The organism is Streptosporangium sp. NPDC001559 (assembly GCF_042893955.1).
Lineage (GTDB): Bacteria > Actinomycetota > Actinomycetes > Streptosporangiales > Streptosporangiaceae > Streptosporangium.
In genome coordinates this window covers 203,251-249,998 of the sequence record NZ_JBIAVG010000014.1, presented here as the reverse complement: position 1 = coordinate 249,998, position 46,748 = coordinate 203,251, and the positions used below count along the sequence as shown (strand labels likewise).

Below are 46,748 nucleotides of genomic sequence, written 5' to 3'. Positions count from 1 at the left end.
GATCCGTTCTCGGTGCCGCGTCGCGCGATCAGCGGGCGGATGCCCAAGGCGCGGACCTGCTTGCGGTACTTGTCGTGGTCGTAGCCGCGATCGGCCAGGACCACGTCGGGACGCCTGCGGGGCCGGCCGCGCTTGCCGCGCACCGGCGGGATCGCCTCCAGCAACGGCATCAGCTGGGTGACGTCGTTGCGGTTGCCGCCGGTCAGGATGACGGCCAGCGGGATGCCGCCTGCGTCGACGATCAGGTAGTGTTTGCTGCCGGATCGTCCGCGGTCGACCGGGCTCGGGCCGGTCTGCGCCCCCCTTTTAGGGCTCTGATGTGGGAGGAGTCCACCGAGGCTCGGGAGAAGTCGATCGCGCCCGCGGCTCTGAGCCTGGCCAGGAGCACCTCGTGCAGGCGCTGCCAGACCCCGGCCTTGTGCCACTCGTTCAGCCGCCGCCGGCACGTCATGCCCGAGCCGTACCCAAGTTCTTGGGGCAGGTGCTCCCAGGAGATTCCGGTGTGCAGCACGAACAGGATGCCCTGCAGCGCCAGGCGGTCATCCAGACGCTTTCGCCCTGGCCAGCGGGCCCGCCGCTGATGTTTGGGCAACAACGGCTCGATGACCGCCCACAGCTCGTCGCCGACCTCCCACGGCTTCAGCCGCGCCAACCGGCCCACCCCTCTCGCTGTCGTTACAGCGAGAGATCAAACCACAACAGAGATCATTCAGTTAGGAGCCATAAGGGGGAGGGTCACTCAGGACCGGCTCGCTGCCCAGCTCAGGGTTCCAGTGGGCCATGATCGATGCAGTTCCCAAGCTGAAAGCGCGGGTTCGATTCCCGTCATCCGCTCCACGCGCGAAGGCCCAGGTCAGGACGCTGACCTAGTCTCGCACCTTGGTCATTTCAGGGCCATGTCCATGTCCCGTTGCGAGCGTTCTAACAGGCGGCACATACTGGTGGGGATGAAGTCAGCCAGCGGCGCGCCCCGTCGCCACCTGTCCACAAGTCCCTTCAAGCCTCCGCCCCCCGCCCCGCCTGCCGAGCGGTTCAGCGTGAACGACCAAGTGACCCATGATCGATATGGTCTCGGCGTCGTCATCGCTGTAGAAGACGAGATCGCCGTGTTCGTCGATTTCGGATCGCGGCAGCAACGAATCACTACACCGTTCAACAGGCTGTACAAACTCTGAGACCGCTGTCATACAGGAAAGCACGCAGCGCGAGCACATCCATGCCGGCGTCTAGCTCGGCCGAGCCGGCGTCCAAAGGACCGTGTGGAGACGTTCCTTCCTCGGCCCGGCCATACGACCATGGGCATGCCGCGAGGAAGCAGAAGCCATGCCCCGTGCCCGTTGCATGCCCGTCAGTGAGGAGACCATGAGGGGCTCATAGGGAGCCGTGGCTACTCAATAGGCGTTGCGGGATATGCACGGGATGATCTCCGTCTTCGACCGACCCCGACGCCTCATTCCGCAGATCAGAGGCTATGCGAAACCCATGAAGGATCATCCACTTCTAATCCGATGGTCCTTCGTCCTCCTTGCCGCCCAGGTGTCTCGTGCTCGCCGAGTCGAGGGCGCCTGCGCCGTTGCCTCACGATCAGCTTCGCTGACTGATGAAGCCTGGAGGTGACGGCCGAGGGCGCTTGCTCCAAGGGCGAGCCTTCCAGGCTCCGACCGCCAGCGCGATCGGGACCGTGATGTCCAAGCCCATCAGTGCGGACAGGCGCAGATGCTCGAATTCATCGCCCCGTTGGATTCAGAAGAGGGGGACCAGCACGACCCCGCAGAGAAGCCCGATAGCTGAGAGGCGGAGAAACAGCATGATCGGTATGCTCCCGGACGGTGGGCGGAACAGGTCAAGAGCTGGGAGGAAAGTCCTCGCCCGCAACATGTGCGACCACCGCAGGTTCCTGGTAGGCGAGGACTGAGAAGTGGGCGGGACATACGCGGGATGAGTCGGCACGTTTCCCGGGCCGCTGCCGCCGGAAGGCTCGTTTCCGGTCGGAAGGCGGCCACGGGCTAAGTTCAGGGGAGGAGGTTCTTGGCCAGGACGACGCTGACGTAGTTGGTGACGTCCCACTTCCACGTTCCGATCGAGGCGTAGCCGTGCCGCCCGTACCAGGCGAGGAGATCGGCGGCCTGGGAGGAAGTGTCGATCACCACCCTTGACGAGCCCAGATCGACGATGCGGGTTTCGGCCAGGGCCAGGAGACGATTCCCAAGGCCTGTGCCTCGCCTGGACGGGTCCACCGCGAGCTGCCAGAACGAGCCTGCGGCGGGAGCCGGGTATCCCGGCGGGGTGTCGTATGTCCCCGTCACCGTGACACTGCCGACGATCGTCCCTTGCTCCAGAGCGATCCAGCACTCGCCCTTGCCCAGACGGCGCCGCGTGTCCTCGGGGGTCTGGTAGGAGGCGAAGAAGACGAGCCCGGCCGCCGCGTGGTCGGCGTACGCGCGATGCAGGAGCGTGGTCAGCTCTTCCACCGAATCGTCGTCGACGAAGCGCCGCATGATGATCGATTCCACAGGACCATGGTGTCTCACGGCTGTCGCATCCAGTTGGCCGGTGTGCCCGCGTTCATTCCCAGATCCTTGACGATCGATTTCCCGGCCTCTCGCACGGTGCCTGCCGCACCGGCACGAAACTCCGGATCGAAGCCGCGTCTGGTCTCTCCCATGCCCTGACCTCCCCCTTAGGTCAGGTCTTCACGATATGAGGGGAGAGCCACCCTTCTCGTATGTCCCGGCTGGAAGGCCGATACCGACGGCATCAACACGTGGTTAACGGCAAGGGCGTGTGGTCGGTGCTATTGGCGAATGACGGTCCCGCTCAACATCACCGACCGAGTCGTCAAGGGCGCCTGTCGCGTCGCTTTTCGATCAACTTCGTTGACTCTTGGCGCGGCGGCATTGGGATGATGATCGGCGCGGATAGGGCGCGGGATGTTCTTGACTCGCGTCGTCCAGAGCGTATCTTCCTTTTAGGAAAGTTTCTTAATGGAAGTGCCATTTACCTTCGGAATCGGAGGAAGCGCACATGAGAAAAAGCTGGGCCGCGGCTGTGTCCGCCACCGCCCTGCTCACCGCGTCGCTGCTGGTGGGCTCCGCGTCCCCCGCCCATGCCGCCCCGACGGGCTGCACCACCTGGCAGGTGGGGTACATGGTCTACAGCAAGTGCACGGGTGGCACAGGCACGCAAGCGGTTCACGCGAGCGGCCTGCACGTGAACCCGGTATGGGGCCCATACTCCATGGACGGCCCTCGGGTAGGGGTGGGCGAGATATCGTCGGTCAACTTCCCGGGCACCGTGCAGTACCGAGGCGTCACCTTGTACGACTGACGCGACACCGGGCGACATGACGACGCCCGCTCTTCCCTTTCAGGAGGAGCGGGCGTCGCGTTCGACCACCACTCATTGGAAAGCGGCACATCAGCACGGAGAGAGAAGAAGGGCCAGACCTGGTACCAGCGCGCCAAGTTCGTGGGGCGGAACAGTCGGAGGATTTTCCTGCGTGAGGTGCCCATCTGATGCCTATTTCCATGGCTTCAGGCTTGTTCGGGCTGGGCAGAGCGTTATAGGCGCGGGTCTGTAAAACCGTCGAGGCTTAGGAGTCCGACGGCAGGCATTCGTGGTCTTCTCTTAACATGATCGAATGAATGGCCGTCGAGGTGACCGAGAAGCAGCCGAGGGAATCTGGAGATCCTTTCGGGAGGCTGTGCGCCACCTCGCTCCGCCCACACACGGACAGCTTCAATCGTTGGTCCAGGTGGAACCGATCGGGACGGCGAGATCAGAGCTGCTAGTGCGGTTTGGGCAGACGCCCTATCGCTTGGCGGCGCAGTTACTGAGGTTGAACTCGTGATGTCGTGCGCGGCTATGCCGATGTGAGGAACAGGCCGGTTTCCGCGAGGCAGCCGTCGATGAGGTCGCTGCGGTATTGGATGGTGCGCAGTCCTTGCCTGACGGTGCGGATCAGGTGCTCTGGGCTGGTGAAGGCGATATTGGCCAGGAAGCAGCGCCGCAGCAGTGACCAGATGCCCTCGACCGGATTCAGATCAGGGGCGTAGGTGGGCAGCTGGACGACGGTCAGCCAGTCCTGATCAGCGATGAAGGCACGCATCCCGGCGGTCAGGTGAGTGTTGAGGTTGTCCCAGACGAGCACGATCGGGCCGCTGAGCTGCCGGTGGGCGGCGATCAGCAGGTCGCGGTAGTCGCTCCAGGCGAAAGACTTGCGCCCGTCCGGGCGGGCCTCCAGCCGGGGCCGGTAGATCAGCCGGGAGCGCTGCCCGGGTTTGTAGCAGGCCAAAGCGGCGATCGAGATCCGGCGCCGCGACCGGGCCGCGCACGGTGATGACCGGGGTCTGCCCGCGCGGGCTCCAGGTACGCATGACGGGCGGCGTCATCGACAGGCCGGTCTCGTCTTCGAAGACGATCCAGGCGCCGAGCGCCGCCGCGGATCTTCCACGCTTGGCCAGGTCTCCTTCACCCACCCGGTCACCGCCGCCTGATCTCGCTCCAGAGCGTGGCGGGCCGGCACCTGGCAGGAGTAGCCGTTGCGGATCAGCAGCTTGCGCACCCCTTGCAGGGTGTAGGTCAGATGAAAGCGCCGGCCGATCACGGTCTTGACCCGGGACAGGGTCCAGCGCTGATCGGGCCAGCCGTGCCAGACGGGCCCCTTGACCAGTTCCTGTTCCAGGACGGCGAGTTGCCGCTCACTGAGCCGGGGCAGGGAAGCAGGCCCGTGCGAGCGTAACGCTCCGGCACCGCCGGCTTGCCAGTCCCTCTTCCAACGCTGAACGGACCGCAGGCTGATCCGCAAGTCCCGGGCAATGGTCGTGCTGGATTCATCGCGGGCGAACCTCTCGGCAGCCTGCAGTCGCAGCTTTTCGCGGAACGCTCTTCGCTCGGCGGACAGTCCTCCGCCTTGTGCGTACCTCATGATGCCGATGTACCCGGCAATCAAGGCACGTCAGGACCTACGACACCATGAGTTCAACCTCAGTAAGGCTTAGGCATGGATGAAACCATGGGAGCGCACCGGGCACGCCAGGGTCGATGAGTAGTCGTTGCGGGATATGCGCGGAATGGTGTCGGCGCGTTTACCAGGTCACGCGCGAGAATTCCGCGTCGGGAGCAGGAGGACAGCGGTGGAGCAGGTGGACTGGAGCCGGATACCAGGGCCGCGCTGGTACCACCCCGAGAACGCGCAAGCCGCAGTGGAGGCGCTGGCCCGATCCGCATCCGCTCAACAGGCCGCCCGTGCGTTGGCCGATCTTCGGTACGCGGTCACGAACGATCACGCCGGAACCCTCTATCCGGCCGCCGTTCCCGCGACGGGCGTGCTTCTGCGGGCGATCGACGAGCGACCGGGGGCACCCCGGCAGGAAGCGCTGAACGCGTTGCTGGACTGGTGGGGATGCTTCCCTGAGCCGGGGTTCGAGACCTATGAGGATCCGCTGACCGGATCGGTCGGCCTGGTTGAAGGGATCATGAGCCGCGTTCATCACGCCACGAATGTGCTCCGTCATGTCGCCGATGATCCGTCCGGAGACGGTGGACATCGTCCCGCCGCGAAACTGCTTCTGACCAGACTCGGCGAGGGCTGGAGGCAGGCAGTCGGCTGATACGGGGGAAGCAAGGTCAGAATCAAAGCCGGTCGGTGTTACGGCTCCGCCCTTGCGATCAAAGGTCCTGAATTTCTCAACCCCAAGGGGGACATGACCATGATCACATTCCATGGCCGCAAGGCTGTGGGCTGCTGCCCCGTTAGCGCGGGGTCACTCATGTCGTAGGCCCGCCGACGGGATCCGGTGTCAAGGCGGGCACTTCCGTTCCCCGCATCCGGCTCTCGGGCGTCAAAGTGAACGGGCTGACACTGTACGTCGCGGCGATTTCGGGAGCCAGTTCGAAGGTCACCCAGGTCCACTCCTCGATCTGTTCGCTGTTTGCGGTTCGCAGATATCCGCGATTCCACATCGGCATCCAAGGGGGCGACTCGCTCGACCCGGGCAACGCCCGCGCTGCGCACTACGGATGCAACAGCGGGCGCGGCAACCGCATCCGTGCACGCCAGCCCACCACGTCGCGACGCTGGTAAGCGTCTGACCTGCGGAAACGTAAGGGTGTTCGTTTTTTGATCGTGGTTATTGGTAGACCCGCGCACGAACCTCTCTTTTTCTCTCCCCGGCTTAGGGGTGCCTCCCTGCCTGGGGGTCTCCTGAAGCGGTCAGGTCCGGTTGTCTTGCTTCTTATCTGAACCTTCGGCGGAGCGCTTTGGCTTCACCTCGATGCCCCATCGGTGACGAAGCCACTCCACCCCGACATTGAAGCTGATAATGGTCGGCAATGTGTAGAACACCGAACCCCATCCCTGCGACCGGTAAACGTTCACCGCAGCGAAGATCATCATCGAACCGAGTGGCCCCCAGGTACGCCAGTTGGAAGCGAGGACCCAGCGTGCGCTCACCATCAGCAACTCGCCGAGGTTATGCAGGCGTATCCGTATTGCGGCGACCACCAAGCCTAGGCCGTAACAGATCGGTCGTGAGCTCTCAGTAATAGCAGCTAGCCAATCCTCGGCCCTCCATCTTTGGCTTGGGCCCCCGATCCAGACAGCCAAGGTGAGCGCAATAGCAGCTCCTCTCTGCTGTAGGGGATGCCGGAACGAGGGGATGTAGCTTTTGGCGATGATGGGGCCGGTGATGATGATGACGATGGCAGCGGTTATGGCGATCGCAACAGCTGTATTGGTGTATTCTGCGGCCTCTTGGATGGCCGTTTCAGCGTCTACCTGGATGGAGTAGTCGTTCTTGCTCGCTGTGGCTGCGGCTGCGGTTGCGATTGCTGCTGAGGCTTTGTACTTAGAGGCATTAAAGAAGCCAGCGGCAACGGAGACGACGGCGATGGCGGCGGCGGAGGCCGCAACGGAGGCATAAGGAGATCGCCGATTATAGGAATCGTCCTTCAACGCTGAGCACCTCCCGGAGTCCAACCCCAGCGCGGTAGCCGTCCCCGCCCGCGTACAGCTTGTAGTGCGGCGTACTCTTGACGGCCGGTGCCAGACAGGACGTAGAACCGTCGGCGTGGCCGGTCTTCTGGTACGCCTGTCTCCCAGGAACCGGTGATCCATCCGGCCTTCTCCAGGCGTTCCAGAAGCGGGTAAACGGTGCCTGGGCCCAGCCCGGTTTCCTCAGTGATCCGGTATCCCCACAAAGGGTCTTCAGGCCCGGTGGCCAAGAGCAGGTCCAGGACGAGACGCGTAGTGGTGGTAAGGCGGATCTTCGGTGGTGGCTCAGTCATCGACTTCCCCTAACCCCTATATCGAGAACGATATGGAATGGGGTAGCTGTGCGGCCCTATCCGGATGGCCTGGTTTTTAGCACTCAGCACAAAACGATCGGTCTCACCTTCCCTGCGATGCCCGTCGGAGGTGACCAGGCCCCTCGTCGTCGGCTCGCCGCGGCACTTGAACCGCCCGCGCGAGAGTGCGCCCCGGACCTGCGCGACGCGGTCCACACGGCCGTCGAGTCGATGGACTGGCTCGCCGACTCCGATCAGGCGATGAAGGCGCTGGCGATGTGGCAGGCCGAGGAGATCGAGAAGGCGATGAAGACGGACAAGCCGATCGGAGGCAGGCTTGCTCAGCTCCGCGCCGATGCTGCTGGGGAGCACGACTCCTAGGATCTGGACGCCTCCGCTGGTCACCGGCCCACCAGGACCGTACGGCTGCGGGTGCGCCCTGACGCCGACGAGGTGAGGCCTGAAGCCGGTATGCGGTGGGCTGCTTTTCCGCTCGCAGAATCCGATCTCCGTCAGAGACAGGCCGGTGAAAACGCATGGCTCCCAGTGCGTCTTTCCGTGGACCTGTGAGCCACGATGAAAGAGGACAGCCTGCGTAGGCCCGTTAATTCTTTGATGTGGTGACCCGCGTATGAGTAGCATCCCGCTCGTGGGAATCAATTTCGAATTGGTCCGTCATGAACCGCCTGCCCGGCCCTTGGCCAAGGGAAAGCGTCAGAAGCGGCCCGTGTACACCGTCCTCGATGAAGTGATCGATCCGGACGATCTTTTGCCGCGGCTGCTCGACCGGGTGTACACCTCCGGGCACAACCCCACCCTTGATCTTATCGACCCGCATGGATACGTAGTCTTCGACGAGGCCCAGGTCCGTTCACTTCTTGCTGAAATTCCTCGGTTGGCCAAGGTGGCCGCTGAAGGGGCGGAACAGCGGATGGTGCGTGAAGTCCAGCGGCTCGGTGCGGCCTGCTTGGCGACGCCGGGTCTCCAGTTGCGTTTTATCGGTGATTGATCGGTGGTGTTGGAACCGCTGCCACCGAAAGGCGTGAAGCCGTACCGTCCGGTGGTGTGGTCCGAGCGCCAACCGATCGAGGGCACTCGGTGGTTCCACGATGCGCGTCCGGTACGGTGCGCTGCTATGGAAGAGGCCATGGCCGACACCAGCGCACCTCCGAAGCGGATCGTGTGGCTGGTCCCGTTCGTTGTCAACGCCCTGTTCGGCTACCTGGCGCCTCTTCCGCTGGGGCTCGTCTGGTACTTCCTGGCCAACTACCCGTTGGCCGCACTGGGCCTGACAGAACGGGACCCCACCGACAACGACGGAATCCTGCCTCACCTGATTCTGCTCGGCGGTGTGGGGATTTTCATCGCCCTGTGGGCGGCGCTCAATCTCGCGGTCCGGGCACTTTCGAGATTGCCCGCGAAGCCGTACTGGTCGGCCTCGGCGGCCCTGTTGCTCGGTCCGTTCGTCGTGATCGGGTTGTTTCCCGCCGCGTACGGCCTGTGGAAGGCGCCGCTGGACTGGCTGTGATCCGCCGGCACCGCCTCAGCGGGGAGCCGCGGCGGGGGTCAGCAGGAAGACCTTGGGGCTGAGGCGTTCCATGTCGCCGCGGCGCCCGTAGATGAGACCCGCGGCGAAGTCCACGAACTGCTTCGCCTCGTCATCCGTCACCGCGGTGAGGTCCATCACGACCGGAATGCCCTTGCGAAAGTAGTGCCCCACGTACAGTGCCTCGCTGTAGTCGCGTGGACGTACCTTTTTGACGACGCTCGTCATGGTGCCGGGTCCGGCCAGTACGGAGGGGACCAGTAGGAAGACCTTGGGGCTGAGGCGTTCCATGTCGCCGCGGCGTCCGCAGATGAGACCCGCGGCGAAGTCCACGAACTGTTCCGCCTCGTGGTCGGCGACCGAGGTGAGGTCCATCACGACGGGAATGCCCTCACGGAAGTATCGGCCCACGTGGCGGACGTCGTCGTAGGCGAGGGGGCGAACTGTCTCAAGGATCACGAGGACAGTCTCCCTGAGCCTCCGGGAACATCAAGGGCACACGGCCCACGGGCGGGAAACGGATTCGCTTCTTGCGCCGTCTCACGGAAGCGGGGCCACGGATTGGAACGACGTCGTGACGGCGGAGGAGTGTCTGGCCCGGGGTGCGCCGTCAGGGCAGGAGCAGGGTTTTGCCCAGGGCGGTGCGGGACTCGATCGCGGCGTGGGCGTCCGCGGCGTGCTCCAGGGGGAAGGTCTGCCCGATGATCGGTCTGACCCTGCCCGTGACCGCGGCCGACATCACCTGCTGGGCCCAGCCTCGCATCTTCGGGCCGAAGTCGAAGAGCTGCTCGACGCCGATCACCGTGATCCCGCGCTGTCGCGCCTGGACGGGGTCGATGGTCGTGACCTCGCCGCTGGCGGCGCCGTGGACGGAGAAACGGCCGCCGTCCGCCGTCAGCTCGAACGCGGTCCGGCCGATCTCTCCGCCGACGCCGTCGAACACCAGGGTGGGGCCGAGGCCACCGGTCACCTCGCGTACCCGTTCCGCCCAGCCGGGGGCGGAGTAGTCGACCACGGCGTCCGCGCCCAGGTCGCGAACCAGGTCCAGTTTCCTTGCGCCGCGTGCGGCCCCGACGACTCTGGCACCGGCCGCCAGGGCCAGCTGGGTCAGCAGGGTGCCGACACCGCCGCCCGCCGCCTCGACCAGCACCCACTCCCCGGGAAGGACCCCGGCCCCCTCGATCAGCCCGAACGCGGTGCTGCCGTCGGTGTGCAGGGCGGTGGCCTCGGGCAACCCCAACTCCTCGGGCACCGGGACCAGGTTCTCCACGCCGGTCGCCACACGTTCGGCGAAGCCCCCGGTCATCCCGAGTTCGGCGATGACACGCCGTCCGGACCAGCTCGGATCCACGCCCTCTCCGACCGAGCTCACCCGCCCGGCGACCGTACCGCCCGGCACGTACGGCAGCGCGGGCCTGGCGTGCCACTTGTCGACACCACGCCGGATCTGGGTCTCGACGAACGTCACGCCCGCGACGGACACCTCGACCACCACCTGGCCGGGTCCGGCGACCGGGTCCGGCGCCTCACCCGGAACCAGCGCCTCGGGACCCCCGAAACGCGTCACCCGCACAACCCGCATGTCGATCACTCTCCCCGCACTCGACTCGGTGTGGAGCAGTCTCCAACCTCGACCGGGGTTGAGGTCAACCCCCCCAGAGCACCCGCGGTACGGAGCCGAGGCCAGACCAACGCGAGCGGCAGCCGGGAAACCGGTGACGGTCCTCGTGGCCCGGCGACACGACCTCTCCGCCGACCTGAGGTGATTCGTCAGGGGACGATGCAGTCCACGTAGCCGCCGTCGACGCGCAGCGCACCGCCGGTGGTCGCCGAGGCGTGGTCCGAGCTGAGGTAGACCACCATGGCGGCGATCTCGTCCGGCTCGATCAGGCGCTGAATCAGCGACCCGGGCCGGTGCTGCCTCATGAACTCGACCTGGGCCTGATCCCAGGGCGACTCGTCGCCGACGAGGGCGCGGACGAAATCCTCCACCCCTTCGGTGTGCGTCGGCCCGGCGATCACCGTGTTGACCGTCACGCCCGTACCGGCCATCGCCTTGGCGAAGCCCCGCGAAACACCGAGCAGCGCCGTCTTCGTCACGCCGTAGTGGACCATCTCCTCGGGGATCACCAGGGCGGAGTCGCTCGCCATGAACAGTGCCCGCCCCCAGCCCCGGTCGCGCATTCCAGGCAGATAGTGGCGCGTCAGCCGGATGGCCGACATGACGTTCACGTCCCAGAACCTCTGCCAGGTGTCGTCGCTGACCTCCAGTACCGGTTGCGGAGCGAAGATGCCGAGGTTGTTGACGAGGATGTCCACCGACGGCAGCCGATCGACGACCGTGGCGGCGCCCTCCGCTGTGGACACGTCGGCCGCCACACCGTCGAGCCGTGCGCCCGGCGGCAGCTCCGCGCGTAGTTCCGCGACCACCGCCTCGACCCGTTCGGCGTTGCGACCGTTGATCGTGGTGTCCGCGCCCGCGGCGGCCAGCCGCGCGGCGATCACGCGACCGATTCCCTGGGTCGATCCACTGACGAAGGCCGTCCTGCCGGTGAGGTCAATCAGCATGGCTTCATCCCTACCCGGCACCGGAACGACGGCTCACAGGGACGGGGGACGAGGCCTGATCCATAGCGAAAGTTTCCCGCCCGTTTCTGGTGGCCGACGTGCCGAGATCGCACAGCCAGGGACGGTTCCGGGCATGCCGTGCCGTACGGCGGGGCGTTATGTGGGGAAGTCGTTGTTCGGTGGGGTTCTTCGGCGAAGGATGGGGAGCATCCCAGGGAAACGGAACCGCCGACGATGATGACCCCCGTGCCGCGCCGTGTCGTCACCGGCCATGACCTCGACGGTGAATCGGTCTTCCTGACCGACGGGCCGCCACCCGTCTCGCACACCCTGCCGGGAGGTACGGTCTTCCACGAGATATGGGCGACCGACGCCGTACCCGTGCCGATCACGCCTGAGGAACCGGAGCCCGGCGACCGGCCGTTGCGTGTCGCTCCCGGGCCGCGTGGCACGGTGGTCAGGGTGGTCGTGACGCCGCCCGGCGAGGTCACGCCGATGCACCGCACTCGGAGTGTCGACTACGCGGTCGTTCTCGACGGCGAGGCCGTACTCGTGCTCTCCGGGTCCGAACGCACACTGCGGCGTGGGGACGTCGTCGTCCAGCGGGGCACCGACCACCGGTGGGAGAACCGTTCGGACGTGCCGTTGCGGATGCTGTTCGTCGTGCTCGACGGGGAGTTCACCGACGAACTCCTCACCAGGTTGCCGCCCGATGGGTTGGCGACCCTACTCGATGAAGGCGAGTAACAGCGGCAGAAGGGCGTCGGGACGGTCCAGGGGAATGATGTGGCCGCAGTCGTCGATGAGGTGTCCGGTGAGGTCGTCGATGATGGGGCGTAGTTGACGTTCGAGGAGGTCACCGACGTACTCGGCCTCGTGCCCGGTCAGCACGGTTTCGGCGAGACCGGGGACCGTGTGGAAGCCGAACCACCACGGCCGGAGGTCCCCGGCGCCGGGCAGTTCGCCCAGTATCGCCTCCAGGAGGACGAGCCGCCGCACCCGGGAGGGCCGTCGCATCGCGAGGAGGAACGCCACCGGGGTGCCCATGTCGATGCCGACCCACCGTCGCCGAAGGCTCTCCGAGCGCGTCGAGGAGCGCCTCCGCGTCGGCGGCGAGGGTCCCTCGCCACCGTCCGGGCCTGGGCCGAGGAGCACATGTTCGACGTCGACCGCGCCGACGAGCTCCACGACGCCCGGCCCGACGTCACATGAAGTCCTTGCAGCGTGCCTGTTTCCCACCCGGTACGGTCACCCGCACGTCGTTCACCTTCATGTGGTTCCTGGCGGCCGTGGCGGTGGCGATCGTGCAGACGATCTGTCCCGTGGCCAGCCGCGAGAGGCGGCCGACTACCGGAAACGACTGCGGCTCCAGACCGGCCCGGTCCTCCGGCTTTTCCACCAGATCGAGGTCGAGGGTCGACAACCGGCGGTCCGGTATCGCCGGAACACCCTTGCTCTGTGGTTGGATCGACGGCTTCAGGCGCTTCGTCATCTTCGAACCGCTCGTGTCCAGCGTGAACCCGTAGTCGCTCACCCGGACGGCCAGGCCATCGGGCAGCCGGGTGCCGAGGGAGAGCTCCCGCTCCCGATCGGTCGGCCCTTCGAGCAGCAGTTCGACGGCCTCGGCGGCCCCGAACGGAGCGTTGGGACGGCTGATCAGGATGAGATCGCCGTCCCGCACGAAGTACAGGGGAGTGCCCTGGATGAAACCGCGGGCCGGCTCCCCGGCGCCGATCACCTCGCTGGGACTGATGCCGCAGGCCGTACAGGCCACGAGAAGTGCCACGCAGATCGTGAGAAATGGGACTCTCATGTGCGTTTCCTCGGCAGGGTGAGGGTGAAGACGGCGCCGGGGCCGGGGGCGACGGTCAGGTCGCCGCCGTGCAGGAGGGCGTTCTCGCGGGCGATGGCCAGGCCGAGGCCGCTGCCCTCCGAGCGGGCACGGGCGACGTCGGCCTTGTAGAAGCGTTCGAAGACGTAAGGAAGGACGTCGGAGGAAAGGCCGGGGCCATGGTCGGAGACCTCGACCGTGGCGACGTCGTCGGTCGCGCGCACCCGGACGGTGACGGGTGGTTCGCCGTGACGCAGCGCGTTGCCGACGAGGTTGGCGATGATGACGTCCACGCGGCGTGGGTCGAGGGGGACGACGACGTCCGGCGGCAGGTCCACGACGACCTCGGAGCTCCAGCCGCGCGAACGCAGGCAGGCGGCCACGGCGGCGCCGACGTCCACGTCGTTGAGGTTGAGGACGGCGGCGCCCGCGTCGAAGCGGGAGATCTCCATCAGGTCGTCGACGAGCCTGGTGAGCCGGAAGATCTCGGAGCTCACCAGCCGGGCGGCGGTTCCCGCGTTGGGGTCGAGCCGGTCGGCTCCGGCCTCGAGGACGTCGGTGACGGCGGTCGCGGCGGCCAGCGGGGTGCGCAGTTCGTGGGAGACGTCGGCGACGAACCGCCGTGACCTGGCCTCCATCTCACGCAGTTCACCGACGGAGTGCTCCAGCGCGGCGGCGGTCGCGTTGAACTGCCCGGCCAGCCGGGCCAGCTCGTCGCCGCCCCGCACCGGCAGGCGGGTCTCAAGCCGCCCCTCGCCCAGCCGCCGGGCCGCGCGGTCCAGGTCGGCGACCGGGCGCAGCACGCCACGCGCGGCCAGCAGCCCGGCCAGCACCGCCAGCAGTACGGCGGGCAATGTGGCGGTCTGGGCGGCGCGCAGTACGGCCGTCTCGTCGGTGGCGGTCTGCGAGAGTGATTCGACGAGGTAGACGGTGATGCCCGATGGTTCGCCGCCCGCGCTGAACATGACCCTGCTGCCGCCCGCGAGGTACGGCACGCCTTCGTCCACCACCCGCTGCCAGGCCAGTTCTTCCCGCCGCAGGACTCTCGCACGCAGTTCACCGGTGATGCGGTTGTCGGAGGGGATCTCGCCGTCCCTGACCACGTACACGTCGCGGTTGCCGACCTCCAGGTCCTCGGCCAGCTGGTGGAGGTCCTCGTCGTTCGCGGGCAGTACGACGTCGCGCGAGAGCAGCAGGACCCGGTACCTGAAGTCCTTCAGCAGCCGGTTCTGCGCTCCGGCCAACAGGTTGTTCTGTGCCTTGTAGTAGGTCAGCCCGGCGGCCCCGACCGCGCTCAGCCCGCCGACCAGCACGAATGTGATGACCAGCCGGGCCCGTAGTCCTCGCAGCCAGGTCATACCGGCCCGAAGCGGTAACCGAACCCGCGCACGGTCTGCACGTATCTCGGCTCCCCCGGCACGTCCTCGATCTTGGAGCGCAGTCGTTGCACACACGCGTCGACCAGCCGCGAGTCGCCCAGGTAGTCGTGGTCCCACACCGACTCAAGCAACTGTTGCCTGCTGAAGACCTGTCCGGGCACGGCCGACAGGTGCAGCAGCAGTCGCAGCTCCATCGGCGGAAGCGCGATCCGTCGCCCGTCCCTGTTGACGGTCAGGGAGGCGCGGTCGACGCACAGCGTGCCGTAGGTCTCGACCGGGGAGGGCACACTCTCCGTACGGCGCAGCACCGCCCTGATCCGGGCCTCGAGCACCTGGGGTCTCACCGGTTTGACCACGTAGTCGTCCGCCCCGGCCTCAAGACCGCCGACCACGTCGAAGTCGTCACCCCGCGCGCTGAGCATGATGATGGAGGTCGAGGTGGTCGCGCGGATGCGGCGGCAGACCTCGAACCCATCGATACCGGGCAGCATGAGGTCGAGCACCACCACGTCGGCGGCGAAGTGCGCCAGCAGCGCCAGTCCTTCCTCCCCGGAAGCCGCCGACTCGACCTCGTGGTCCCTGCCCTTGAGGGCGATTGTCAGGGCGTTTCTGACGCTCGGGTCGTCCTCGACCAGCAACACGCGTGCCATGCGTTCCAGTATCGACGGCCATGACTTGCGATTTGTCCGGTCTCGGAAGCTATTACACGTTCATGACATGGTGTGGACAGGTCGCTCATATGGACGGGCCAAGGTGATGGGCAGTCAACCGACCCATTGGAGAGAATCGTGTTGATCACCAAACGGCGTCTCGCCGTACTGGCCGTCCTTCCCGCACTGGCGCTGAGTACGGCGTGCGGGGCACAGAGCTTCGCCGGCACGGCGAACTCCGCCGCGAAGGTCGCCGCCGAGCCCGTCCAGCCCTCGGCCGTCGTCTCCGCCGAGCCTGCCACGACTCCCTCCGGCGCGGCCACGTTGAGCTGGCACGAGGCCGCGGTGAAGTTCGCCGGATGCATGCGCGAGAACAAGATCAAGATCCCGGACCCGGTCAAGGGCCAGGACCTCGACACCAGCGCCGTGACCGACAGCACCCAGGCCCAGCTCACCGCCGCCATGAAGGCGTGCAAGGAGTGGGACTGGGTGATCCTCGGCGGTGGGCCGACGACCCCGGAGGAGGACGCCAAGTTCGCCACGTGGGCCAAGTGCCTGCGGGAGAACGGCGTCTGGCAGCCCATCGAAACGGACGAGCAGAAGCCCGCCGACTTCCAGGAGGTCAAGCCCAAGTCGGGTGCCTGGGAGAAGGCCCAGGAGAAGTGCGCCTCACTGGCCCCGCCCGCGCCGTACGAGAAGTAAGGCGTGTCTCCATCGTGAGACGGAGTCCGTGACGGCGTCGCGGCCAGGGGATATCAGGGGACGCGTCCTGTCCTCGCGGGGGTGGGGACAGGACGCGTGAGTCTCTGGCGGTGTCGCGAGCCGACAGGCCGGGTGGTCATTCCACCCGGCCTGTCCGGTTGTCACGGCGGGCCCCGGTCACCGGTAGCGCGACGGGACGACGGGTAAGGCCCTCACTCCACTCGACCTGTTCGGCCGGTACGGCCAGGCGCAATCCCGGCCGTCCGGTCACCAGCGCCCTGAGGGCCTCGGTGAGTTCGACCCTGGCCAGCGCGGCGGCCAGGCAGCGGTGCGGGCCGTACCCGAAGGCCAGATGCGGGTGCGGCGGCTGCGTTTCGAAGCGGTGGATGTCGAACCGTCCCGGTTCGGGAAAGGCGCGGGGGTCGTGGTTGGCGGCGTTGAGGTCGGGCATCACGACGCTCCCCGCCTTCAGTACGCCGCAGGAGAGTTCGACGTCCTCGGTCAGCCTGCGCATGAACGCGCTGGCGGGTGGCCCGTCGTAACGCAGGATCTCCTCGGCCGCGGTCGCCGCGAGCTCCGGCCGGGCGACCAGCTCGTCCCACTGCCCACGATGGAGCATGAGACGGAAGACCCCCTTGGACACCATCGAGGCGGTGGTCTCGTGCCCCGCCGTGATCAGGGCGAACACGGTGTTGACCAGCTCGCCCTCGCTCAGCCGGTCCGCCTCGTCACGGGCCTGCACGAGCAGGTCGATGAGGTCGTCACCGGGTTCGGCGCGGTGGCGGGCCACCAGTTCCCGGGCATAGGCCATGAACTCGGTGTAGCCCCGGTACCGGGCCTGTTCGGTGGCGGTCGAGGTGGTGAGGAACATGTCCGTCCAGGCCACGAACCGGTCGTAGTCGTCATAGGGGACGCCCAGCAACCGGCAGATGACCCGGCCGGGCAGCCGCACCGCGAACGCCTCGACCAGGTCGAACTCCTCGCCGGCCCCGTCGAGCAGCTCACCGGCGATCGCCGCGACCCACGGCCGCCACGATTCGGTACGGCGGGGCGTGAACGCCCCGTACATGATCCGCCGGTAGCGGGTGTGCTCCGGCGGGTCCTGGTTGATGAGCGCGTCGGGGTCGTCGTCGATGCCCACGCCGCTCACCAGCCGGGGCAGACCGGGAAGGCGCAGGTTACGGCTTGAGGCCGCCGAGCCGAGCAGGGTCCGGACGTCCTCGTACCTGACGGCGACCGGCACCACGTCCCCGCTCGGCATGACGGCCGGATCGAGCGGCCCCTCCTCGTGGCGCCGCGCGTACTCGGGCGACGGAGTGCCCAGCGGCCCGGGGGCGATGTCGTTCGGGATGTCGTTCGGGGTGAAATCGGCGGCCATGGCGCCCCTCTCAGCTCCGGGCGCCCCATCGACGGCCCTCCCGGAACGTACGCATACCACCGTTTATGGTCAATGCTTAACCTTCTCCGAAAACCGACTTTTCCTCGTTTGTCAATCAGTAGACGAGGATGAAGTAGTTGCCGGATTCGGTGACAAAATCCCCCGGGTGGTAGTAGCAGGGGGAGAGGTACGTGAACGCGCCGTGCGTGCCGGCGTACGTCCGCCACCTCTGGCACTCCTCCGAGGTGGTGTAGGGACCCTGCTGTTCCGTGCGCGGCTTGCCCTTGGTGACGGCGGTCGCGGCCGCGGTGCCGACCAGGGAGCCGGCGGTCAGCACCGCCGCGATCGTCGCCACGACGGGCAGTTTGCGGGTTTTCACTGCGGGGGCTCCTCACGGGATCCTGGGGCGGGGAGGGCACCTCAAGATGACCATGGATCGCCGGAACAGAGGAGTTCACATTTCCCTATATTTCGGCTGAATGGTCCACATATCACAGCCGTTTTGGCTTCCCCGGCCTCGGGAGACCGCAGCCGTGCGCCCGGATTTGTCGGTGCGGTGGGCCATTATCGGCGAGCGTGTGTTTCGCCTGGTCGTGAGGGAGAGCCATGGTCGTCAGGGAAGAGCCCGGGTGGTCCGGCGTTGACTGGGACGATTGGGGAAACTTCGACCTGATCCGTTCCCGGCTCGACGCGGGCGCCGATCCGAACTCGCGAATGCCCTTCCAGGGGCTGCCCCTGCACATGGCGGCCAGGCTCGGGTCGCCCGAGGTGATCGCGGAGCTGGCCCGGCGCGTCGACGACGTCGACGCCGAGCACGGGGGGGCGCACCGCGCTCTGGGACGCCGTCTTCAACAACCGTCCCGACAACGCCCGAGCCCTGGCGGCGGCCGGGGCGGACCCGTGGCGGCCGATGATGAACGGCTGGTCCCCCGGACGGTTCAGCCTCGCCACCCCCACTCCGGATCTGTTCCCCCTTCCCCCTGGCGAGACCGGTCTGTCCGCTGCCGAGACCGCCGCCGTGGCCGAGGCCAGCCGTCTGGTCGCCACACTGGGGGGCTTCGATGACGACGACGGCGGCTTCAGCATCGCCTGTACGGCGGGCGTCACCGCGGCCGAGGCGATCCGGCGCCTTGAGGCCGTACCGGTCACGGACTCCGAGATCGAGGAGGCCGTGCGAGACTCCAGCGAAAGCCTGGCCTTCGTCGGCGTCACGGATGTGCCCGGCGGGTGTGTCGTCGTCCAGCCGTGGGGATACGTCGCGTCCAACCCCGGTGTCATGGAGCGGCTGTCGGTGGGCACCGTCTGCCACGGGCTGTACGACAACCCCAAGAGCGGCAACCAGGGGGCCATGGCCCGTGACGGGGTCATCGAGGCGTGGGACACCCATCCCGGTGGTGGCGACGCCTCCTTCGAAGACCCTCCGGAGGAGATCCTCGCCGCCTACCTCTACGACGGCGAGGCCGTGGCCTACTGCTACGCGGAGGCGAGCCTGCGGCCGGCCGACGACCGGTCGCTCACCGGAAAGTACGACGTGTGGCTGAAGCTGCCCGGGCACCTGCTGTGAAGTACATGGTGCTGATGTACGCCGATCCCACGGCGACCGAGGCGATGACCGCCGAGGAACGGGCCGAGGTGGCTCTCCGTCATGAGGCGCTCCACCGTGACCTGGAGGGCACCGGGGAGATGCTGAACGGGGCCGGGCTGGCCTACCCGAGGGACACCACGACCATCCGGTGGAGCCGGGAGGGCGACGACACGACGGACGGTCCCTTCACGGCGGGGACCGAGCAGTTGACGGCCTACTACGTGATCGACTGCGCGAGCCCGGAGCGGGCGCGTGAGATCGCCGGACGTGTCCTCGACTTCCACGTCGTGGCGGTCGAGATACGGCCGGTCCACGACTCCTTCGGCATGCGGAACCGACCGGCCGAACGAGCGGAAGGTTGACTTTCGCACATCATTCACGTTTATTAGCACATGTGGAGAGTTCGAACAGGCTGCTGGAGATCACCTCCTGGCTGCGTACGGCGGAGCGGGTCACGGTCGGCGAGCTGGCCGAGCGGACCGGCTGTTCGGAGATGACCATCCGCCGCGACCTCGACCAGCTCGCCGAGCAGGGGGTGCTGCGCCGGGTGCGCGGCGGCGCGGTGAGCCTGATGCTGCGCGGGGAGGCGCCGCCGTTCGCGGTGCGTGAGCGCGAGGCCGTGGACGTCAAGCGGCGGATCGCCGCCAAGATCGACGAGCTGGTGGCCGACGGGGAGTCCGTCGTGCTGGACAGCGGGACGACCGTGCTGCGCGTCGCCCGCGCGCTGGCCGGCCGGAGGATCACCGCGATGCCCCTCGACCTCCACTCGGTGAACGCGCTGAGCGGCGCGGTCGAGGTGAGACTGCTGGTGCCCGGCGGACAGGTCCTGCCCAGGACGTCGTCGTTCACCGGGCACCTCACCGAGATGTCGCTGCGCGCGCTGCGGGTGGACACCGTGATCCTCGGGGTGTGCGGGCTTTCCGCCGCGCACGGGCTGACGGCCCACGACCTGGCCGAGGTGCCGGTCAAGCAGGCCGCGATCGCCGCGGCGCAGCGGAAGATCGCGGTGTGCGACGCCTCGAAGTTCGGCATGACCGGACTCGGCCATGTCTGCCCGATCGGTGAGCTGGACGCGGTCGTCACGGACGACGGTGCCCCGCCGGGAGAGATCGGGAAGATCGAAGCCGCCGGGGTCGAGGTGATCCTGGTTTGACCACGACGTTTGACCATGACGTTTGATCACGACAGGGGGAACGATGGGGCAGCGCTACGAGGCGGTCGTGTTCGATCTCGGCGGGGTGGTCGTCGACTGGAACCCCCGGCATCTCTACCGCAAGCTCATCGAGGACCCGGACCGGATGGAGTGGTTCCTCACCGAGGTCTGCCACGGCCCGTGGAACGCCGAGCAGGATCGCGGCCGTCCCTTCGCCGAGGGCGTCAGGGAGGCCGTGGAACGCCATCCCGACCACCGGGAGCTGATCGAGGCCTACTGGAGCAGGTGGCCGGAGATGCTCGACGGCCTCGTCCCGGGCACGTCGGAGGTCCTGGCCGAGGTCCAGCGGGCGGGGACGGCGATGTACGCGATCACGAACTGGTCGGCCGAGACGTACCCGCTGGCCGTGGACCGTTACCCGGTCCTGAAGATCTTCAGGGACATCGTCGTCTCGGGAGAGCTGAAGATGATCAAGCCGGATCCGGAGATCTACCGGTACGCGCTCGACCGTTTCGGCCTCTCTCCCGAGCGGGCCCTGTTCGTCGACGACAGCCCGGCGAACGTCAGGGGCGCCGAGGCCGTCGGCATGGGAGCGATTCTCTTCACCGACGCCGCCGCCCTGCGCGGTGAGCTGGAGCGGTACGGCCTGCTCTGAACCCCGGTGACCGGGGAACATACCCCCGAGAGCGCAAGGGGGTGCCTGATGGAGATCCTGAGGCGACCACCGACCACGAAGCTGCCCGCCGCGTGCTTCACCGGCGACGTCTGGGCGGACGTGGTCTACCGGGGCGATCACATGCGGGCCAACATGGTCCGCTTCGCACCGGGAGCCCGTACGGCGTGGCATTCGCACGGCCTGGGCCAGACCCTGCTCATCGTCGAGGGGGTCGCGCTGATCCAGGCACGCAAGGGCGGGATCATCGAGGCCCGTCCCGGCGACGTCGTCCACACCCCGCCGGGCGAGGAACACTGGCACGGCGCCGCCCCGGACCGGTTCATGTCCCATCTCGCGCTGTGGGAGGACGACGACGTCTCCTGGCGCGAGCACGTCAGCGACACCGAGTACAGCGGCCCCCGGACCGGTTCCCGGGGGTGAACGGCCTGATCAGAGGTCCGGTGGGTTCCCGCCGACCGCGTGCAGGGCGTCGATGTAGCCGTCGCCGACGTCGAACCTGGTGATGTCCGTGGTCCGATACTTGGAACAGGCGTTTCCCCAGGCCGCCCCAGGGCTGATCTCCTGGAGCCGCAGGTTCTTCTTCCTCGTGACCCCGTGGGCGCGGCCGATGTGGCAGACGTCCGGGTCGATCTCCTCGATGTGCACGCTCACCAGGGGAAACGCCTTGGTCAACGTGTCGATCAGGCCGGTCGTCGTGTCGAGGTCGATGCCCGGCGGCGTCCAGGGACGCTCCCCGCGCAGCCGGAGGGCCCGGTGGGCGACCCGCACGGCCTTCCGGCCGGAATGTGTCGCGTGCTCGACGTCGCGGAGCCGTACGACCGAGTGACCGTCGAGGTGGAACCCGGCGGAGATGGTGTGGAGCAGCACCCACTTGCGTCCGAGACCGACCACGTAGGCGTCGAGCCGGTCGGCGCCGTCGATGTCGCGAATGATCCGCACCGGCTTGCCGGACCTCAGCGCGCGCCGTAGGTCCTTGACTGCCTGATGTGTGGTCATGATCAAGGATTGTCATGGTTCACGGAGCGAAGTTCAGCTGAATTTCCGTGAGGTCAGGCGCTTTCCGGGGGTGGGGTCTTGGCCATGCCCCGGGGCACCAGGAGGAAGACCTTGTGCGAAAGGCGGTCCAGGGCACCGCCCCTGCCGAAGACCAGACCCGCCGCGAAGTCCACGAACTGCCTGGCCTCGCTGTCCGGCAGGCCGGTGAGGTCCATCATCACGGGGTTGCCGGTGCGGAAGTAGTGGCCGACATGGAGGGCCTCGTTGTAGTCCTTCGGGCACAGTTTGATCACGGGGGTGGTTTTTCCCGTGTCAGGACATGGTCAAGCCTTCACATTGCGGGAGTACGGAGTCCTCACTCCCAGGTGTCGGGCGGGTCGATGACCAGGTCCTCGACGTGTGGCAGCGGGGCCGGGTCGCCGTCGCTTGAGTAAACCTCCAGGTGGGACAGGTGTCCGTTCCTGACGAAGAGGAGGACGCCGTCGTCGCGCCCACGCACGTAGGCGGAGGAGACCAGCTCCTTGCCCAGGGTGGGAGGCTCGTCCTCGGTGCGGAAGTCGATCGTCGCGCATCCGCACCCGCAGTCTCTTGTCACGACCACCGAGGGGACCTGTCTCCTGAGGTCTTCCACACCGGGGAAGTCCCGGGTGAGAAGGGCCAGGATCACGGCCTGCTCATCGGCGGACAGAGGACGTTCGCTGGGCGACACATCGTCAATATATCGAACCGGCCGCATCTGACATATGCGTGATGATTTTTTGTGACCTTTCTCGCCGGGCTGATCGGCCCGTGGACGGCTTTCCCCGGGACAGGCCGGGCGGAAAACACGAAAGTGTGTCCGTTTCGTATGTCTATGGTAACGGGACTTGTGTCACGCATTGAAACTCTGCCATAGAGGCGGCTATTTCGGGGAATGTCCGGCAGGAAAGTGGCCGGTCAGCGGATTCGCCGTAGCGTCAGCCACCAGGAGGCCGCCGCGGCCACCAGACCCAGAAGGATCGAACCGACCACCAGCCCGTACGGCAGGCCGATCGCCCGCGGGACGACGATCATGATGATGAACACGGCCATCAGCAGCTTCGCCCAGCCGTACGCGGGGGCCTGGCTCTCGTCGCGGCTGCGGATCCAGCGGGGGAGCCGGTTGGTCGCCAGCACGTACAGCCCGAGTGCTCCGGTCACGAAGGCGAACAGCATCGCGATCCCGGTGTGCACATTCATCAGGCCCGGCCTCCGTCACTGGTCGTCGGCATGAGAATCGGCTGCGCGGCAAGGCATACGATCTCACGATATTCGTGACGTACCGGCGATACCACAGAGTTGACTGATGATTTGCGATATGGGGATGTGCTGGGCCATCCTCGGCAAGGAGGGGTGATTTACCAGGATGGTTGTGCATTTTTCGCCCAGGTCATGAAAGCCTTTACGGTGCTTTTTGTGGACTTTTCTGGGTTTAAGAGTGAAAGCCGGGAAGGGGGAAACGGACCCCATGCGGAACGGTCAGCCCTGCATGAGGAACGACGTCGGCACGGAGCTGGGATCCGGACCCGTCGAGGGGGCGTACGAGGGAACGGCGGACGGATCGGCCGGGGATCCGTAGGAGGGGCTGTACGAGGGGGTCACGGAGGGGTCGGAGGAGGGGGCGGCGGAGGGGTCGGGGACCGAGGCCGTACCGCAGCCGCCGGCGGTCCGTCGTTCCTGGGCCAGCTGGTCCACGGTCTTGGTCCGGTAGTCGGTCTCCTGCTGTGCGGGAGGTGTGTACCGCCACTGGCCGCCCTCGAAGACGAAGCCGAACTCGCTCTGGTCCCCGGGTCCGGTCGCCTGCACCGTGGCGTGGTCGCCCTCGACCGCGACGCTGGAGATGGTGAACTGGCCGTCCTGGACGAGGGGCGGGCAGAGCTGGAACAGCCTGACGTAGTCCTCCCGCTTGATCACCGGCTGAGACTGGGTGCTCCACAGGTCCCAGAAGTCGCCGTAGGACCCGCTTGAGTAGGTGTCGAGCGCGAGCTGGGCGGCCTGCCGTGCCGATGACTCGGAGCGCTCGGCCTCCTGGGTGGGGAAGGTGTCCTTCGGCGTCGAGACAGGGTTGAGCACCATCACCAGTGCGACGGTCGCCGCGATGAGCACTCCGATGACCATGGTCAGGATGGCCGCGACGCCCCGGCCCGTCTCGCCCCGCTGTGGCCTGCCGTACTGCGGCGGGTGGGCCACGCGAAACCTCCGGGGGGCCGATGGGGCCGGTATGGAACCGGCGGGAACGGGCGGTACGGCACAGTCGCGACTAAATCGATCTTAACCCCCGAATCCGGAGCCGCCCCAGCCGACATAATGCCCCCGTGTGGCAAACGATCGGTACGGCGGCCGCCGTCTTCGCCGGGACGAACGTGGACGACATCGTCGTCCTGACCGTACTGTTCCTGGCGGCGAGAGCGAAGGCCACCCCCAGACCGTGGAAGATCGTCGTGGGGCAGTACGCCGGCATCGCGGTGCTGGTGGCCGTGTCCGCCGTCGCGGCGCTCGGGCTGACCGTGGTCCCGGACCGGTGGGTCGGGCTGCTGGGGCTGGTGCCGTTCGGCCTGGGGGTGCGGGGGCTCCTGGCGAAGGCGGACGACGAGCGGCCTGTCGCCTCCGGGGTGGTCTCGATCGCCGGGGTGACCGTCGCCAACGGCGCCGACAACATCTCGGTCTACACCCCGCTGTTCCGTACGGCCGGCACCGCGGCGAGCCTCGTCACGGTCGCGGTCTTCGCGGTGCTCGTGGCGCTCTGGTGCGTCACGGCCTCCTGGCTCGGCTCCCACGGAAGGGTCATCGACCTGGTCGATCGGTGGGGGCGGTGGCTCGTTCCCGTGATCTTCATGGTGATCGGCGTGACCATCCTGGCGGGCACGCTCTTTAGCGAATAATGCACCATTCGTCCGAATTTGCACGGCCTCGAATGGGGAATAGTCCCACATGCGAGGACATTTACGGTTCTATCGCCATAGATGGTTCAAAGTGTGGATCGCAATGATGGCGCTGTCCGCCTCCCTGATCTTCATGATGGAAATGGTCGGCAACCGCGCCGTGATGCCAGCGGCTTTCTTCTACGGCGCCGCCGCGGGTCCTGCCGCTCTCCTCCTCGCCATCCACGACCGCACCCGCATCGGTGACAGCGTGCCGGGCACCACGCTGGTGGGGATGTTCCTGTTCGGCGGGGGTGTCGCCCTGCTGCTCGGCGGCTACTTCGACGCCCTGCTCATCTCGGAGAAGGACAACCCCACGATCCTGCGCGTCGGCTGGATCGAGGAGGCGGCCAAGTTCGTCCCCCTGCTCGCGGTCGCGCTGACCGGGGCGCACCTGACCAAGCCCGCGGGCGTCGCGCTCGGCCTGTCCTGCGCGACCGGCTTCGCCATCATGGAGTCGATGTCGTACGCCTGGAAGAGCATCAGGCACGACAGCGCCGTTGAGGCGGGGATGGTGCTGTTCATGCGGGGGCTCACCACCCCGTTCAGCCACCTGGCCTGGACCGGCCTGGTCTGCGCGGTCGCCTTCGGGGTGTGGCAGACCAGGAGACGGGTCGTGCTGACCAGCGCGGTCACCGCGGCCTTCGCGGCGGCGGCCGTACTCCACTCGCTCAACGACGGCCTGCTCATCCTCGACCTGCCCGGCGGCGTCAAGCTCTTCTTCCCGGTGGTCGCCGCGGTGAGCTACTGGCTGTTCCATCGGGCGACCCGCGACCTGGCGAAGGTCACGCTCCCCGAATCGACGACGACCTCCGCCTGAGCGGTCCTCCGGTTCACAGCTGGGACAGCAGCCACTTGGGACCGGTCACGTCCGCGCCCAGCGCGACGACCCGCTCGCGCAGTCCCCGGTCCGCGGTGACGACCAGGACGTGCTCCCACTCCGGCGCCTGCCGTACGGCCCGCACGACGGCGTCGTCACCGCTGCCGGGCGCGGAGATCATCGTGACCCCGGGGACCCCGGGGACATCACGGGCCGCTCCCTCGACCACCATGGCGAACCTGGGGAACCACCTGGTCAGCGTGGGTGTCCTGGCGGGCAGCGCGCGCACGCCGCTCGCCGCGAGGGCGCCGACCTCGGAGACCAGCTTGGCGGTGGCCCCCGCGCGGTCACGCCACCAGCCGTGCTCGGCGCGGGCGCCGACGATGTTCGCGGCGTCGAGCACGACCAGCACGGGACCGAGCGCCCGCCCGATCACCGGCCAGGTTCCCGCGAAACCGGGGTGCAGCGGCCTGTCGGGGATCTCGTCGGGGGTGAGCCAGCGCAGGTCGACGCTCTCGTCGTTGGCGGGCAGGGCGTCCAGCAGCCGGGGCGTCGCGGCGATCACCGTGTGGAAGGACCAGCCGCCGTGATCGTCGACGTAGACGCCCTGGATCCGCAGGTCGTCGCCGTCCAGCCCGGCCTCCTCACCGGCCTCCCTGAACGCGCCCGCCACGGCGTTCTCGTGACTGTCGAGCGCGCCACCGGGCAGGCCCCACGTGCCGCCGTGATGGCTCCACCCGGCCCGTTCCTGCATCAGCACACGCGGGGTCCCGGCGTCGTCATGATGTACGGCCAGCAGCCCGGCCGCGCCGTACACCCCCCAGTGCCGATGGCCGAGCGCGCACTCGATCCACCCGTCCCCGTCCTTGGCCGCCATGCCCTCCATCATCGCACCGCCTCTTCCGGCCGGTCCTGATCGAGGGGCGGCCGCTCAGTTTCCGCCGGCGGAGAAGTGCTGGTAGTCCTTGATGCCCGACCAGTCGCCGCCCCAGCCCCAGCCAACCCGGGCGAAGGCCTTGACGACCCGGTCGCCGGGGTTGACCACGCCGGGGGCGTCCACCGGGCGCTTGGCGAACTTCCTGGCGTTCTTGTGCGCCACCGAGCCGTCGGCCGAGACGTAGGGGTTCTCGCGGGGGTTGATGTCCACGGCCCTGCCGTAGGCGTGCTGGGACCAGTGGCTCGACCCGGTCGCCGCGCGGCAGTTGAACGCCGAGGTGTTGTTCGCGTCGATGGAGTCGAAGTCGTCGCCCTTGTAGGCGTTGACGGGCTCCATCTTGTAAATGGGCCAGCGCCAGTCGTACAGGCGGCCGAAGACCTTGGTGATCGCCTCGGTCGCGTCCTTGTTCACGACCAGTTTGCCGGTGTGGGGTTTGTCGTCGAAGCCCCAGTAGGTCATCGTGATCATCCGCAGGCCGTCGAGGGGGACGGGACAACCCGGCCGCCAGGAGTGTTTGACCTGCTCACGGGTGACCTTGGAGACCGTGGCCGAGAACTTCGGCGGGGCCGTACGGCTCGGGGTCGAGCCCGGAGCCGGGGGCGCCGTCTCCTGGACCGTCTCATCGGCGGCGGAGGTCTGGGAGACGGGGGAACCGGAGGCGGGCCGCTGGGCGGTGGTCGTGCCGCACGCCGTCGCGAGACAGGCCATGAGACAGGCGGTGGTCACCGCGAGCGTCGTCTGGATACTACGCATCACGAGTCGTGAGCCTCTCACTTGTCGTCGCCGCACGCCGGGCGGATCGTGGTAGTCGTCCGGCCACCTGACGTGACAAAGGGTAGCCGCCGCGTCTCACCGCCCCGTACGGTCGCCCGCGCCCTGACGTTCCTTGGCCGAGGTTTTTGGCGAAAATCCCGCGCAGGTGTTCGAAGGAGCGCTACAGTCGGTCGCACCGGATCGAACACGGGTTCGGGCGGTGTCTGCCCAGATGGGGGTGTGTCATGGCGATGCTCGCGGTGCCCGAGACACCCCACGTTCCCGCGGCGCACCCCTGCGCACGGCCTCGTGCGACACGCCGTAGTCCTTTCTACGGAAATCTACCTCGGCCGCTATATCCCGTCATAAAGTCCGAGACCGTGGACCCCGTGCGCAACCCGTACGCCCCCGGCGCGGGGCAGCGCCCTCCAGAGCTCGCCGGGCGCGACCGAGAGCTGCAGCAGTTCGAGATCGTCCTGGAGCGGGTGGCCCGTGGCCGTCCCGAGCGCAGCATGGTCGTCACCGGTCTGCGCGGCGTCGGCAAGACCGTCCTGCTGAACACCTTCAAGTCCATGGCCATGCAGCGGCTGTGGGGCACGGGAAAGATCGAGGCCAGGCCCGACCAGTCGATCCGGCGCCCGGTCGCCGCCGCGCTGCACCTGGCCATCCGTGAGCTCGCCCCCCGGCACCGCGCGCCGGAGCGCATCGAGGAGTTCCTCGGCGTGCTCAAGGCCTTCGCGATGCGCGACCCGAGCGCGGCCAAGGGCACCTCGCACTGGTCCCCGGGCATCGACGTGCCCGCGAGCCGGGGCCGCGCCGACTCGGGCGACCTGGAGATCGACCTCACCGAGCTGTTCGTCGACGCGGCCGGGGTCGCCACCGACCTGGGGGTCGGCATCGCCCTGTTCATCGACGAGATGCAGGACGTGCAGGCGCCGGACGTCTCCGCGCTCTGCGCCGCCTGTCACGAGCTGTCCCAGAGCGGCGGCCCGCTGATCGTGGTCGGCGCGGGACTGCCGCACCTGCCCGGCGTGCTGTCGGCCAGCAAGAGCTACTCCGAGCGGCTGTTCCGCTACGCCAGGATCGACCGGCTCGACCGTGAGGCGGCCGATCTGGCGCTCATCGCCCCCGCCGAGAGCGAGGGGGTCGAGTTCACCCAGGAGGCCCTCGACGCCCTCTACGAGGCGGCCGACGGCTACCCCTACTTCGTCCAGGCCTACGGCAAGGTGGCCTGGGACCTGGCGCTGAGCAGCCCGATCACCGCCGACGACATCAAAGTTTCCGCGCCCGAGGCGGAGGAGGAGCTGGCGGTCGGTTTCTTCGGCAGCCGATACGAGCGGGCGACACCCGCCGAGCGTGACTACATGCACGCGATGGCCGCCATCGGGGACGAGCCGGTGGCCACCGCGGAGGTCGCCGAGGGGCTGGGCCGTAAGCCCTCAAGCCTCTCCCCGGCCCGTGACAGCCTCATCAAGAAGGGCCTGATCTACAGCGCCGAACGCGGATTCATCGCGTTCACGGTGCCGCACTTCGGAAAGTTCCTGCGTTCTCAGCCCGTTTGAACACATGTTCGATATAGTGGTGTCACGGTCTACACGGGGCCCTAGCCCTCTATACGGCTCTCTAGTGGGGAAGCTAGAGAGCCGTATAGAGCTGAATGGAACCGCTGGAAAGATCTAGAAGTCTCTAGCGTCCAGCCGATACGGGCATAGATTCCAGCAGAGACATCTCCTCGACCGGCTGACCGTCGAAGCCGACCATCGCCACCCGCACCGCCGGGTGCCGCCCGCTCAGATAGACCGCGAAGACCACGTCGACCGGCTCACCCGTGTGGCTGTGCCCCTCGTAGACGAAGAACCGCCAGCACAGCTCACGCCAGCTGTCCACGGGCTCGGTGCTCGACAGCAGCTTCACGTGCGAGCGCCAGGTCGCGCTCGCCCGCAGCCGGCCGAGGGCGTGCGCGGGGTCGAGCGGGCGCTGCTCACACGGCGCGCGATACCGCAGTCGCGCCGCCGCCTCCTCGATCTCCGGCGACAGTACGGCGAGCACCAGCAGCCCACCCAGGGCGGCGACCGCCTGCGTCCAGTTCATACCGGACAGCAGCGCCCAGCCCGGGACCCCCGGCGTCCAGACCAGCCCGAGGGACATGGCGGTCAGCACCATGGTGCGCCCCAGCGAGCGCAGCCCGACCGGCACCGCGCTGACCTCGCCGAAACAGCCGCACCCCACGTCCGGACGGCGTCGCCGCAGCTCCCACAGCACGTAGGTGGACACGGCGAAGAACGCGGCCGTACCCCAGCGGAACACCGGATGGCCCGTCGTCACCAGCCCGGCGACCAGGACCACCTCACCGGCCGCGCAGCCGAGCATGGCGGGCGCGCGCCAGTGGTCGGCGACCAGCACCGCGGGACCGAGCCTGCTCAGCACGCCCGGCTCCGCCTCGCCCCTGGCCGTCCACACCTTGGCGAGCGCTCCCGCGACGAGCAGTGCGCTCAGCACCGGAAGCTGCGCGGCGGCGATCATCGTCAGCATCTGTGTCACCCCAATCCGACCCGGGCGTTGAAACACCCCTTGGTCAGCTCCCCGCCGAGCTCCACGAAGGAGACCGGCGACAGTTCCACGATCCGGCCACGGGGAGAGGTGCCGCATTCCAGGCAGCGGTCGCAGAACCGGCCCGCCAGGCAGCCGCAGGCCACGATCGGAAGCACCGAGGTTCGCCCGGCGCACACGTTGCGCACGCTGAGCGCGGAGCCCAGCGCGAGGTACGGCAGCGCCGTACAGGACACTCCGGCGTCCTGGCAGTCGCTGTCGGCGTTTTCCAGCATGGGGTAGGCCACGCCCCGCTCACCCCAGTCGAAGGTGTCGGACCAGGTCGAGGTGCCCGAGATGCGGGCCTGCGCGCCGTACCCGGGAGGCGGTTTCGGCACGGAGGTCCACCGGTAGGGCGGCTGGGAGGTCGCGGGCAGACGGGCGTGGGCGACGCCGTCCTCGCGGATTCCGATGGCGTCGAACAGGTAGCCGGGCTCGAACTGCGGGTGCCGTACCCGCAGGCGACCCGAGGCGCCGTAGGGGATGACGATCGTGCGCCGGCCCCGGTGGGGCCCGCAGTACAGCTCGACCGTGAGGTCCCTGCGGCCGCTGCCGACGGACTGGATCACGCCGGTGATGCGGGTGATGTCGGCCCAGATCCGGTCGACGACCCGGCCGCCCTGCAGCGCCCTGACGATCACGTGGGCACCGACCGGCAGGTCGGTGGGGGAGACGTTCTCACCGCGCCAGGCGGTCGCCCACGGCGCGATGACGAGCCGCTCCTCCTCCCCCTCGGGGGTCTCCACGACGATCAGGTGCGGGCTCACGTCCAGGATCTCGCCGGTGATCGAACGCAGGGGCTCCCCCTCCTCCGAGTCGGCCTCGGGGTCCGGCTCCCGCTCGTCGGAGGAGCCGGGGGAGTCGAGGGATCTGCCAAGCACGGCGGCGGCCAGCACGCGGCGGCGGTCGGCGCTGCGATACGGCATCGTCACTCCCATGTTTCACGAAGGTCTCCCGGTCAGCGTCACACGCTCACGGGAGTCTCGCCGTTCGCTTCGGCCAATAATCCTGTCGGTGGGGTGGCGGGGTAGCAAAATTCCCCCTCCCGGTGGAACGCGTCATTCCCCGTTCTAGGGCAAACCAGTACCCGACTCCGACTTGGGACACCTCTGCCTGGGGGAGGTGTTCTTTGCTGTTGACGGGACAAAATATAGGTTCCGGTTCAGCCGGTTTAGGGGCTCTGGCTGCGATTCTGGCCACGAGGCACACCTGACCACAGGCTGGTGATCGCGGTGAGCGGCGGAATCCATGAGGAGTTCCGCGAGTACGTCGTTGCTCGCGGTCCGACACTGCTGCGCGCGGCCCGTCAGCTCACCGGGCATCCCAGTGACGCCGAGGACCTGCTCCAGGCCGCCCTGTTCAAGACCTACCTGGCCTGGGGCCGCATCCACGACCGCGCGGCGCTCGACGCCTACGTGCGCCGGGCGATGGTCAACATCAACATCTCCTGGTGGCGGCGGCGCAAGCTGGAGGAGTATCCCGCCGAGGAGATCCCCGAACCCGCCCTCGTCAGCGGCTCGGACCATCTGCCCGAGCAGGTCGAACAGGCCCTCGACCGGCTGCCGACCAGGATGCGGACCGCCGTCGTGCTGCGTTACTACGAGGACATGACCGAGCCGGAGATCGCCAGGGCGCTGGGCATCAGCGTCGGCACCGTCAAGAGCACGGTCTCCAGGGCGATGGCACGGCTACGCGGCGATCTCACGATTCCGGAGCAGCGGCAGCCGGAGCCCCAGCGCTAGCTTCCCCGGACTCCGCCCCGGCCGTCGCGCACGGCCGTACGGCGTCGCGGATCGTCCGCAGCATGTCGAGGAAGACATCGAGCTGCTCGGGGGGGAGCAGGCCGGTGAACCACTCCTCGATGTCCGCCAGATGCCGAGGGAGCACCGCGGTGAGCCGGTCCGTGCCCGCCTGGGTGATCACGGCGTAGGAGGCCCTGCGGTCGGTCGCGCACGCCTGCCGTGCGACCAGTCCCTCACGCTCCAGCCTGTCCACGACCCGGGTCACCCCACTGGTGGACAGGCTGGTCTGCGCGGCCAGGTCGCTCATGCGCAGACGCCTGCCGGGGGAACGTGCCAACCGGATGAGGGTCTCGAAGTCGATGTCCGAGAGCCCCGCCTCGGCGAAGGAGGTGTGGGTCTTCGCCAGCAGGCCGCCGAAGGCTTCGGCGAACAGGCCCATGGCCGTTAACCGGGAGTCGTCAAAGGAGGTCACCGCTCCACTTTAACCGATGATGGTTGACGTGGGGAATATTCCTCATGTAGAAATCTGTTGACGCAAACATCCGCACTGCAAGCACCTCTTCGGGAGTAGTCATGACCACTCGGACCTGGGAGAACCTTCAGCTCCCCGCCGCGGGTACCTTCAACCTCGACGCCGCCCACACCAGGATCGGCTTCGTGGTCAAGCACATGATGGTGAGCAAGGTCCGCGGTCACTTCGACCAGTTCGCCGGAAGCGTCACCGTCGCCGAGAACCCCCTTGAGTCCTCCGCCGAGCTGACGATCAAGGCCGAGAGCATCAGCACCGGTGTCGCCGACCGCGACGGCCACCTGCGTGGCGACGACTTCCTCGCCACCGAGAAGTTCCCCGAGATCACCTTCCGCAGCACGCGCGTGGTCGGCCACTCCGGCGACGAGTTCACCGTCCTCGGTGACCTCACCATCCGCGACGTCACCAAGCCGGTCGAGCTCACCGTCGAGTACGGCGGCGCGGGCACCAACCCCTGGGGCCAGTCCCTGTGGGGCTTCTCCATCACGACCGAGATCGACCGCGAGGAGTTCGGCCTGACCTGGAACCAGACCCTGGAGACCGGTGGCGTCCTGGTCGGCAAGAAGATCAAGATCGAGATCGAGGGCGAGGCCAACCCCGCCGCCTGACAGTCGTCGTCCACAGGTTCCCTCCCGGTGCGCGGGAGGGAACCTGTGGGTTTCCTTGTCGCCTGGCATTCGTTGTCCACAGGCTCCTTTCCGGTGTTCGGGAGGGAGCCTGTGGATTTTCCGGGTGCGAACACTCCTGCGACCTTGGGTCCAGCCGGGTCTTGGGTCCGCTGGGCCCGGGTCCAGCGCTCGCCTGTGGGGTCGAGGCCGTACCCTCCGGCTTTCCTGGGAAGTTGATATTCCGTCAGGTGGTACCGGACGTCTCGTCTGGCGGGAATCCCCAGACTCGCAGCCGTGTCTGCCTGCGAGAATCGCTGATCGTCCACAGGTGTGCACAAAGTTATCCACAGGAGTGGATAACTGGTACACGCCTCCCCGACACGGCGTCTGCGGGAACCGCTTTGCTGCCTCGCCTGATGGCCGGTACTCTATGCTGAGCCACTCGGCAACCAGGAGGCTTCGCCTAGTCAGGTCTATGGCGCCGCACTGCTAATGCGGTTTGGGTTTACCGCCCATCCGGGGTTCAAATCCCCGAGCCTCCGCAGACGAAAGGCCCTCTCCCCGGAAACGGGGGGAGGGCCTTTTTGATCTCTGAGAGGCCTCCGTCGCAGTTCTAGCCGCGCCGCTCACGAGGCCGTACGTCAGGCCCAGCAGTTCCTGCCCGCCCAAGGCGACGACGCCACCCGGGCCTGGCTGCTCAGCCGTCAGGCCGAGGAGCTCGCCGCCCTCGGAGACCGACGCGCCGTCAGCCTTCTGCACCAGGCCGAAGACGCCTACAGCCGTGCCCGCCCACACCGCGAACGCGCCTGGACCCGCTTCCTGGACGCCGGCCGGATGGCCGCCTTCCAACTGTCCACCTACGTACGGCTCGGCGACGACCACCGGGTGATTGAAGCCGGACAGGCAGCCCTGTCGGCCGTCGCGCAGGACACTGACCACAAGAAGGTCGCCGTCGTCTACGCCGACATCGCCCAGGCCCAACTCCAGATCGGCGACATCACCGAGGGTGTCACCTACGCCCGCCGCGCCCTGGAATCCGCCCGCCGCAGCGAATCCACCTGGGGACTACAGCACCTCGCCACCGTCGAAAAGACCCTTGCCGGGCAGAAGGACCAGGCCGCCCGGGAACTCCTGGGAGACATCACTTCCATCCGCCGGGCTCTGGGGACGTCTCCCGCCTGATCCACTCCAGATAGTCAGCCGTCCCGGCCACCAGGGGAGCAGCGACGATCTGCGGCACCTCACAGGAGTGCAACTCCCGCACCCGCACCGCCAGAGCCTCGAACCGGCCAACCGTCGTCATCATGACCACCAGCCACTCATCAGCACGCCAGATCTCCCCGGCCCACCAGTAGACCGACTCGAGCGACGCGACGACCTGAGCCGCAGCGGCCAACCGCTCCTCCACCACTGCCGAACAAACCCGCGACACCTCCCCGCGGCTGCCGACAGTGACCCGAACCTCTACACAATCCGAAGCGTTCCCGACCACGCTGCAACACTGCCGAATTGTTCTCATGGGTATCAAGCGCGGCGGCGCGGCGCGCCGCCGCGCCCCGGCCCTGCGCCCGCCCGCCGTCCGGGCGTGCGGCCTGGGGGCCGGTCCCGGCCGACGCGGGACTCCGGGCCGCCCACCGCACACACGCGCCACCGCACGGACCGAACCCTCCGCTCTTGGGTTGCCGCGCCGCCGCACCGATACAGCCCTCACGATCGCCATTGCATGGCTGGCCATCGCACGGGATGGGGGCGATCGACGATCCGTGCTTCGTTCCTCAGCACGGCTCACCGGAGGACGTGAGTGCGGTCTGTACTGGTTCGGTCTCCACTGACCATGGGGCGATTCAGGGGGAACTGTGAGGGGATACCTCAAGGTCCTGAGCAAGGCCGGCCTGCCCCTTGTCGATCGCGGCCTCGTAGAACGCGTCGGCGAGCGCCATGATGATCCCTTTGATCGCAGGCCCATCGGTGAAGAAGTAGTCGGCCATGGTGTTGTGCGCCTCCTGATTGTCGGCGACAGCCTCAATGACGGCGGACTGGAAGTCCTGCGACTCCATGAACTGCTTCTTCGAGTTGTTCTCGGTCCGGGCCTGCTGGACCAGTTTCGGGACGGCGAGCAGCCGCTGTACGAGCCCCTGCACGAACTCCCGGATCTGGGACTCGGCGAACGAATCGGCGCCGAAGAGGTCGTTCATCTTGTCGATGACGACCTGGAGCGCGACGTACTTCGGCTCCTTCTTGGTGCCGGTTCCTGCTGCGCTGATCCCCTTCAGTTCGCCGTCTCCGGTCAGCGAGATGTCGACGGCGATCCTCTTGGTGTGCTTCACCCCGACCAGGACCACGTCGGAAAGGTCGACGTCGGCGCTCCAGGAGGACTCGGCGATGACCTTCTCCAGGAGGCGGAGGAAGATCGAGAGCATCTCCATGTACGGGTCGCCGTAGTCGACGATCTGGCTCATGAAGTCATAGAGCCGCACGTAGGTGGAGACGTCCTTGCGGAAGAGGTCGAGGGTGTTGAGCGTGACCTTGTCCTCGGCCTCGATCGCTGCCGCGTAGCGACGCCGGAAGTCGTGCTGGGCCGGGCTGATCGCCGCCGAGAGCGCGTTGTTGCCCTTGCGGGTGACCCACAGCTCGGCGACCTGGCGGACCTGCTCCTCGGTGTAGATCCCCGCCTGGGCGAGCTTGTTCGCGAGGTGTACGACGATGTACGGGTCGGTCTCGGTCTCCAGGGTGGCGTTGGTGAAGTACGGCTCGAAGGCGGTCCTGATGTCGTCGGGCTTGTTGACGAAGTCGATGACGAACGTCTTGGCCTTCTGCTCCCCGCCGGCGGTGCGGTGGGTTCGGTTGAGCCGGGAGAGCGTCTGCACGGCGGCGACCCCGGCGAGCTTTTTGTCGACGTACATCGCCGAGAGCAGCGGTTGATCGAAGCCGGTCTGGAACTTGTTGGCGACCAGCATGATCTTGTACGTCTCGCCCTTGAACGCCGCCGCTAAGTCGGCGCCCGCTCCGGGGTTCATCTTGACCTCGGTGAACTCGTCGTCCTTCGAGGGCGTCGGCCCCCAGTCCTGGCTCCACTCGTCGTTCTCGGTCATCGACACCGACCCGGAGAACGCGACTAAAGCCCGGTAGTTGTACGACGCGTCCTCGGCCGCCCGTTTGGTGATGTAGGCGTCGATCGCCTTCCGGTACTTCACCGCGGCCTTGCGCGAGTCGGTGACGACCATCGCCTTCGCCTTGCCCTCCAGCAGGTGGGCGACGTTGGTGTGGAAGTGCTCGACGATGATCTGCACCTTCTGGCTGATGTTGGTCGGGTGCAGCTGCACCCACCTCATCAGCCCCTTGCGCGCGGCCGACTCCTCGACCTCGCCACCGTCGCCGCTCCCGGCGTTGCCGGCGATTTTCAACGCGGTGTCGTAGGACTGGTAGCCCTTGAGCACGTCGAGGATGTAGCCCTCCTCGATCGCCTGCTTCATGGAGTACCGGTGGAACTCGTGCGGCTTGCCGTCCGACCCCGTGCGGCCGAACAGCTCCAGGGTCTTGTTCTTCGGGGTCGCGGTGAAGGCGAGGTAGGAGATGTTCTCCGACTCGGCCCGCTCGGCCATCTCCGAGGCCAGGATCGCCTCGACGTCGACCGAGCCGCCGTCCTCGATCTCCTTGATCTCCTCGGCGGTCAGGACCTGCTTCAGCTTCGAGGAGATCTGCCCCGACTGCGAGGAGTGGGCCTCGTCGGCGATGACGGCGAACCGCTTACCCTTCAGGCTGGAGTCGGCCCGGATCTCATCGTGTGCGTGCGGGAAGGTCTGCATCGTCACCGCGATGATCAACTCACCGTTCTTCAGCGCCTGGGCCAGCAGGCCGGACTTCGACTTCGCACCGGCCTTGCGCACATCCTCGGGACTGATCGTCGCAACGATCTTCCCGCTGCCGTCGATCTGCCGGATCGCGTCCTGAAGCTGCCCGTCGAGCACCGTGCGGTCCACGACCACGATGACCGAGTCGAAGACCTTCTCATCGCCGATGTGGAGCCGCGCGAGACGGTGCGCCGTCCAGGCGATCGTGTTCGTCTTCCCCGACCCCGCGGAGTGCTCGATCAGGTAACGCCGGCCGACACCTTCCTCGGCCACGGTGGCCACGATGTCCGTGACCGCCTCCCACTGGTGGAACCGGGGGAACAGCATGCTCGTACGGCGCACCGACGTGCCGGTCGCGAGGTCCCACTCCTCCTTGGTCTCCACGATCATCAGCCGGCCGACGATGTTGAGCCAGGAGTGCTTCTCCCAGACCCGCTCCCACAGGTACGCTGTCGCCGACCTCCCGTCCGCACCAGGTGGGTTCCCGGCACCGTCGTCGAAGCCGGTGTCGAACGGCAGGAAGTGTGTCTTCTCGCCCTCTAATCGGGTCGTCATCGCGGCCCGGTCGTTGGAGACCGCGAAGTGGACCAGCGCCCGGTGCCCGAATGACAGCAGCGGCTCGCGCCGGCCGTTGGTCAGCGGGTTGCGCTTCTTCTGGTACTGCTGGATCGCCTCGTTCAGTGACTGGGTGAAGTCGGTCTTCAGCTCCACCGTCGAGACCGGGAGCCCGTTGACGAAGAACACTAGGTCGATGCTGCGCTGGTCGGCGGTCGAGAAGTGCACCTGCCGCATCACCCGCACGCGCATCGCCGCATAGTGCGCGTTCGTCGTCGCGTTCAGCGTCGTCTCGGGCCGGAACTGCGCCATCTTCAATCGGCCACCGCCGATGTACTGCACCCCGGTCCGCAGAATGTTCAGCATCCCGCCGCCATGCTCCAGCGGCTTGTCCAGCGCCGTGGTCAGCACATCGAGGAACTTCGCCTGCGACCCGGCCGCCTTCAACGCTTTTTCGTACGCCGGCTTCTGGGTCGCCTCCAGCCAATCGAACAGATCCTTGGGGAACAGCGCCCGCTCACGGTCATAACCGGTGTCGTTGGCCGAGTACAGCCAGCCATGGGCCGCGAGGTACTCGCAGATCTCGGTCTCGAAGACGACCTCGTTGTGGTCGGCCATCACACCGCCTCGCGTACGTCGATCTGGCCGGTCACAGCGGCCGTGATCAGCGCGGAGCGGCGCTCATAGGCGAGCTCGATGAAGCACTGCGTTTCCGCGATGAGCTGATCGATTTTGGAGGTCTCACTGTCCAAGTGCGAGACAATGCGGCGCTGTTCATCCACAGGGGGCAGCGGCATCGGGAGGTTCCCGATATCGGACTGGCTGATATTGAGCATAGAGTGGCTCGCGCCGGTCGCCTCCAATTCGATCAGATCGCGCCATCTGCGGCTTCCGAGCACTATCGCTACGAACCGCGAATCGGCTCGGCTCTCATCGAGCGAGAAGGCGTAGAGCTTGTCACAGAGCATGAGCCGCGGGAAGTCGCCCTCGACCACTGCCGCGCTGCCAACCAGTTCACGGGTGTTGGCGCGCGACACGATGAGGTCACCTTGAGTTACGACGATTTCCAGGCGCGGGATCTCGTCCTCCGGCAACTCTTTGTTCTCCATCGGGCGGAAACGACCGCCGTTTGCCGCTCCAGCCTTAAGAACGGCCCAACTCTCGACACCATCGGCTGGCCACGAGTAGCACTGCGGGCTCCACCCCTGCCGAACCGATCGAATGATGTGCTTCAGTCGCGCCCCGCTGGTAGCGATGATGGACACCGCCTCCTCAATCGCCGCCTGGCGACGCTCGCGGAGCATCTCGATCAGACGCTGCTGCTCCTCGATGAGTGTGTCGATGCGGGCAGTCTCGCGGTCGAGGTAGTCGGCGACAGCCCTCTGCGTTTCAAGGTCCGGGAGGTCAATCCGAATCTCAAGGAAATCGCCCTGACTGATGTTCTGCATCGAGGAACTCGTCCCGACGCTCGCAGCTTCGACCTGCGATCGGTAGATTGGCGTCTTCGTCCACCAATCGACGAACCGCGGTTCAGCGCCGTTGAATCTCACGGCCCACAGCCGGTCTGGAAGGTAGAGGTTCGGGAAGCCCTGACCAACTGCAGCAGCGACCCCCAAATGTTGCTTCGTGTTCATCCGGCTCACGATCAGCGAGCCAGCCAGCACCGGACACGAAACTCTGTCTAAGTCATAGGCATCCACTTGCTTATTCTCTTCTGGACTAAAAATTCCGCCGTAAACGGCACTCGTCTTGAGCACGCCTAGCTCATCGGCGACGGCTGGCCATGGCGCTCCATTGACGCTGGTTCCACTCTGGATGGAGCTAACGACTCGCTTGAGCGGGAAATTCGGCCACTCTATCCTGGTCACTTCTCGACCTCCCGCAGCAAGTCAAGGATCTTGGCGACCTGCTTCTCCAGGTCGGCGTCGATCTCGGCGAGAGGGCGGGGCGGGGTGTACTTGTAGAAGTGGCGGGTGAAGGGGATCTCGTAACCGACCTTGACCTTGGTCCAGTCGATCCAGGCGTCGGGTACGTGCGGCTTCACTTCGGTGTCGAAGTAGGTCTGGATGACCTCGATCCTGCCCGTAGGACCGGCGGTCGAGCCGCCGTAGGTGAACGGCACGTTCTCGGTGTCGCGCTTCTTGGAGTCGGGCTTCGGCTTTCCCTTGCGGTCGACGACGGGCTTGCCGTCCTCATCCAGCAGGGGCCGTTCGACGGTGATGGCCCAGTAGCCGAACTCGTCGTTGCGCAGCACCTTCGAAAAGTCGGAGTCGGCGTCGGTAAAGTCGGCGTACAGCCGGAGAACCTCGACGCGGTCGGCGTCGCTGAGCTCACGGTTCTTGTTGCCGAGGTTCTTGCGCATCTTGGTCCAGAACGACGTGCCGTCGATGAGCTGGACCAGGCCCTTGCGCTCGGGATGCTTACTGTTGTCGAGGATCCAGATGTAGGTAGGGATGCCGGTGTTGAAGAACATGTTGGTCGGCAGCGCGACGATCGCCTCGACCAGGTCGCTCTCCAACAGCCACCTGCGGATGTTCGACGGGCCGGACTCGGCGGCGCCGTTGAAGAGCGGTGAGCCGTTCATGATGATCCCGGCCCGGCCACCGCCGTCCTCGGGGGCGCGCATCTTGTGCGCCAGATGCAGCAGGAACAGCATCTGCCCGTCCGAGGTGGCCGGCAGGCCATGCGCGAAGCGGCCGTACCGGCCGGCCTCGTCGCGCTCCTTGGTGACGGCCTTTGCGTACTGCTTCCAGTCGACGCCGTACGGTGGGTTGGACATGCAGAAGTCGAACTGGCGGCCCTTGAAGGCGTCGTCGGTGAGCGTGTTGCCGAAGGCGATGTTGGACGCGTCGTGGCCCTTGGCGAGCAGGTCGGACTTGCAGATCGCGTACGACTGGGGGTTGTACTCCTGGCCGTACAGGCTCAGCCGGGCGTCCGGGTTCTGCGTGAGCAGGTGCTCCTCCGCCAGAGAGAGCATGCCACCGGTGCCGGCGGTGGGGTCGTAGAGCGTGCGGACGATGGCTTCCTCGCCCAGATCGGTGTCCTTCTCGGCGAAGAGAAGGTCGACCAGCAGCCGGATCGCGTCACGCGGCGTGTAGTGGTCACCGGAGGTCTCGTTCGCGGCCTCGTTGAACTTGCGGATGATGTACTCGAACGCGTCCCCCATGTCGGCGTTGGACACGACATCGGGGTGCAGGTCGACGGCGCCGAAGGACTTCACGATCTCGCGCAGGAGACCGGCCTTCTCCAGGGCGATGATCTCCTTCTTGAAGTCGAAGTACTCGAACACATCGACATCGGCGGAGAACCGGTCGATGTAGTCGACGAGGTTGTCCTCAAGCCCGTCCGCGTCCTTCAGAAGGTTGGCGAAGCTGTATTTCGAGGTGTTGTAGAACGGCCAGCCGGTGGCCTTCTTGACCTCGATCCGGAGCCGATTCGGGTTCTCGTAGGTCGCGGCCAGGTCTCGGACGGTCTCGCGGTCCGGCTCCAGGATGCAGTCGAGGCGCCGAAGGATCGTGAACGGGAGGATCACGTTCCCGTACTGGTTGGGGCGGTAGGGGCCCCGAAGCTGGTCGGCGATCGACCAGATGAAACTACCCAGCGTGCTCACAAGGCTCCTCACAGGAATCACTCAACGTGCATGGCCGCGCCGGCCCACTGGGGTAGTCACGCCCACGCAAGGCAACCCATGTCCGCTAACGAGGCGTCATCAAGCCATCTTCGCGCACCTCGGCCTCCTGCGTACTCGGGAGGCAGGCGGAATTTCAGGCCTGCCCGCACCGTAGCGGAGGAGGCCGACACAAAGCGCGGGCAGCAAGAAAACAGGCAGCCCTCGGAGAACTCCGCCTCGCACAGGCCGCACTGGGTCGGGCCGCTCCGAAGCACCGTGGCCGACGCCTTGCGGGGCGTGATCGCCGTACAGGGTTGGGGGCGATCGATGGTCCAGGGCTTCGTGCCTTGGCTCCGGCCCGCCGGGCACCAGGGTTGCACTTCGGGTTGCGATACAGGGGCGTTCAGGATGGACCGCACATGCCCCCTGACCCGCATTGAACCGTCCGGAACAACCCAAGGGCGATCTTTTAATCCGCAAGTTTCCAGGTTGGCATGCTTCCCCGAGGTGCGGAGTGGTGATAGTTTCCGGTGCCAGCCGACATCCCCGTGTCGTGCCGGATCGTCTACAGCAAGCCGTACCCCGTGCGGGGAGGAGCAGATTAATGCCGTGTCTGCCGCGTGCCCGATGGGACGAGAAAAAAGTTTACCCTATTCGGCTTCTTCCGGGTTCCGGTGTTCCAGTTCCGCTATTGGAGCGCGCCGCCGTTCTGCTCCTTCTATTGACGTTTGGCCTGAGACGTACTGTACTGATCTTACAGCTTGCATTGTAAGATTTCCAGGAAGCTCAATGGGGCGAATGTCACGGGCGTCGTGCAGCCAATAATATCGACCCTCCTTTTCTTGACGCCCGGTCAAGACGATCCCGATCTCATTTCTGTGCGCTTCCAAAGCAATCCTGTACTGATCCTCTTCGAGTCGTACACGGATTTTTCTTGCGGGTGATCCACTTACTACCTCAACGCGTATAACTCCGGGACTTCCAGGATTGGGCCGATCGAGAAGTGTGACCGCTCCCATAATTGTTACTATCTCAGAAGAAGAAGTTACTGCTAAATGGGTACATGCTTTCTCTAAGATAACTGCATGTCTAGGCTCGAACTCCAGGGTCACCGGCTCCAAGAAGCCATCTTCATCAAGACTAGACGCAGGTTTCCAGGAGACGGAAATGTCTGCTCCATCGGAATTTTCAAGAACACCTTGAAGTGCATAGATAAGCTCGTAGGAAATCCCTTTGCGCACCCCATTGTCGAAACCTGACATTGATGATGAGCGCTCAAAATGTTCTATGGCCTCCTGTGTGGACTCCAGAGAATTGATGAAGGTCTTTGTTATATCGCGCCCTGTATGGGAGCCTATGCCGGGCAGTGTAGAGCCTTCATCTTTCGGTCTTTCATAGAAAAGCTGGTCTACAGGGGCGTACGCTGTAATTACGTAACTAGAGTTATCGGTTTGCCCCATGAGTACGCTATTTAGGTACGAGTAAGCAAACTTCGAATTGGCGTTGCCGAAGTACGATTTAGGTGACTTTCTAGATTTCGCGGAAGCAAGAAGCGCCAGTCGAGCAGATTCGATTAGGCTCTCACCTAAGAGCCACGGGATGGCTCCTGCGATTGTGGTGACTTCCTTGCGAAATCTAATTTCATCCCCTAGCGGAACTGTGTCTCGGCTTAATCGTTTTAAGAGTTTTTCAGCCTTCGACTCTCTCTTCAGTAGAGCAGCTAAAGCCTGTTGGAATAAATCAAAGTAATCAGCCATACTCCTGTCTAAGGGAAGTAGAAGGCTGGGCGTATTTTCCTCTCCTGGAGCACGCCAGCGAGAGTAAAGCCCCTCTTGCCCTCCGTACTGCGACCAGCCCACTCGCTCTAGTACGACAGCGAGTTCTTTGGGAGATATCTCTGTTGCCAACTGGCGGATTGAGATGTTACTCACGGCTTCCCTCCAGCTCCGATGCGCTTCATAATCGCACAAAGGGCGATGTCGTCGAAGACGTTTGCGGTGGAAACCTTTACACTGGTTTCTTCTTTCCCAGTAGGCTTCAGGCCCGTCAGGACAGCCCAGTATGCGCAATGACGGAGGCTGAGAAAGTCGTGAGTTGCAACTACCCATGCAGCGACTTCTTTAGGTATGATCATTGCAACAAGAACTCGATGAATAATGACCGGTTCTGCAGCCATAAACACTAGGCGATCATTGCTTAGCTTAACACTAACATGCCCATTGGGTGGGTTCGGATCATATTGATATGTGCTTTTAAGTTGGACTTTTATGTCTATCTGAGAATCTACTGTGTGTAGTCCGGAATTATGGCTCAATACCCAGTCGATCCCGTCGTCGGGGTCTGGTTTTGCCATAGTGCAACCCGCCGCGGCCGCGACTGCTCTTAAGTAGCTGTCCTGGAGCATCTCCATGCGACTCTTGAGTCGAAGATCTCCCCGAAGAGGGTCTTCAGGTGTGCGGGGGACCACGATCGTCATCCAGTCGACTCCCTGTTGTGGCCTGCTTCTGTCCTATACCTCGACTTGGACAGACTTATGCAGTATCAGGGTGGATCAATAAGACTAGATGGAGCAAGTCCCAACTTATCTTGCGTACCCAAACCGTTACTAGTGGTAGCTATTTCATGCTTCTCGCCCGACGATCAACCCATAAGATATCTTTTGTCCGGTTCGCCAATGTGGCCCCTAGGGACTTGTGGCCACCTCCTCGATTTGCTTCAGTCCTGGCCTTCGTCCTTGCCTCCCTAAAGCACGCAAGTCGGTACAAATCAACCATATTAGGTCATTATTAACTTGGCCCTACTGGGAGTCGATAGAGCAGAAATCTAGGACTCTGCGGTGCGGTAGTCCGTTCTCGACACCCTCATCCTCCATTGACTTCACCGACTCTTGCCGACCGTCAGTCGTCTGAATGCGCCCTCATGCGTACTGAGAGAGAAAGCTGGAGGTTACGAGTCGGAGAGGGTAAGGCCGGTCTCGGCGATGAAGCCTTCCAAGAGCCCGGGCTGATACTGCATGCGTTTGAGTCGGCTCTTGATCAGGGCCGCGAGCTCGTCGATGTTGCGGACGGTGAAGTTGACGAGCTTGGCGCGCAGGCCGGCCCAGATGCCCTCGGCCGGGTTGAGATCAGGCGCATATGGTGGCAGCCGGTAGACCAGCAGCCAGTCCTCACGCGCGGCGATCCAGGTGCGCATCTGGGCGCAGACGTGTTCGGGCGGGCTGTCCCAGACCAGTGAGATCGGCCCGCCGAGCTGGACGTGCGCGGCCTGTAGCAAGGCCTTGAACGCCGCGACGCCGAAGCCTTTGCCCTCGCTCACACGCCGGTGATAGACGATCGTGCGGTAGAGGAGCCGGGTTCGCATCCCGGGCTTGACGCAGATCAGTGCGGCGATGGAAACTCGGCCCCGTCCACGGTAGGACACCTCCAGCACGGGGGTATGCCCCCGGGGCGCCCAGGTTCGTCCTTTAGGCGGTCTCAGGCTCTGGCCCGACTCGTCGGCGAACACGAGCCAGGAGCCCCAGGCCGCCCGGGTGCTTTTATCGCGGGCCAGGTCCGCTTGACCCAGGTGGCGATCTGCTCTTCGTCGCGTCGGGCGGCTTGGTGCGCGGGCACCTGGAACGACCAGCCCAGTCGCGTCAGCAGGTAGGCCACGCCGCGTGGGGTGTAGCGGATGTGGAACCTCTCGGCGATCAGCATCGCGACGCGGGCGCTGGTCCAGCGCTGGTCGTCCCAGCCGTGCGCGGCCGCGCCCTGGCCCAGCAGCGCCTCCAGCCGGTTGGTCTGCTCGTCGGTGAGCTTGCAGCCGGTCCCGGCGGTGCCTTTGGAGCGCAGTGCGGCTTTGCCGCCGTTGCGCCAGGTGCGGTGCCACTCGCAGGCGGATTTGCGTGTCATGCCCAGCAGGTGGGCCACCCGCGGCGGGGCGATTCCTCCGGAGAACATGTCCGCTGCCCGCAGTCGCAGTGCCTCGCGCCGCTCCCGCTCGGTGTCGGACAGTCCTCCGCTTCTGTCGGAGTACCTCATACCTCTAGGCTGCCACCTGGGAAAACAGCGGGGATGAGCGCCCTGCGCACCTCATGACGCCCGGATTTCTCCGTCAGTAAGGCCGATAGGTCAGCGCCGGTCAGTATGACGATCGCCTACGCCAGCTGCGAGAGCGCGCCAGGCCCGCCAAGGTCGATGAATAGTCGTCGTGGGACGTGCGCAGGACGATCTTCGATGGCGAGGGACGAGAAGACGCTACCGCCCTGGTCGGAGGCTCTGTCTCCGCTCGGAACGTAGCGCTCTTGAAAACCGCTGTCGGAGGGGCAGCGCTCTTACGATCGCCTTGCGGTGATTGATCGCCGTGCAGGGTTGGGGGCGATCGATGGTCTGGGACTCGTTCCTCAGCCCCGGACCATCGGGCATTCGGACACAGCACCGCAGCAAGGAACGAGATCGGCATCATGATCGCGTGCCAGATCCGTACTAGGAGCTGTTCGGGGTTCGGATCATGTGGTTGAAGTGAGGAGCTTCAACCACATGACCGAGCCTCGGAGATAGAGCCCGGCTTCATAGCTTTCCGGGGCCTTGTCATAGCGGGTCGCCAGACCCCGCCAGGTCTTGATCTTCTGGAAGCAGCGCTCAACGGTGTTGCGCTCCTTGTACATACCGGTGTCACAGCTGACAGGCCGACCACCCCGGCTGCCCTTCTTCCTGCGGTTGGCAGCCTGGTCCTTCTTCTCCGGAATGACCGCCTTGATGCGGCGTTTCCTCAGGTAGGCGCGGTTGGCCTTGGAGGAGTACGCCTTGTCCGCCGCCACCGCGGCAGGGCGGGTACGCGGCCGCCCGACCCGGCCGGGAACACGGATCTTGTTCAGGACGGTGACGAAACGCGGGCAGTCGGCGGCCTGGCCGGGCGTGAGCACGAAGGCCAACGGCAACCCGGCGGCATCCACCGCGGCATGGACCTTGCTGCTCAGCCCGCCTCGGGACCGGCCGAGCCCGGCAACCGCAGCACGGGCCCTGCGGCGTCGCCGGGCGGCGGCACGATCCCCACCCGGCGACGCATCCGCATCATCCGCGTTGTCCGCGCTGGAGGTGACCTGCGGCGCATCACCCGCAGCACCGGCGGCTGCTCCGCAAGTGGAACCCCCTTTTCCTCCGTCAGCGCCTGCTCCAGCGCATCCAGCGTCTCCCCGGCCACCGCCAGCCCGGCCGATTCCTGATGCGCCCGCACGATCGTGGAGTCCACACTGACCACCTCCAGTCCGACCTGCCCCCGCGAAGCGGCCTCAGCGATCAACGCATCCATCAAGTCCTGGAACACCCCGGCCTTGGCCCAACCGTTGAACCGGGAATACAGCGTGGACCAAGACCCATACCGTTCCGGCACATCACGCCAGCCCGAACCGGTACGGAAGCGCCACAGGATCCCGTTGAACTGATCCCGCACCCGCCGCGGCAACGGCCCGGTAGCCGCCACCGGCAGATACGGCTCGATCAACGCCCACTCGGCATCCGTCACATCAAAACGCGCCACGTCCGAGTTCTACCAGCCACAGCCAGCCCGCTCTCCGGCCCCACCGAGATCCGAACCCCAAACAGCTCCTAAAGGGGAGAACGGGGGGAGGGCCTTTCTGATCTTTGTGGGGCTTCCCGTTGTGGTTCCAGTCGCGACGAAGGCTCAAGCTTCGCCCCACAGAGCGGAGGCCAGCCGCTCCCCGGCGTCGCGCATCGGCGGTGTGGAGGCGCGGGCGCACCGCGCGGTCGTGGTGACCCGCGTGTGGCCGAGCACCTCCTGAACGACGCGGATGTTCACGCCCTGCTCGACGGGCGGTGTGACGGGCGTCGCGCGCCCGAACGTCCCGAACCCCGGCCTACCGCAGGAGCGCCTTCCACACCTTTTCTCGCCGCAGCTGTGCGGGCCGACGCAGCCATGTCGCCACTCCATGCGCTGGACCGTAGCCCGGCACCGCGCACTGGGCGATCTCGTATGAGGCGTGGACGACCTGATCGGCGAACGTGGTGGTGAGAAGGCCGTCCCACCCCCGTCGGTGCGCGACGGTAGGGACGTCCCTACCGTCGCG

Annotated in this window: 52 protein-coding genes, 1 tRNA gene and 2 pseudogenes; 19 read left to right on the top strand and 36 right to left on the bottom strand. The window is 66.2% G+C overall.

What is annotated here, in order from left to right; all coding sequences use genetic code 11:
• A pseudogene (locus ACFYY8_RS29470) lies at positions 1-643 on the bottom strand (IS5 family transposase); the annotation flags it as partial.
• Positions 644-947: 304 nt separating this feature from the next.
• On the opposite strand from ACFYY8_RS29470, the gene ACFYY8_RS29465 reads away from it, so the two are divergent.
• Complete coding sequence (locus ACFYY8_RS29465) at positions 948-1,175, top strand: hypothetical protein (protein WP_346018135.1); 228 nt, start codon at positions 948-950, stop codon at positions 1,173-1,175.
• 837 nt (positions 1,176-2,012) lie between these two features.
• On the opposite strand, the gene ACFYY8_RS29460 is transcribed toward ACFYY8_RS29465, so the two are convergent.
• From ACFYY8_RS29460 to ACFYY8_RS29445, 4 genes are all read right to left on the bottom strand, one after another.
• Positions 2,013-2,513 carry a GNAT family N-acetyltransferase gene (locus ACFYY8_RS29460; protein ID WP_390046455.1) on the bottom strand — a complete coding sequence of 167 codons (501 nt, stop codon included), beginning with the start codon at positions 2,511-2,513 and terminating at the stop codon, positions 2,013-2,015.
• 14 nt (positions 2,514-2,527) lie between these two features.
• The gene (locus ACFYY8_RS29455) at positions 2,528-2,665 is read right to left on the bottom strand and encodes a hypothetical protein (protein ID WP_390046453.1); all 138 of its coding nucleotides are present in this window, start codon (positions 2,663-2,665) and stop codon (positions 2,528-2,530) included.
• Positions 2,666-3,862: 1,197 nt separating this feature from the next.
• Positions 3,863-4,294, bottom strand: coding sequence for a transposase (locus tag ACFYY8_RS29450; RefSeq protein WP_390046451.1), 432 nt, complete (start codon positions 4,292-4,294; stop codon positions 3,863-3,865).
• Positions 4,295-4,387: 93 nt separating this feature from the next.
• Positions 4,388-4,927, bottom strand: coding sequence for a winged helix-turn-helix domain-containing protein (locus tag ACFYY8_RS29445; protein WP_390046449.1), 540 nt, complete (start codon positions 4,925-4,927; stop codon positions 4,388-4,390).
• A gap of 208 nt (positions 4,928-5,135) precedes the next feature.
• Between ACFYY8_RS29445 and ACFYY8_RS29440 the strand changes: the two genes are divergently transcribed.
• Positions 5,136-5,612: a hypothetical protein gene (locus ACFYY8_RS29440; RefSeq protein ID WP_390046447.1), complete on the top strand. Its 477-nt coding sequence runs from the start codon at positions 5,136-5,138 to the stop codon at positions 5,610-5,612.
• Positions 5,613-6,214: 602 nt separating this feature from the next.
• Here ACFYY8_RS29440 and ACFYY8_RS29435 read toward each other — a convergent pair.
• Both ACFYY8_RS29435 and ACFYY8_RS29430 read right to left on the bottom strand, forming a co-directional pair.
• On the bottom strand, positions 6,215-6,955 hold the full coding sequence (locus ACFYY8_RS29435; protein ID WP_390046445.1) for a hypothetical protein: 741 nt from the start codon (positions 6,953-6,955) through the stop codon (positions 6,215-6,217).
• On the bottom strand, positions 6,952-7,287 hold the full coding sequence (locus ACFYY8_RS29430; RefSeq protein WP_390046443.1) for a PadR family transcriptional regulator: 336 nt from the start codon (positions 7,285-7,287) through the stop codon (positions 6,952-6,954). The genes ACFYY8_RS29435 and ACFYY8_RS29430 overlap by 4 nt, the downstream gene beginning before the upstream one ends.
• A gap of 117 nt (positions 7,288-7,404) precedes the next feature.
• Here ACFYY8_RS29430 and ACFYY8_RS29425 point away from each other — a divergent pair, with 117 nt between their 5' ends.
• The 3 genes from ACFYY8_RS29425 to ACFYY8_RS29415 all read left to right on the top strand — a co-directional run bounded on the left by ACFYY8_RS29425 (position 7,405) and on the right by ACFYY8_RS29415 (position 8,815).
• On the top strand, positions 7,405-7,668 hold the full coding sequence (locus ACFYY8_RS29425; RefSeq protein WP_390046441.1) for a hypothetical protein: 264 nt from the start codon (positions 7,405-7,407) through the stop codon (positions 7,666-7,668).
• A 268-nt stretch (positions 7,669-7,936) separates the two neighbouring features.
• Positions 7,937-8,296: a hypothetical protein gene (locus ACFYY8_RS29420; protein WP_390046439.1), complete on the top strand. Its 360-nt coding sequence runs from the start codon at positions 7,937-7,939 to the stop codon at positions 8,294-8,296.
• A gap of 138 nt (positions 8,297-8,434) precedes the next feature.
• Complete coding sequence (locus ACFYY8_RS29415; protein WP_390046437.1) at positions 8,435-8,815, top strand: hypothetical protein; 381 nt, start codon at positions 8,435-8,437, stop codon at positions 8,813-8,815.
• A gap of 15 nt (positions 8,816-8,830) precedes the next feature.
• On the opposite strand, the gene ACFYY8_RS29410 is transcribed toward ACFYY8_RS29415, so the two are convergent.
• The 3 genes from ACFYY8_RS29410 to ACFYY8_RS29400 form a co-directional block, all read right to left on the bottom strand.
• Positions 8,831-9,292, bottom strand: a complete 462-nt coding sequence (locus ACFYY8_RS29410; RefSeq protein ID WP_390046435.1) for a cell division protein SepF — start codon at positions 9,290-9,292, stop codon at positions 8,831-8,833.
• Positions 9,293-9,443: 151 nt separating this feature from the next.
• Positions 9,444-10,415, bottom strand: a complete 972-nt coding sequence (locus ACFYY8_RS29405; protein ID WP_390046433.1) for a zinc-binding dehydrogenase — start codon at positions 10,413-10,415, stop codon at positions 9,444-9,446.
• Between the two features lie 188 nt (positions 10,416-10,603).
• A complete protein-coding gene (locus ACFYY8_RS29400) occupies positions 10,604-11,401 on the bottom strand; it encodes an SDR family NAD(P)-dependent oxidoreductase (RefSeq protein ID WP_390046431.1) in 798 nt (265 codons plus the stop codon).
• Positions 11,402-11,647: 246 nt separating this feature from the next.
• Between ACFYY8_RS29400 and ACFYY8_RS29395 the strand changes: the two genes are divergently transcribed.
• Positions 11,648-12,148 carry a cupin domain-containing protein gene (locus ACFYY8_RS29395; RefSeq protein WP_390046429.1) on the top strand — a complete coding sequence of 167 codons (501 nt, stop codon included), beginning with the start codon at positions 11,648-11,650 and terminating at the stop codon, positions 12,146-12,148.
• Here the strand turns inward: ACFYY8_RS29395 and ACFYY8_RS29390 are convergent.
• From ACFYY8_RS29390 to ACFYY8_RS29375, 4 genes are read right to left on the bottom strand one after another with little or no spacing between them, the layout of a single operon-like run.
• The gene (locus ACFYY8_RS29390; RefSeq protein ID WP_390046427.1) at positions 12,128-12,589 is read right to left on the bottom strand and encodes an alpha/beta fold hydrolase; all 462 of its coding nucleotides are present in this window, start codon (positions 12,587-12,589) and stop codon (positions 12,128-12,130) included. The genes ACFYY8_RS29395 and ACFYY8_RS29390 overlap by 21 nt on opposite strands.
• A 16-nt stretch (positions 12,590-12,605) precedes the next feature.
• The gene (locus ACFYY8_RS29385) at positions 12,606-13,214 is read right to left on the bottom strand and encodes a hypothetical protein (protein WP_390046425.1); all 609 of its coding nucleotides are present in this window, start codon (positions 13,212-13,214) and stop codon (positions 12,606-12,608) included.
• Positions 13,211-14,590, bottom strand: a complete 1,380-nt coding sequence (locus ACFYY8_RS29380; protein WP_390046423.1) for an ATP-binding protein — start codon at positions 14,588-14,590, stop codon at positions 13,211-13,213. The genes ACFYY8_RS29385 and ACFYY8_RS29380 overlap by 4 nt, the downstream gene beginning before the upstream one ends.
• A complete protein-coding gene (locus ACFYY8_RS29375) occupies positions 14,587-15,261 on the bottom strand; it encodes a response regulator (RefSeq protein WP_390046421.1) in 675 nt (224 codons plus the stop codon). Before ACFYY8_RS29375 ends, ACFYY8_RS29380 begins: the two co-directional genes overlap by 4 nt.
• Positions 15,262-15,399: 138 nt before the next feature.
• Here ACFYY8_RS29375 and ACFYY8_RS29370 point away from each other — a divergent pair, with 138 nt between their 5' ends.
• Positions 15,400-15,963, top strand: a complete 564-nt coding sequence (locus ACFYY8_RS29370; RefSeq protein WP_390046419.1) for a hypothetical protein — start codon at positions 15,400-15,402, stop codon at positions 15,961-15,963.
• A 136-nt stretch (positions 15,964-16,099) separates the two neighbouring features.
• Here the strand turns inward: ACFYY8_RS29370 and ACFYY8_RS29365 are convergent, their stop codons facing one another.
• Both ACFYY8_RS29365 and ACFYY8_RS29360 read right to left on the bottom strand, forming a co-directional pair.
• Complete coding sequence (locus tag ACFYY8_RS29365; protein ID WP_390046417.1) at positions 16,100-17,341, bottom strand: cytochrome P450; 1,242 nt, start codon at positions 17,339-17,341, stop codon at positions 16,100-16,102.
• A 115-nt stretch (positions 17,342-17,456) separates the two neighbouring features.
• Entirely contained in the window at positions 17,457-17,720 is a 264-nt protein-coding gene (locus tag ACFYY8_RS29360) for a hypothetical protein (RefSeq protein ID WP_390046416.1), read from the bottom strand.
• Between the two features lie 531 nt (positions 17,721-18,251).
• On the opposite strand from ACFYY8_RS29360, the gene ACFYY8_RS29355 reads away from it, so the two are divergent.
• The 5 genes from ACFYY8_RS29355 to ACFYY8_RS29335 are packed head-to-tail and all read left to right on the top strand — an operon-like array spanning position 18,252 to position 21,175.
• Positions 18,252-18,905 (top strand): ankyrin repeat domain-containing protein, encoded by a 654-nt coding sequence (locus ACFYY8_RS29355; protein WP_390046414.1) that lies wholly within the window; start codon positions 18,252-18,254, stop codon positions 18,903-18,905.
• Positions 18,875-19,288, top strand: a complete 414-nt coding sequence (locus ACFYY8_RS29350) for a YciI family protein (RefSeq protein WP_390046412.1) — start codon at positions 18,875-18,877, stop codon at positions 19,286-19,288. Before ACFYY8_RS29355 ends, ACFYY8_RS29350 begins: the two co-directional genes overlap by 31 nt.
• A 32-nt stretch (positions 19,289-19,320) precedes the next feature.
• The gene (locus tag ACFYY8_RS29345; protein WP_390046410.1) at positions 19,321-20,079 is read left to right on the top strand and encodes a DeoR/GlpR family DNA-binding transcription regulator; all 759 of its coding nucleotides are present in this window, start codon (positions 19,321-19,323) and stop codon (positions 20,077-20,079) included.
• A gap of 43 nt (positions 20,080-20,122) precedes the next feature.
• On the top strand, positions 20,123-20,734 hold the full coding sequence (locus ACFYY8_RS29340; RefSeq protein WP_390046408.1) for an HAD family hydrolase: 612 nt from the start codon (positions 20,123-20,125) through the stop codon (positions 20,732-20,734).
• Between the two features lie 48 nt (positions 20,735-20,782).
• The gene (locus tag ACFYY8_RS29335) at positions 20,783-21,175 is read left to right on the top strand and encodes a cupin domain-containing protein (protein WP_352014852.1); all 393 of its coding nucleotides are present in this window, start codon (positions 20,783-20,785) and stop codon (positions 21,173-21,175) included.
• Positions 21,176-21,184: 9 nt separating this feature from the next.
• On the opposite strand, the gene ACFYY8_RS29330 is transcribed toward ACFYY8_RS29335, so the two are convergent.
• The 5 genes from ACFYY8_RS29330 to ACFYY8_RS29310 all read right to left on the bottom strand — a co-directional run bounded on the left by ACFYY8_RS29330 (position 21,185) and on the right by ACFYY8_RS29310 (position 23,959).
• Positions 21,185-21,751 carry a hypothetical protein gene (locus ACFYY8_RS29330; RefSeq protein ID WP_390046405.1) on the bottom strand — a complete coding sequence of 189 codons (567 nt, stop codon included), beginning with the start codon at positions 21,749-21,751 and terminating at the stop codon, positions 21,185-21,187.
• Between the two features lie 53 nt (positions 21,752-21,804).
• Positions 21,805-22,044: a cell division protein SepF gene (locus tag ACFYY8_RS29325; protein ID WP_390046403.1), complete on the bottom strand. Its 240-nt coding sequence runs from the start codon at positions 22,042-22,044 to the stop codon at positions 21,805-21,807.
• A gap of 62 nt (positions 22,045-22,106) precedes the next feature.
• Entirely contained in the window at positions 22,107-22,460 is a 354-nt protein-coding gene (locus ACFYY8_RS29320; RefSeq protein WP_390046401.1) for a hypothetical protein, read from the bottom strand.
• 227 nt (positions 22,461-22,687) lie between these two features.
• Positions 22,688-22,969 carry a hypothetical protein gene (locus tag ACFYY8_RS29315; RefSeq protein WP_390046399.1) on the bottom strand — a complete coding sequence of 94 codons (282 nt, stop codon included), beginning with the start codon at positions 22,967-22,969 and terminating at the stop codon, positions 22,688-22,690.
• A 279-nt stretch (positions 22,970-23,248) separates the two neighbouring features.
• A complete protein-coding gene (locus ACFYY8_RS29310) occupies positions 23,249-23,959 on the bottom strand; it encodes a hypothetical protein (RefSeq protein ID WP_390046397.1) in 711 nt (236 codons plus the stop codon).
• Positions 23,960-24,084: 125 nt separating this feature from the next.
• Between ACFYY8_RS29310 and ACFYY8_RS29305 the strand changes: the two genes are divergently transcribed.
• Complete coding sequence (locus tag ACFYY8_RS29305) at positions 24,085-24,651, top strand: cadmium resistance transporter (RefSeq protein WP_390046395.1); 567 nt, start codon at positions 24,085-24,087, stop codon at positions 24,649-24,651.
• Positions 24,652-24,742: 91 nt separating this feature from the next.
• Complete coding sequence (locus ACFYY8_RS29300) at positions 24,743-25,510, top strand: PrsW family glutamic-type intramembrane protease (RefSeq protein ID WP_390046392.1); 768 nt, start codon at positions 24,743-24,745, stop codon at positions 25,508-25,510.
• 13 nt (positions 25,511-25,523) lie between these two features.
• Here the strand turns inward: ACFYY8_RS29300 and ACFYY8_RS29295 are convergent, their stop codons facing one another.
• Positions 25,524-26,387: an NUDIX domain-containing protein gene (locus ACFYY8_RS29295; protein WP_390046389.1), complete on the bottom strand. Its 864-nt coding sequence runs from the start codon at positions 26,385-26,387 to the stop codon at positions 25,524-25,526.
• A gap of 54 nt (positions 26,388-26,441) precedes the next feature.
• Positions 26,442-27,200: a M15 family metallopeptidase gene (locus tag ACFYY8_RS29290; RefSeq protein ID WP_390046459.1), complete on the bottom strand. Its 759-nt coding sequence runs from the start codon at positions 27,198-27,200 to the stop codon at positions 26,442-26,444.
• A 380-nt stretch (positions 27,201-27,580) separates the two neighbouring features.
• On the opposite strand from ACFYY8_RS29290, the gene ACFYY8_RS29285 reads away from it, so the two are divergent.
• A complete protein-coding gene (locus tag ACFYY8_RS29285) occupies positions 27,581-28,762 on the top strand; it encodes an AAA family ATPase (RefSeq protein WP_390046387.1) in 1,182 nt (393 codons plus the stop codon).
• A gap of 124 nt (positions 28,763-28,886) precedes the next feature.
• Here the strand turns inward: ACFYY8_RS29285 and ACFYY8_RS29280 are convergent, their stop codons facing one another.
• Together ACFYY8_RS29280 and ACFYY8_RS29275 are read right to left on the bottom strand one after the other, a co-directional pair.
• Positions 28,887-29,732, bottom strand: coding sequence for a MauE/DoxX family redox-associated membrane protein (locus tag ACFYY8_RS29280; protein WP_390046385.1), 846 nt, complete (start codon positions 29,730-29,732; stop codon positions 28,887-28,889).
• Positions 29,733-29,737: 5 nt separating this feature from the next.
• Positions 29,738-30,715, bottom strand: a complete 978-nt coding sequence (locus tag ACFYY8_RS29275) for a hypothetical protein (RefSeq protein WP_390046383.1) — start codon at positions 30,713-30,715, stop codon at positions 29,738-29,740.
• Between the two features lie 306 nt (positions 30,716-31,021).
• Here ACFYY8_RS29275 and ACFYY8_RS29270 point away from each other — a divergent pair, with 306 nt between their 5' ends.
• Positions 31,022-31,531: a SigE family RNA polymerase sigma factor gene (locus ACFYY8_RS29270; RefSeq protein WP_390046381.1), complete on the top strand. Its 510-nt coding sequence runs from the start codon at positions 31,022-31,024 to the stop codon at positions 31,529-31,531.
• Here ACFYY8_RS29270 and ACFYY8_RS29265 read toward each other — a convergent pair.
• Positions 31,491-32,003 (bottom strand): MarR family winged helix-turn-helix transcriptional regulator, encoded by a 513-nt coding sequence (locus ACFYY8_RS29265; RefSeq protein ID WP_390046379.1) that lies wholly within the window; start codon positions 32,001-32,003, stop codon positions 31,491-31,493. The two genes, ACFYY8_RS29270 and ACFYY8_RS29265, sit on opposite strands and share 41 nt — an antisense overlap.
• Before the next feature lie 101 nt (positions 32,004-32,104).
• On the opposite strand from ACFYY8_RS29265, the gene ACFYY8_RS29260 reads away from it, so the two are divergent.
• From ACFYY8_RS29260 to ACFYY8_RS29250, 3 genes are all read left to right on the top strand, one after another.
• The gene (locus ACFYY8_RS29260; protein WP_390046377.1) at positions 32,105-32,668 is read left to right on the top strand and encodes a YceI family protein; all 564 of its coding nucleotides are present in this window, start codon (positions 32,105-32,107) and stop codon (positions 32,666-32,668) included.
• Between the two features lie 452 nt (positions 32,669-33,120).
• Positions 33,121-33,210, top strand: a tRNA-Ser gene (locus ACFYY8_RS29255).
• Positions 33,211-33,502: 292 nt separating this feature from the next.
• On the top strand, positions 33,503-33,850 hold the full coding sequence (locus ACFYY8_RS29250; protein WP_390046375.1) for a hypothetical protein: 348 nt from the start codon (positions 33,503-33,505) through the stop codon (positions 33,848-33,850).
• Here ACFYY8_RS29250 and cutA read toward each other — a convergent pair.
• The 10 genes and pseudogenes from cutA to ACFYY8_RS29200 all read right to left on the bottom strand — a co-directional run bounded on the left by cutA (position 33,810) and on the right by ACFYY8_RS29200 (position 46,612).
• Positions 33,810-34,187 (bottom strand): divalent-cation tolerance protein CutA, encoded by a 378-nt coding sequence (gene cutA, locus ACFYY8_RS29245; protein WP_390046373.1) that lies wholly within the window; start codon positions 34,185-34,187, stop codon positions 33,810-33,812. The two genes, ACFYY8_RS29250 and cutA, sit on opposite strands and share 41 nt — an antisense overlap.
• A gap of 325 nt (positions 34,188-34,512) precedes the next feature.
• A complete protein-coding gene (locus ACFYY8_RS29240; RefSeq protein WP_390046371.1) occupies positions 34,513-37,692 on the bottom strand; it encodes a type I restriction endonuclease subunit R in 3,180 nt (1,059 codons plus the stop codon).
• Positions 37,692-38,831, bottom strand: coding sequence for a hypothetical protein (locus tag ACFYY8_RS29235; protein WP_390046370.1), 1,140 nt, complete (start codon positions 38,829-38,831; stop codon positions 37,692-37,694). The genes ACFYY8_RS29240 and ACFYY8_RS29235 overlap by 1 nt, the downstream gene beginning before the upstream one ends.
• 107 nt (positions 38,832-38,938) lie before the next feature.
• Positions 38,939-40,684, bottom strand: coding sequence for an N-6 DNA methylase (locus ACFYY8_RS29230; protein WP_390046369.1), 1,746 nt, complete (start codon positions 40,682-40,684; stop codon positions 38,939-38,941).
• A gap of 650 nt (positions 40,685-41,334) precedes the next feature.
• Complete coding sequence (locus ACFYY8_RS29225) at positions 41,335-42,615, bottom strand: hypothetical protein (protein ID WP_390046367.1); 1,281 nt, start codon at positions 42,613-42,615, stop codon at positions 41,335-41,337.
• The gene (locus tag ACFYY8_RS29220) at positions 42,612-43,160 is read right to left on the bottom strand and encodes a DUF4365 domain-containing protein (protein WP_390046365.1); all 549 of its coding nucleotides are present in this window, start codon (positions 43,158-43,160) and stop codon (positions 42,612-42,614) included. Before ACFYY8_RS29220 ends, ACFYY8_RS29225 begins: the two co-directional genes overlap by 4 nt.
• Positions 43,161-43,630: 470 nt before the next feature.
• Entirely contained in the window at positions 43,631-44,188 is a 558-nt protein-coding gene (locus tag ACFYY8_RS29215; protein ID WP_390046362.1) for a transposase, read from the bottom strand.
• On the bottom strand, positions 44,158-44,703 hold the full coding sequence (locus ACFYY8_RS29210; protein ID WP_390046359.1) for a transposase: 546 nt from the start codon (positions 44,701-44,703) through the stop codon (positions 44,158-44,160). Before ACFYY8_RS29210 ends, ACFYY8_RS29215 begins: the two co-directional genes overlap by 31 nt.
• A 467-nt stretch (positions 44,704-45,170) precedes the next feature.
• Positions 45,171-46,201: pseudogene (locus tag ACFYY8_RS29205) on the bottom strand (IS5 family transposase).
• A 144-nt stretch (positions 46,202-46,345) separates the two neighbouring features.
• Positions 46,346-46,612: a hypothetical protein gene (locus ACFYY8_RS29200; RefSeq protein ID WP_390046357.1), complete on the bottom strand. Its 267-nt coding sequence runs from the start codon at positions 46,610-46,612 to the stop codon at positions 46,346-46,348.
• Between the last annotated feature and the right edge of the window lie 136 nt (positions 46,613-46,748).

Excerpts from the sequence above, each read along its gene's own strand:
- ACFYY8_RS29240 (WP_390046371.1), bottom strand. The coding sequence starts at position 37,692 with ATGGCCGACCACAACGAGGTCGTCTTCGAGACCGAGATCTGCGAGTAC.
- ACFYY8_RS29355 (WP_390046414.1), top strand. The coding sequence starts at position 18,252 with ATGATGAACGGCTGGTCCCCCGGACGGTTCAGCCTCGCCACCCCCACT.
- ACFYY8_RS29445 (WP_390046449.1), bottom strand. The coding sequence starts at position 4,927 with ATGAGGTACGCACAAGGCGGAGGACTGTCCGCCGAGCGAAGAGCGTTC.
- cutA (WP_390046373.1), bottom strand. The coding sequence starts at position 34,187 with ATGAGAACAATTCGGCAGTGTTGCAGCGTGGTCGGGAACGCTTCGGAT.
- ACFYY8_RS29465 (WP_346018135.1), top strand. The coding sequence starts at position 948 with ATGAAGTCAGCCAGCGGCGCGCCCCGTCGCCACCTGTCCACAAGTCCC.
- ACFYY8_RS29430 (WP_390046443.1), bottom strand. The coding sequence starts at position 7,287 with ATGACTGAGCCACCACCGAAGATCCGCCTTACCACCACTACGCGTCTC.
- ACFYY8_RS29405 (WP_390046433.1), bottom strand. The coding sequence starts at position 10,415 with ATGCGGGTTGTGCGGGTGACGCGTTTCGGGGGTCCCGAGGCGCTGGTT.
- ACFYY8_RS29200 (WP_390046357.1), bottom strand. The coding sequence starts at position 46,612 with ATGGAGTGGCGACATGGCTGCGTCGGCCCGCACAGCTGCGGCGAGAAA.
- ACFYY8_RS29275 (WP_390046383.1), bottom strand. The coding sequence starts at position 30,715 with ATGCCGTATCGCAGCGCCGACCGCCGCCGCGTGCTGGCCGCCGCCGTG.
- ACFYY8_RS29335 (WP_352014852.1), top strand. The coding sequence starts at position 20,783 with ATGGAGATCCTGAGGCGACCACCGACCACGAAGCTGCCCGCCGCGTGC.
- ACFYY8_RS29330 (WP_390046405.1), bottom strand. The coding sequence starts at position 21,751 with ATGACCACACATCAGGCAGTCAAGGACCTACGGCGCGCGCTGAGGTCC.
- ACFYY8_RS29210 (WP_390046359.1), bottom strand. The coding sequence starts at position 44,703 with ATGAGGTACTCCGACAGAAGCGGAGGACTGTCCGACACCGAGCGGGAG.
- ACFYY8_RS29385 (WP_390046425.1), bottom strand. The coding sequence starts at position 13,214 with ATGAGAGTCCCATTTCTCACGATCTGCGTGGCACTTCTCGTGGCCTGT.
- ACFYY8_RS29280 (WP_390046385.1), bottom strand. The coding sequence starts at position 29,732 with ATGCTGACGATGATCGCCGCCGCGCAGCTTCCGGTGCTGAGCGCACTG.
- ACFYY8_RS29365 (WP_390046417.1), bottom strand. The coding sequence starts at position 17,341 with ATGGCCGCCGATTTCACCCCGAACGACATCCCGAACGACATCGCCCCC.
- ACFYY8_RS29400 (WP_390046431.1), bottom strand. The coding sequence starts at position 11,401 with ATGCTGATTGACCTCACCGGCAGGACGGCCTTCGTCAGTGGATCGACC.
- ACFYY8_RS29315 (WP_390046399.1), bottom strand. The coding sequence starts at position 22,969 with ATGAATGTGCACACCGGGATCGCGATGCTGTTCGCCTTCGTGACCGGA.
- ACFYY8_RS29375 (WP_390046421.1), bottom strand. The coding sequence starts at position 15,261 with ATGGCACGCGTGTTGCTGGTCGAGGACGACCCGAGCGTCAGAAACGCC.
- ACFYY8_RS29380 (WP_390046423.1), bottom strand. The coding sequence starts at position 14,590 with ATGACCTGGCTGCGAGGACTACGGGCCCGGCTGGTCATCACATTCGTG.
- ACFYY8_RS29220 (WP_390046365.1), bottom strand. The coding sequence starts at position 43,160 with ATGACGATCGTGGTCCCCCGCACACCTGAAGACCCTCTTCGGGGAGAT.
- ACFYY8_RS29260 (WP_390046377.1), top strand. The coding sequence starts at position 32,105 with ATGACCACTCGGACCTGGGAGAACCTTCAGCTCCCCGCCGCGGGTACC.
- ACFYY8_RS29415 (WP_390046437.1), top strand. The coding sequence starts at position 8,435 with ATGGCCGACACCAGCGCACCTCCGAAGCGGATCGTGTGGCTGGTCCCG.
- ACFYY8_RS29455 (WP_390046453.1), bottom strand. The coding sequence starts at position 2,665 with ATGGGAGAGACCAGACGCGGCTTCGATCCGGAGTTTCGTGCCGGTGCG.
- ACFYY8_RS29250 (WP_390046375.1), top strand. The coding sequence starts at position 33,503 with ATGGCCGCCTTCCAACTGTCCACCTACGTACGGCTCGGCGACGACCAC.
- ACFYY8_RS29290 (WP_390046459.1), bottom strand. The coding sequence starts at position 27,200 with ATGCGTAGTATCCAGACGACGCTCGCGGTGACCACCGCCTGTCTCATG.
- ACFYY8_RS29340 (WP_390046408.1), top strand. The coding sequence starts at position 20,123 with ATGGGGCAGCGCTACGAGGCGGTCGTGTTCGATCTCGGCGGGGTGGTC.
- ACFYY8_RS29425 (WP_390046441.1), top strand. The coding sequence starts at position 7,405 with ATGCCCGTCGGAGGTGACCAGGCCCCTCGTCGTCGGCTCGCCGCGGCA.
- ACFYY8_RS29295 (WP_390046389.1), bottom strand. The coding sequence starts at position 26,387 with ATGGCGGCCAAGGACGGGGACGGGTGGATCGAGTGCGCGCTCGGCCAT.